Origin of the sequence: Burkholderia sp. BCC1977 (genome assembly GCF_905339595.1) — a bacterium.
Taxonomy (GTDB): domain Bacteria; phylum Pseudomonadota; class Gammaproteobacteria; order Burkholderiales; family Burkholderiaceae; genus Burkholderia.
Map to the genome: position 1 here is coordinate 1 of NZ_CAJPGQ010000053.1, position 47,302 is coordinate 47,302.

The window sequence follows — 47,302 nt, forward strand, 5'->3', positions numbered from 1 at the left end:
CTCATACTCATACTCTGTCTACGACGCAGACGCAGACGCAGACGCAGACGCAGACGCAGACGCAGACGCAGACGCAGACGCAGACGTGTCCCCCGCTGCGATCTTCAGCTTGTCCGCGACCACCGCAACGCGCGAATCGGCCTGGTAAGGGCATGTCATCGTGGCTTGAAGCGGGCGGGGGGGCGAGGCAGGATGCACGTCGTCCCGTTTCCGGGCGGATTCGGTCGGGCAATCGTCGGCATCGCGCCGGATCGCGACCGGCCGGCGCGAGCCGGCCCGTATGCAGCGACTCAGGTCAGTGCACGCCCGCCGATGCGATCGAGCGCATCGTGTCGGTGATGCGCACGCAACGCGACAGGCCGAACGTCTCGGCTTCGCGGCGTTCCGGTTCGCTGCTCGCGACCGCCACCGCGCGCTCGGGCGGTACACCCAGCGCCTGAAGCGCGACGTCGAACGGATGCTGGTTTGCTACGGAGTCCTGCTGATGAGCGTCGGTCACGACGACCGAGAAGCGGTCGAGGTTCGCACGGCCGAACTGGCCTTCGAACATGTCGCTGAGCCGGGCGGCCGGCAACGTCGTGACGAGACCGAGTCGATATCCTTGCTCCGACGCGCTGTCGAGCCACTGGATGATCGCATCGCGCTGGTTGCGCGATTCGTGCGAATCCGGTGTGGCTTCGATCTGCGCGAATGCGGCGTCGAGACGGGTGACGATGGCTTCGATGACCACGGTGATTCCTCTCCTGAGACGTGACGATCCGTTCGCGGACGGGAATGCCCCACACCTTAGCGTCGATCCGGAAATTGAAACCAATTAATATTTATATCCGACTCATACGATTTGGCTAATGAATCGGGTGACAAGCCAGAGCTGGCGCGGGATGCGCGCGATGCCATGTTTTCCGGATGATTCGCATCGTATCGACGGCCTTCAATGTCATGCACCAAACGCGCGCATGACGTGAATGCACCGGATGTGTGCAAATAGAAAACGGCGTATCGGGCGAGGTGCGCCCGATACGCCGTCTTGCGATGCCGTGTGCGAATCAGCGATCAGTGCAGCTTGATCGACGGCTGGTTGCGGCTTTGCAGCCAGTGGCTCAGCGACTGGAACAGCGCGCGCTTCAGTCCGTACACGCTGAACAGGTGCTTGCGATACAGGAACTTGTACAGGCCGATCGCGGCGAGCCCGTCGACGATCAGCGAGCGCGAACGCACGCCGAGGTCGGCCTGATACACCGCGCCGGCCTGGCCGAGCGACACGACGGTGCCCGCGTCGCGGAACGTGAAACCCGCCACCGCCTTGCCGGCGAGGCGGCGCGCGAGCGCTTCGCCCAGGTACACGGCCTGCTGATGCGCGACCTGCGCGCGCGGCGGCAGGAAACCGCTCGCATCGGCCGACGGGCACGCGGCGCAGTCGCCGAATGCATACACGTGCGGATCGTCGGGTGTCTGCAGCGTGTCGGTCACGATCACCTGGTTCGACCGGTTGAGCGCGATGTCGCCGAGTTCCCGCAGGATCGCGGGGCCCGCGACGCCGGCCGCCCAGATCGTGATGTCGCTCGCGAGCCGCTCGCCGGCCGCGGTCGTGACGGCGTCCGCGCCGACTTCCGCGACGCGCGTATCCGTCAGCACGTCGACGTTCAGCGTGCGCAGTTGCGCGTGCATCTTGGCCGACAGCCTGGCGTCGAGCGCCGGCAGGATGCGCGGGCCGCCTTCGATCAGCCGGATGTGCACGTCGCGTGCGGACACCAGCGCCTTGAAGCGATACGTCGTCAGCTGCTGGATCGCATGGCGCAGCGCCGCGGCCAGTTCGACGCCCGTCGCGCCCGCGCCGATCACATTGATGCAGATCGGTGCCGCGTGCCGCGCCGGCTGCTGCTCGGCCAGGTGGTTCGCCTTCGTGCAGGCGGCGAGGAACTTGCGGCGGAAGTCCTCGGCCTGGTCGAGGTTTTCGAGCGGCAACGCGTGGCGCGCGGCGCCCGGCACGTTGAAGAAGTTCGTCACGCTGCCGACGGCCAGCACGAGATCGTCGTAGCCGAGCTCGCGCTGCGGCAGGATCTCCGTGCCGTCCGCGTCCTGCACCGCGGCGATCGTCGCCGTGCGTGCCGCGCGGTCGACCCGCTGCAGCGCGCCCTGCACGAAGCGGAAGCCGTGGCGCTTCGCCTGCGCCGCGTATTCGATCGTGTGCGAGGCCGGATCGCGATGGCCCGAGGCGGCTTCGTGCAGCAGCGGCTTCCAGAAGTGCGTCGGGTAGCGGTCGACGAGCACGACGTCGGCTTGCCCGCGGCGGCCGACCGTGTCGCCGAGGCGCGTGGCGAGCTGCAGGCCGCCGGCGCCGCCGCCGACGATCACGATGCGCGGCACGCGCGGTGCGCGATCCGTTGCAAGGGTAGGCGTGATGTTGTCCATGTTGTGGCTCCCGCTGATGACGATTCGGATGACATTGCTCAAGAACCGACGATATAGTTTTGAACCTACGCGAACAATTTAATGTTTATAAGCGACTCATATGTATTCACTTATAGGAAAGACCGCGACGTTCCGGCAGCTGAAGGCGCTGGACATGATTGCGCGGCTCGGCAGCGTGTCGCGCGCGGCCGAGGAGCTGAACCTGACGCAGCCGGCCGTGTCGCTGCAGGTTCGCCTGCTCGAGGAGGCGGTGGGCGCCGCGCTGTTGCAGCGGGTGGGGCGCGGCGTGCAGCTGACCGCGGCCGGTGAAATCGTGTCGCGCTATGCGCGCGAGATCCTCCATCTGTGGAGCGAGGCCGGCGACGAGGTGGCCGCGCTGACGGGCGATCTCGGCGGCACGTTGCGGATCGGCGCGATCACGACGGCCGAGTACCTGATCCCGCCGCTGCTGGTGAAATTCACCGCGACGCGTCCGCACGTGAAGACCTATTTCAAGGTCGGCAATCGCGACGACATCATCCGCATGCTCGCGACGCATGAAATCGATCTCGCGGTGATGGGCAGCGCGCCGAAGGAGCTGCGCACGCACGCGGTCGAGTTCGCGAAGCATCCGATGGTGTTCGTCGCGGCGCCCGGCCATCCGCTGATGCAGCGCAAGCGCGTCGCGCTGAAGGATCTCGAATCCGCGCACCTGCTCGTGCGCGAACGCGGCGCAGGCACGCGTTCCACGGTCGAGAGCCTGTTCAAGACGGCCGGCTACCGCTTCCATGTGGGCTCCGAACTGTCGAGCAACGAGGCGATCAAGCAGATGGCCGAAGCGGGGCTCGGCGTCGCGTTCCTGTCGTTGCACGCGTGTGCACTCGAGTTGCGTACGGGGCTGCTCGGGCAGTTGCCGTTTCCGGGCAACCCGATCGAGCGCGAATGGTATGTGGTCACGCTCGCCGACCGGCGGATCTCGCAGGTGACGGGGCTGTTTCGCGACTTCCTGATCAAGCAGGGCGCGCCGGTGATCGACGGCGCGACGGTGGCGCCGCACGAGCGGCGGCGCAAGTAGGCCGATGAGGGCGGCGTGTGCGTGCCGCGTGTCGCGACGGTCAAACGATCCCGAAGTCGTCGTTGCTGTCGGGAATCGACGCGAGCAGCCGCTCGAGCCGATACCAGCCGATCATGCGCAGGCACCAGGCCGCGAGGGCGGTCCGGTCGTTGCGGGAGGCGAGGCGGGACGGGCGGCGGGCGGCGCGGGACGGTGAAGCCGGGTTGAACGCCGCGCGTTGCGGGCGGTAATGGGGCATGACGGTCTCCGTAGGTGTCGGATGAGGCCATCGTAAGCGGCGCGGCGCCCGTCGGCGCGCACGCACGGATGGGCCGGAGCAGGAACGGATGATCTTTTTCCGCGCGGCGCGGGCATGGCCGTGCAAGCCCGGCAGGCGGCCCGGAAAAGCGTCACAATGCGCGATCGACACCCGATCTGGTGGAGGGGAACCATGAGCGATCCGATTCTCGCCGCGCCGACCGACAACGGCGTGCCGGTCAGCCTGCGCTCCAGCCGCGGGCTTGGCTGGCGCGGCTTCGGCGCGTCGCTGCTGGAGATTCGCGCGGGCACCTACCGGATCCCGGCCGCCGAGCATCACCGCATCGGCGTGCATATCGGTTCGCCCGTGCGCGCGGATTGCGTGTGCGACGGCGAACGCGTGTCGCGCATCCAGGCGCACGGCGACGTCGACGTGATTCCCGCCGGCCTGCCGGGCCAGTGGACCGACAGCGCCGACTGCCGGATCCTGCACATCGGACTCAGCGACACGTTCGTGCGGCGCACGTTCGAGCAACTCGAGCTGAAGCCGTCGCAGGCGCAGATCCGCCGGCGGCTGCAGGTGCGCGATCCGCGCCTGCAGCACATCGCGTGGGCGATGGCCGCCGAACTCGAAGCGGAAGACGCGTCGGACCCGCTCTATGCGGAGAGCCTGTGCACGGCGCTCGTCGCGCGGCTGGTCGACAGCCAGCCGGCGTTTCGCGAGCGGCGGCGCACGCTCGCGCCGAAGGTGGCGGCGCGCGTGATCGACTATGTCGAGGCCAATCTCGAGCACCGGATGACGCTTGCCGAGCTTGCGGCGGTCGTGTCGATCAGCGTGCCGCATTTCAAGGTGCTGTTTCGCGAGACGGTCGGGATGCCGGTGCATCAGTACGTGGTGCGGCGCCGGGTCGAGCGTGCGAAGGCGTTGCTGCTCGAGGGTCGGCTCAGCATCAGCCAGGTCGCGCTCGAAGCCGGGTTTGCGCATCAGAGCCACATGGCGAACTGGATGAATCGCGTGCTGGGCGCGACGCCGATGGAGATCGCGCGGTCGGGGGCGCGGGGTGGGCTGAGGCTCGCTCATGACGGCGAGGACCGTTGATCGACGGTCGTGCCGGATGGGTTCCCCGCGCGGGACGCCGGCTGGCGAGCCCACTATCCGTCGCGCGCAGGCAAGGCGTTGTTTCCGACTGCCGCAGTTTGGCCGGCGACATCCGGTCAGGCCTCAAGGCAATCGTCCGACAGCCTGCCGGACAGTCGCCGCGTCCGGCCACGTCGCGGACGAACTCGGCAACCGCCTGATCCGTCATCCGTTCCTGTCCGGTTCATCCGTGCGTGCGCGCCACGTGGGTTGCGAGCGCCGACAATCCCCTCACCTTCATCCCCCAGGAGCAGATCGTGTTCGTGATTTTCGGAGCATCAGGCAACGTCGGCTGGTCGACCGTGACGACCCTGCGCCACGCAGGTCATTCCGTGCGCGCGGTGCTGCGCGACGCACGCCAGCGCGAACGCTTCGCGCAACTCGGCTGCGACGTCGCGATCGCCGACCTGACGGACGCACGCGCGGTTGCCGCGGCGATCGATGGCGCGCATGCGGTGCAGATGCTGTGCCCGGTGCCGGTCGCCGACAGCGACCCGGCCGCGACGATGGTGCGGACGATCGACATCGTGACCGGCGCGCTCGCCGCGAATCCGCCGTCGGCGCTGCTCGCGTTGTCGGACTACGGCGCGGAGCGTGACGGCAACACGGGCATCACGCGGCTCTTTCATCGTCTGGAAGTAAAGCTGAAGACGGTTCCGACACGGCTCACGCTGCTGCGCTCGGCCGAACACCTGCAGAACTGGACGCGCGTGCTGCCCGTCGCACTCGCAACCGGCGTGCTGCCGAGCTTTCACCATCCGGTCGACAAGGCGTTTCCGACGGTCTGGGCGCCCGATGTGGGTGTCGCGGCGGCACGGCTGCTGCTCGATTCCGCCGACACCGGCAACGGGCCGCGTATCGTCAGCATCGAAGGGCCGCGGCGCGTGAGTGTGCGGGACATCGCGGATTGGCTCGGCAGGGCGGCCGACCGCGAGATCGTCGCACGCGAACTGCCGCGCGACGCATGGACCGCGACGCTGTTGCGCGCGGGGCTCAGCGAGCGTCATGCGCAGCTGATCGTCGATCTGTACGACGTGCACAACGCGGGGCAGATCGACGTCGAGGCCGGTGTGTCGGAGCGGGTGTATGGCACGACGACACCGGCGGAGGCGCTTGCGGCGCTGATGCGCGGGCACGCAGCGCCAGCGTGATACCGGTGGTCGTGAGCGCGATTTCCGACGCTATTCCAAGCTATCCCTCCGGTCCCCTTGTGCAAGGAGGCTCACCCGGAATCGCATTGACCACCTCGACGTGGCGTTTGCCAACGAATTGCTCGGCCCGCTTCAGTCGTACCGGGATCGGGCTGCGCACCGTCTGCATTCAGGCCGTCAATGCCATCCACGAAAACGTGTGCGACGTCCGACGTTGCCTTCACGTGCGTACTCGCGACATTCAACAGGTGCAGTTCGAGTCAATGGCGAGAGGTCAGGCAGATAGGTGTCGAGATGCATCGATCGGTTATTGAGATGGAAATAATCGTGCGGGCGAGTTCAAACGAGTCCAGTCGAGGTGTTTTTGAGATTGAATTTGAAATGTAAAACAAGGTCGAAAAATGAATCTAATGCGTTTGCAGTAAAAAAATATCTATGTCGTGATGACCTTGGGTTCGCGAGAAAAATGAATTTATCTCAAAATAACAACGGCTTGCGAGGGTGTGTTGCGAATGATCGGTTGGGTGTCTGATCGAGAGCCGAGCTGATGTTGTGTGCTGGGTTGACGGAGATGTTTCAAAAGGGGTTCGGTAGCGTTCTCGGGGAATATTCCGGACTTGACGCATTGACGGAGGTTGTAATTCGTGCCGATAATGCGGTTTCGATTTGATTGGCCGATTGAGTCGAATTGAAGAGAAAGGGTGTGTGCCAGTGCTTCCGGAGGCCGTCTGGAAGGCAGTCTGCATAGCAGTCCTGACAGATGCTGCATGGTGCTTGGAGGCATCGCGGCCAACAACGAAAATCACCATGACCATGTTTCGCCAAGCGCTATTCGGTAAGCCAGCGGGCCGGCTTTACGGAGATATTGAATCGGCGGCGCCCGCGAAGTCGCCTGCGCCGCTCGTCCTGTTCATCGACGAAATCCACACGCTGATCGGTGCAGGCGGTCAGGCCGGCACGGGCGACGCAGCCAACCTTCTGAAGCCGGCGCTGGCGCGCGGCACGCTGCGCACGATTGGTGCGACGACCTGGGCCCGGTACAAGCGGTATATCGAGAAAGATCCCGCATCGACCCGACGCTTTCAGGTTCTCCAAGTCGCGGAGCCGTCCGAGGCTGTTGCCGTCGATAGGGTGCGGGGGCTCGTGCAAACGTTCTCCGCGCATCACGGCGGAGTGGCGCGTGACGAGGCGATTCGCGGTGCGGTGACGTTGTTTCACCGTTACATCCCGTCGCGTCAGTTGCCGGACAAGGCGATCAGCGTGCTCGATACCGCGTGCGCACGCGTGGCGCTGTCTCACCATGCCACGCCGAGAGAACTCGACGACGTGCGTCAACGGCTTGCGGCCGCCCGGCATGGCGGGCGAACTGTCGACGCATCTGCGCACGGATACGCGTCGGCCGCTCGACACACATGCGCCTTATCGGCATACGCCGCCGCATCTGTATCTGACGCCGGTTGTCGACGATACCAACGCGGACTACATCCATTACGAATTGACGCAAGGTGGGCCGCTTTGGGAGGAAGTCGTGCGTCACGCTGGCATCGCGTTGCATGTGGCGGGCGAGTGCCCGTCGTCGAGGCTTGAGTTGTGGGGCGTGCGCGCATCGGCGCGACTTAATTAAGTGAGGATATATGTTCAAGAGGGTTGTGGTGGCGATCACCCATCTGATTTTTCTGATGATGTTGTCGGGTTGTTTTCACGTTAATGGTTGGAAATAAGGAATGCTATCCGTCATATGTCGAATGCACGACGGACGGTCAATGATCCGAGCGATTCAACGGAGGTGCCGGAATGGCGCTGTTTGACTCACCACGGACGTTGTCGATTTCCGGCGCGGCCCTGCCGATGTACGGTGATCGTCCGATCCTCACGGCGGTGAAGCTTACGGGCGGCGAAACACTCGGCGAGCTGTTCGAGTACACGCTCGAGATGAAAACTCCGGATGAACTCGGGTTCTCGCAGGGCATTGCCGCGAATATCGATCTCGACAAGCTGATCGGCACCGAACTGACCGTCTCGATTCAGCTCGAAGGTGTGGGACATTTCGTTCGCGGCCTTGCCGGCAATACAGGAATGGCGAACATCGGCGCAGGCACGCGCGAGATCACCGGCATCGTCACCCACGCATCCATTCTGCGAGAAGACGGTCGATCGATCGTGTACGCGGTCACGCTTCGACCGTGGCTCTGGCTGGCGACGAAGAATTGCGATTGCCGCATCTTCCAGGATATGTCCGTGATCGAGATCACCGATGCGGTGCTCTCGTCCTACCTGTTCCCTGTCGACAAACGACTGACGCCGCCGCGTCCGAACAAGACCTGGCCCAAGCGGGACATCCAGCGCCAGCACCAGGAAAGCGATTGGACGTTCCTGCAGCGGTTGTGGGAGGAGTGGGGCATCTTCTACTTCTTCGAGCATGACGAGGGGAAGCACCGTCTCGTGCTGTGCGATACGATAGCCGCGCTCAAGCCACACGGCGATGCCTATTCGACGATCCGCTACGAGGCTCCCAATAGCCGGCGTATTGACGAGGAGCATATTCATGCGCTGTCGGTCTCGAATGCGTTGACGACAGGTGCGGTGACCAGTGTCGACTACGACTACGCCCGGCCGCGCGCAAACTTGACGGTTGCGCGAGAAGACCCGCGCAATACGGGGCTCGCCAATCAGGAACATTACACGTGGGCCGATTATGCGCAGCCTCAGGCCGGTTCGGGCGGTTTGTCGGGCGCGCCCAACGAACCGCGGACCGAAGCCGAATACCTGACGCTCGTGCAGATGCAGGCGTATCGCTGTCAGGGGATCAGAGCCTCCGGACAGGGCAACCTGCGTGGGCTGGTCGCCGGACAGACCTTTGTGCTTTCGCACTATCCGCAGCGCACCGGCAACTGTGAATACGCGGTTATCTCCGCGATGCTGACGATCGAAGAGGTCGGCGAGGCGTCAGGTTCCGGTCAGCGATACCACTGCGAAGCGGACTTCGTGTTGCAGCCGACTCATGAGCCGTTCCGGCTGCTGTGCTCGATCGCAAAGCCGCGTATTACCGGTGTTGAATATGCCGTTGTGACGTGTCCGGAGAACCAGGAGATCTGGACGGATGCGTACGGCCGGGTGAAGTTGCAGTTTCTGTGGGATCGGCTCGGCGACAACGATGAACGTTCGAGTTGCTGGGTGCGCGTTGCCGGTGCGTGGCATGGCGATCAGTTCGGCGGGATCTTCCTGCCGCGTCGGGGCCATGAGGTTGAAGTTGCGTTCGCGAATGGCGATCCGGACCTGCCGGTTATCGTGGGAAGTGCGGCGAATGCGTTCAACATGCCGCCATTTGCTTTGCCGGAGAACCAGACGCTTGCCGGAATTCGCAGCAAGGAGATCGGCGCTCGGCGGGCGAATACGCTTGCTTTCGACGACACGAACGGAAAAATTCAGGCGCACCTGTCGAGTGACGAAGGCGCCTCGCAGTTGAATTTGGGGTACATCACGCGTATCGCGGGGAATGCCGGGCGGCAGGACGAGCGCGGTCGGGGCGTTGAATTGCGTACCGATGGGGACGGCGTCTTTCGCGCGGCGACGGGCATGTTGCTCACGACGGAAGGCCGTCCTAATGCGCAGGGCCATGCCAAGGCCATGTCGGAAGCGATCCGGCGGCTCGAAGTTGCACAGAGCCTGCATGTCGCGATGAGCCAGGCTGCCCAGGAGGCTCAAGCCCAGGAGACCGACGGACACCAGTCGGACCTCGCGAAGACGATTGAAGCGCAGAACGACCAGATCCGTGGCGTCGCACGCGATGGAAATCCGTTCCCGGAATTTTCTGAGCCCCATCTGATGATCGATGGTAAGGCGGGTGTTGAAATCACGACGCCTGCTACGGTGCATGTGGCCGCGCAACAGGTCGCATTGACGAGCGAGGGGCATGTCGGCGTCGCGAGCGGTCGAAGTTTCTTTGCGAGCGTGCGCGACACGATCAGCCTGTTTGCCCACCGGGCGGCTATCAGGATCTCGGCCGCGCTGGGCGACATCGTTCTTCACGCGTTGACCAGTTCGATCAAGCTGGAGTCCGCGAAGTCTATCCAGTTACTGACGAAAGTCATCCAGATCACGGGCGTTGAAAAGCTGGAACTGCAAGGCGGCAAGACCCGCATGGTGCTTGACGACAGTGGCGCGCAGATATTTACGCCGGGCAAGTTCGTTGCGTTTGCATCCACTCACTCGCTACCGGGACCGAAAGACTCGCCGGTCAGCCTTGCGCCGAAGAGTATCTGCATCGAATGTCTTCTCAAAGCCGCCAGAGGTGGTTCGGCGCTGGTTCTACGGCAATAACCTCAACCATCGGATCGATAGTGGTCAATTGCGCTTGTTTCTCACAGTTGGGAGTTTTCCTGAAGAGGATGCTGCCGGTGCTTGGCCTGTCATTGGGTGCTTGCGCGGGCGGGCAGACGACAGGGGCAACAGTACAACTCGAATTGCCGAAAAAGGTCCAGCTACTGGCTGGGGATTCGAAGGCATTGAACTACACGCCTTGGTACATCCATTCTTTTGCGCTTTTTGGACCTTCTGGTAGCAGTATCGGGGGAGGGGGGGCGAATGTGGTGGCGGTAAAGGCAGATGGTAGGCCGTCAACAGGTGGCGGAAAGTGCTGTACCAGCCTGCCCACCGAATGGCAAGCGGATCTGAGGTTGACGGTGCGCTGGCTGGTGGAAAAGAAGAGACCGGACGGAAAGAAATGGGGCTATTGGTACAAGGCGGAGAACGTGCGGATTGCGCCCTACACCAGTGGCAATACCGGAGACGCGTGGGCGATCTTTTTACCGGGAGATCGTGTGTGCGTCATGTTGACAGATGGCAATCGAGATGGCGGAAACAACCCGACCATTCGCCCGACGCACAACGATCCGTACATCGCGCAGGGCGTGATCGACGACGAATGGAACCGGCGTTATCCGCCGGCTCACGATTGAGAAGGGAGCACGAAGTGACGATTCGATTGCGTGGGGTGGGAACCGGCTTGCTGGCGGCGCTGTGTTTGTCGCTGATGGCGTGCGCGGGCGGGCAACCGAATGTAACTGTTGCCGAAGACGTGTCTCGCCCGGTGAAGGTGGGTGGCGGCATGGATGTTTTCGCGCAGAACTATTCGCCGTGGTACATCCACACGTTTTCGATGGTCGGGCCGTCCGGGAGCGGGATTGGTGGCGGCGGTTCGAACGTGCTACCGATCAAGGCGAATGGCCGTCCGTCAGAAGGGGGAGGAATGTGCTGTATGCGCTATCCGCTCGAATGGCAAGCAGACCTGACGTTGACGGTGCGCTGGCTGGTGACGAAGAAGAGACCGGACGGAAAGAAATGGGGCTACTGGTACAAGGCAGAGAATGTGAGGATTGCGCCGTACGACGGTGCCAATGCCAATCATGCATGGGGCATCTTTCTGCCGGGAGACCGGGTGCGCGTGATGATCACCGACGGCAATCGGGAGGGCGGGAACAATCCGAACAACCGTCCAGCCGACAACGATCCGTATATCGCGCAGGGCGTGATCGACGAAGAGTGGAACCGGCGTTATCCGCCGGCTCACGATTGAGGAGGGAAAGTCAGTGACGATTCGATGGCGTGGGGTGGGAACCGGCTTGCTGGCGGGGCTGTGTTTGTCGTTGGGCGCGTGTGCCGGTGGCCAACCGGCAGGGCCGGAGGTGGCAGTCGAGGTACCGAAACGGGTGCCACTGCTGTCGGGGGATACCAAGGCGCTGAACTACACGCCCTGGTACATCCACTCGTTCGCGATGACGGGGCCAACGGGCAGCGGGATTCGGGGCGGCGGGCCGAACGTGATGCCGATCCAGCCAAACGGTAAGCCATCAGGAGGAGGCAAGGCAGTCTGTTGCACGAGCCTGCCCACCGAGTGGCAAGCGGATCTGAGACTGACGGTGCGCTGGCTGGTGGAAAAGAAGAGACCGGACGGAAAGAAATGGGGTTATTGGTACAAAGCGGAGAACGTGCAGATTGCGCCGTACACCAGTGGCAATACCGGTGATGCGTGGGCGATCTTTTTACCGGGAGATCGGGTGCGCGTCATGTTGACTGATGGCAATCGCGATGGTGGAAACAACCCGAACAACCGTCCAGCCGACAACGATCCGTACATCGCGCAGGGCCTGATCGATGAAGAATGGAACAGGCGCTATCCGCCGGCTCACGATTGACAAGGGAGGAATGCGGTGACGATTCGATGGCCTGAAGCAATGCCGGACGGTGGCCGGTTGCCGCTTTCGCAAAGCGAAGACGCGTATGAGCTGGGCGCTCTGCGGATGCATGACGAAACGCGGTCGTGTCAGCAAACGCTGCAGATCAGCCTGTTCTTCGACGGCACGAACAACAATGACGCGGCGGATAACCCGCTGCGCGACTCGCTCAGTCGTAGCCATACCAATGTCGCACGGCTGTTCAATGCGGCGTTGGATAAGAACGAGGATGGCATATTCGCCTTTTACATTCCCGGCGTCGGCACGCCGCTACCCGAGATCGGTGAGGAAACGTACCTGAAGATGGGTAAGGCGATGGCTGAGGGCTTCAACGCGCGCTGCGTCTTGGGCTATGTCCGTGTGCTGAATGCGGTCTACTATGCGATTGCGCCAGACAAGACCTTGCCTTTGATCTCCCGCGACAAAGCAAATACGTTATGCGATGCGGCCGCAAACGGCGACATGAGCGGGTTCGACGAACCGATCCAGACACTGGGCGTGACCCACAAGCTCGCGGTGGATGCCCAGCATCCCCCCGGGACGATCAGAAAGATCTGGATTAACGTGATTGGCTTTTCCCGTGGGGCTGCCGGCGCGCGTGCATTCGTCCACAAGCTGGTCAACAGTTGGGCACCCGGGGGCAATCTCGTCAAGTTCGCCGGTAAGTACGCGCTGCCGTATCAGGTGAATTTCCTGGGATTGTTCGATACCGTCGCATCCGTGGGCCCGCCTGACTCGACCCGCGCGACCGTCGACATCGGGTCGTTCGACGGACACTTCGCCTTTGCCAACAACGGCGCGATGCGCATTCCCGATTCGGTCCGCTACTGCGTTCATGCGTTCTCGATTCACGAGCAGCGCATGAGTTTCCCGGTTGATTCAATACGCGAGGTAGGGGGAGCCTATCCACTCGGTATTCGCCACGAAATTGCCTATCCCGGTGTGCATTCGGATGTCGGCGGTGGCTATGCGCCGAACGAACAGGGCAAGGGCCGTGATCCCGACAAGGGCGACGGCGGCAAGCTCAGCCAGATCGCACTGCACGACATGTACATCCACACGCTGAAATATGGCGTGCCGATGATGAAAAGCGGCGAGATTCTCGACAGTCCGTTAAGAAGGGCCGATTTCGCGTTGTTCCCCGAGACGATCGCCGCGTTCAACGCCTGGCTAAAAACCGCCGGGCCGATCGGGCGCATGGAGGACGCGATCAAGCATGGCATGGTCGAGCTGCTGGCATGGCGGACGCTACGTGCGCAGCCGGACACACCCGAATACGTGGCCAGTCAGGAGTTCTTCCTCAAGGCGAGGGAAGACGGCATGACCCCCTACAAAGTCGACGAGGCACTAGAGAAAGCAAAGAAGACGGATCCGCAACTGAAGACGCTGAAGGCTAAGCGTGCGCGGTTGGAGGCGCAGAAGTCCCAAGAAACGGGTAACCACCGCTATCCGGCCAACATGCCCAGGATCATCGAGTTGGACGCGCAGATCAAGGCGACGAATCTCGAGATCGACCGTCGCACAGAGGCAATGTGTGGCGAGGTGGCTCACCCGGGCACCGAGGATGCTGCTCCGGCGCGTCCGGGCGAAGGGGTATGGGATGTCACGACCAACGAGCAGACCGATTTGCGCCAGGGCGCCGAGGAGATGCGCCTGCTGCTGGGCTACTTGCATCCTGAGGATCGCGAATCGAAGTGGAGGGTAACCGTGACCGTACGCATGGACTCGGCACTCCGACAATACCCGGACACGGGTACGACGACGACACTTTCGGTGAAGCACGAGCAGCCCGGCAGTGATACCCCCGAGGTCAGGCTTGCCGAGAGCGGAATTCTGCTTGCATCGACATGGAGCACGATTTTCAGCGTATTCAACCCGTCGAATGACATCGTGGCGGCGCCCGCGCGCGGCGTCGTCGACTTTCTGAAAAAGCATGCGTCGATGGAAGCAGCCAACCGGCTCCAGAAGGCGAGCATCCATCTGCTCGACGACTATGTCCACGACAGCCGCATCTGGTTCCGCGTGCCCTGGTTTCACGAATACGCGCCGGGTGGTTATGGCTGGCCCCGCGTGATCTTCGAGGGCGGCAAAAAGCGGATCGCTTATATGGGGCTGACTTCCGAATCCGAACCGCTGGTTGCCGGGAACATCAGCAAGGCCGCATGGGCATAGAGGCAGGGGACGGATTCATCCATATGCAACAACGCGCGCAATCATTCGGTCTGGTCGACGGCGCCGTCAACCCGGCAAGGATCTTGCCCTTGCTCGAGCAGTCCGGCACGCAGTTCGTTTCGCTCTTTGAGGGGCTTCCTGAAGAGCAACTCGGGCCGGCTTCCCTATTTCTCACCTGCATTGATGATCCGGCCGCAACGTGGGTGAGCGAGCTGGATCGAATCGACCTTCACTCGCCGTGTCTCACGCTTGTCTGGAGCCGTGTCGGTTTGCAGGAGCTAGCCGCGCATTTTCGCGCGTTCCTGTTCGCAGGGATCGGAGACGGCATGACCGCGATGGTCCGATTCTTCGATCCTCGCAATACGGGTGCGGTGCTCGATATGTGGGGTAAACAGATCACCGATGTGTTCCTGGCACCGATCGAGCGGATCAAATATCGCGGGCGTCACGCGCAGTGGCAGACGGTCGAGAATGATTCGCTCGACGTGGGGCGAATTTCCCGATCCGTGATGATCGAGCTTGACCAGAGGGATATTGATAAGCTGATGGCGCATACCGAGCCAGATGAACTCATCGCATCGCTGATCGATCTGGGACACATCGATGAAAGCCTGCCTTACAGGAGCCGCTTCACCGAATTCGAGCCCCGGTACCGACGGGCGCTGGAATGGGGATTCACCGAACCCGGAGACCGGTTGGCCTATTGCAACTACTCGTACCGCTACGGAGCAGGTTTTGATCGGCACCGGTACATTCGCGACGCACTGACGGCGCGTCGTCGAACGGGCGAGGGATTCGACGCGATGGTGGATCAGATACCCGGATGGGTATGGCGCGAACTCAAGCGCGGGAGTGAAGCTGGATTGCGCGCGCAATCTTGACACGTCATTGACTCGGAAAATCAACATGGCGCTGAAAATCATCGTGGTCGGCGATACGACCTCGCACGGGGGCCGAGTCATCAGCGGCTCGGAAACGCATACCATCGGCGGCCGGCAGATCGCCCGGCTGGATGACTTGGTCGATTGCCCGGAAAAATATCCGGACGGTCGTCCGCACGGGGTCAACCGGATCGTCGAAGCACATCCGACGTTCACCATCGGCAACCGACGCGTGGCGATGCACGGTAATCGCACGGAATGCGGTTGTACGCTAATCGGCAGTGTCGCGGCGGACGCTGGAGGCTAACCCATGGCGACAATGAATTTTCCAGCGGATGCGGCTAAGGAACAGTCTGCCGCTGAAGAAAAAGGTGGATCATCGGCCAGCGTCCCGGCTGCTTTCAGCGATGGACATACTTTCGCAAAGGCGGTTCCAGAACACCCCCCGTCGGAGCCGTTTGACCAGCGGTTGGCTGGGGTTCGTGAGGCACGGAATCCGTTGTTGGAGGCATCCCGTGTTTTGCTCCGCGCCCAGGCAGACATGCCCGATAAGTTGAAGTCGAACCAGGCCATTGCCCGGTTAAAGTCGTTGCTGGAACAGGAGATGCGCGTATTCGAGAGGTTGTGCGAGCAGGCAAGCATTCGTCGCGATCACATGATCGGCGCAAGCTACTGCCTGTGCACGGCACTGGACGAAGCCGCAACGCGAACCGCATGGGGCAAGGAGGGCTCATCTGCGATCGAGTGGATCCAAGGGGGGCTTGCGACCACTTTCCACGGAGATCTCAAGGGCGGCGACAAGGTCTATTTGCTGATCGGCCGGTTGCTGGAGGCCCCCCACGAGCATCGGGACTTGCTGCAAGTGATTTACCGAATTCTCAGTCTCGGATTCGAAGGCCGCTACCGAGGCGTAACCGACGGCAAGCGCAAACACGACGCGATCCGCCAGCGGCTCTACAACGTCATCACATCGCAACGCGAACCCGTGCCGATGGCCTTGTCTCCGCACTGGCAATCGACCGCAAAAGGCAAGCACCTGTCGTTCTACGATTTCCCTGTGTGGATCACCGTAACCGTCCTGTCCGTGATCCTTCTCGGCCTGTTCGGCTGGTTCAAGTACGAGTTGATGAACCGTGCCACGGAAGTGCAGAAGCAGATTGCCACGATCGGCGCCATGACACCGCCACCCGCACCACCGCAATTGAACCTCAGGCAGTTGCTCAAGGATGAAATCGCCGCCGGCACCGTTAGCGTCGACGAAGATGCCCACCGCAGCGCCGTGACATTCCGCGGTGATGCGATGTTCAAGCCTGGCGGCGCGTCGGTCCAGCCATCGATGAACCCGCTGATTTCAAAGATCGCCGGCGAAATTTCCAAGGTGCCCGGCAAGGTAGCCGTTCTTGGTTATACCGATAGCGTGCCGATCCGCAGCCGTCATTTCGCGTCGAATCAGGTGCTGTCGGAAGAGCGGGCGATTCAGGTCATGCAGATGCTGCAAGCCGAGGGTGTGCCGGCGAATCGTCTCGAAGCCGCAGGCAAGGGCGATGCCGATCCTGTCGGCGACAACCGAACCGTGCAGGGCCGAGCGCAGAACCGGCGTGTCGAGATCGTCGTCGCGCGATAAGCCAGATCCGTTTCCGGAATAACGCATGAAGAAGTTCCAGTTCCTGTCGTTTCTGGCCTCGCGCGAGTTCCTCGCACTGATTCTCGCGGCGGCAGGGGGGCGATGCAAAATGTCTCGGCGACCGGACAGAGCGACGCCGATCCGCTCGCCGACAACGGCACGGCACCGGGCAGGTCAAGGAATCGCCGTGCGAAGTGAACGTATCGAACTGAACGACGGGTCAGGGTGCGTTGCGATTCGCCGATACGACGGAAGTGCTGTCGCCGCGGGCATGGTGAGCCTGCTCAAACGTCCCGACGCCCCCGCACCCTGCTCAACACCGCATACGCCACCGACCCGATCACGATCCCCCAGAACGCGGACCCGAGCCCGAGCCACGTCATCCCCGATGCGGTCGCGAGGAAGGTGATCACCGACGCTTCGCGATGATCCTCGTCCTCGAAGATCCCGTGCACGTTCGCGCCGATCGCACCGATCAGCGCGAGCCCCGCGAGGATCGCGACGAAGGCTTTCGGCAGCGCGAAGAACAGCGTGACGATCGTCCCGGCGAAGAGCCCGCCGACCAGATAGATCACGCCGTTCGCGATGCCCGCGATGTAGCGCCGGTCCGGATCCTCATGCGAATCCTTGCCGGTGCACAGCGCCGCGGTGATCGCCGCGACGACGATCGTGATCCCGCCGAAGCATGCGACGACGAGCGACATCACGCTGGTCGCGGCGATGATCGGCCGCGCGGGCGTGTGATAGCCCGATACGCGCAGGATCGTCATGCCCGGCAGGAACTGGCCGGTGAGGCTCACGACCACGAGCGGCAGCGCGAGGCTGAGCGTCGTGCCGAGCGTCCATTCGGGCGCGATGAAGATCGGCCGCGCGATGCTCGGCGACACGTTGCCGAGATGCGCCATGCCGAGCAGCGTGGCGAGCGCGGCGCCCGTCAGCAGCACGAGCACGATGCTGTAGCGCGGCAGCAGGCGCTTGAAGATCACGTACGCCGCGATCATCCCGAACCCGAGCACCGGCTGCGCGGTCGCGGCGGAGAACGCGTGCATGCCGAACGGCAGCAGGATGCCGGCCATCATCCCGCACGCGATGCCGCGCGGAATGTGGCGCACGAGCCGGTCGAAATAGCCGGTGATGCCGATCACGAGGATGATCAGCGCGGCCGTGATGTACGCGCCGACGGCCTGGTTCAGCGTCAGTTGCGGAAACAGGCCGACCAGCAGCGCGGTACCGGGCGCCGACCATGCGGTCACGATCGGTACCTTCAGTTTCCAGCTCGCGAACAGCCCCGACACGCCCGCGCCGATCGAGATCGCCCAGACCCACGAAGCCACCATCTCGTTGGACGCATGCGCGGCCTGCGACGCCTGGAAGAAGATCGCGAGCGGGCCCGCGTAGGAAATCAGCACCGCGAGAAAGCCCGCGGTGACCGCGGAGACGGACCAGTCGTTGCCGATCGAGCGGATCGCGCCGGGCGAGGTGTTCGGTTGCATTGTCGTAGGGGAGTACGGCGCGGGGCCGGGAGGCTGAGCCGGGGCGAATGATTGTTGGAAGCCCCGGACGAGCCGTCATTCTGGCCATTGCCGTCGGAATTGGCAATTCGCCGATGGCGGCCGGTGTTGTCGGCTTTTCGTAAGGGATTCGCGCCCCCGGGGTGGCTGCGCGGCCTCGCGCGTGCGTTGCCGCGCCGGGCGGCTTCACGGCGAAGCGCGGCGGGTTCGAGCGTTACGTACTGATCTGGAGATACCCGTCGACCGCGGCGACCTTCGCGCCGCTGCCCGTCGATATCGACGCCGTGCCCTCGTCGAACGGATGCACGGGCGTGTCGGTCGGCGTCCACGCATGGCGCGCCAGCAGTTCGCGATACCCGCCGCGGATCACGAAGCCGCCGCATTTCTCCGCATATGCGTCGCGCCGCATCCGGTACGCGCGCGGCAGGTCGTACCACGGCAGCTTCGGCAGGTCGTGATGCACGAGGTGATAGTTGTTGTTCAGGTACAGCAGCCGCATCGCGAAGCCGGCCTCGTTGATCGCGATGCGCGCCTTCGGATGCCGTGCGGCGCGATGCTCGAACAGCGAACGGATCATCGCGAGCGACAGCGCCGGCCACGTGACCGCGAGCACGTAGTACCACCACGGCACGCCGATCGCCCGCTGCAGCCAGGCGAGCAGCGCGACCACGCAGGCGGCGTGCGTGACCCACATCCGCAGATGGCGGAAGTCGCCGCGCCGGAACACGGCGAACGCGTCGGCGAACATCGCGGCGATACTGGTCGGCGGCCCGAACACGAGACGTCCGGAGAAGGTGGTGCGCGCAACCGTCAGCGCGCGACGCCAGCGCGGCAGCCGCGCCCACTGCTCGCGCGACACGTAGTTCGTTTCCGGATCGATGCCCGGCACGGTCAGGTCCTCGTCGCGGTGATGGTCGAGGTGCGTGTCGCGATAGAGCGTGTACGGATACCAGATCGTCAGCGGCGGATAGCCGAGCAGCCGGTTCACGAACGCGGAACGCGTCGGATGGCCGTGCAGCAGTTCGTGCTGCAGCGACATGTGCCACGCACCGAGCAGGATCAGCGGCGGCGTCGCGGCCGCGAGCGACAGGCGCTCGGCACGCACGAGCAGCAGCACGGCGAGCCAGCCGCCGTAGATCGCGACGATCAGCAGCCAGGTCGGCCACTCGGTGCGGGCAGTGAAGCGGGCGTCGAGCGCGGCGATCGCGCGCGCGTGGTCGACGTCGAAGTATTCGGCCATGGTGCTGGGGCGGGACGAAGCGGGTGATACGGGTAGCGGACGATCGCGCCCGTACGGGGCACGATGGAATTGGCCGACATGCGCCGCGACGCGCGGTCAGCCGCTGAAGCGGCATGCGACGGCATCGCGACATTGAAACGCTAACCGGGCCGCGTAGTCAGGCCAACCAAGCAATTCGCATTTGCTTATCGCTGCCCGGCCGATAAGCATGGGTAGCCTTGACCGGGAGCCGTACGCCGCCGATGCGTAGAATGCCCGCATGAGCCAATGGATCGCCGGACTGCCGATGTACAACGTGACGCCGCGCCACGCCGCACTGTGGCGCGCGTTGCTGCGTGATGCGCTTGATGCGTTCGCGCGCGCCGGCGGGCCTGCCGGTGTCGCGCTGCTCGACGAGCCGTTCGGGGATCTGCACACGCTGTGGCGCCGCAACGACCTGCTGCTGTCGCAGACGTGCGGTTATCCGTACCGGATGCTGGGATTGCGCGATGCCGTGCATCTGGTCGCGACACCGGCCTTCGATGCACCCGGCTGCGACGGCGCGCGCTACGGCAGCGTGCTGGTCGTGTCGGCGCGCGTGCATGCGGGCGGCGCGACGACGCTGGCTGCCTGTCGCGGATTGCGGGCCGGATACAACGGCGCGGATTCGCACAGCGGGATGAACGCGTTCCGGCATGCGGTCGCGCCGTATGCGCATGACGGACGTTTCTTCGGGTCGGTCGTGTCGTTCGGCTCGCACCTGAACGTGCTGCGCGCGCTGGCGGCAGGCGACGCCGATTGCGCGGCGATCGATTGCGTGACCTTCGCGTATGTGCGCGATGCGCTGCCCGGGTTGTTGAACGGGATCCGGATCATCGGCATGACGGCATCGGCACCGGGATTGCCGTTGATTGCGTCGAAGGCGCTGGAAGGAACGCGGGTGGAGGCGCTGCGGGACGCGCTCGATCACGCGGTCGCGCTCGATCCGGAACGGGCGAACGTACTGCGGCTGAAGGGCTTCGAGCGCCTGCCGCCGGACGCATACGACACGATTGCCCGCTTCGCGCGGGATGCTGCCGCGCAGGGGTATCCCGGGCTGGCGTGAGGCGGTGCGGCGGCCGGGACAGCCGCCGCACCGCTCGCGATCACTCTTCGTCCATCAACCGGACCTTGACCCGCTTGCCCTTGATCTTCCCCGCATTGAGCTTGCGCAGCGCGTCGTGCGCGACGCCGCGCTCGATCGCGACATAGGTCGAGAACTCGGTCACGTTGATCTTGCCGATCTGCTTGCCGTCGAACCCTGCATCGCCGGTCAGCGCGCCGAGCACGTCGCCCGGGCGGATCTTGTCCTTGCGCCCGCCGAGGATCTGCAGCGTTTCCATCGGCGGCAGCAGCGTGTCGTTGCCGGCCGGCTTCAGCTCCGCGAGCGGATGCCATTCGACGTCGCGCTTCTGCGCCTGCTCGATCGCGCCGACGCGGCCCATCTCGTCCATGCTCGCGAGGCTCAGCGCCCAGCCTTCCTGGTCCGCGCGGCCGGTGCGGCCGATGCGGTGCACGTGCACTTCGGGGTCGGGCGTCACGTCGACGTTGATCACCGCCTCGAGCTGCGCGATGTCGAGCCCGCGCGCGGCGACGTCGGTCGCGACCAGCACCGAGCAGCTGCGGTTCGCGAACTGGATCAGCACCTGGTCGCGCTCGCGCTGTTCGAGCTCGCCGTGCAGCGCGAGCGCGTGGAAGCCCTGCGCATGCAGCACGTCGAGCAGGTCGCGGCATTGCTGCTTGGTGTTGCAGAACGCGATCGTGCTCACCGGCCGGTAGTGGTTCAGCAACTGGCCGACCGCGTGCAGCCGCTCGGTTTCCGTCACTTCGTAGAAGCGCTGGCGGATCTTGCTGTTGTCGTGGCGCTCCTCGAGCTTCACTTCCTTCGGGTTGCGCAGGAACTGCTGGCTCAGCTTCGCGATGCCGTCCGGGTAGGTCGCCGAGAACAGCAGCGTCTGGCGCGTCGTCGGGCACATCCGCGCGACCTTCGCGATGTCGTCGAAGAAGCCCATGTCGAGCATCCGGTCGGCTTCGTCGAGCACGAGCGTGTTCAGCGCGTCGAGCTTCAGGTTGCCGCGGTCGAGGTGATCCATGATGCGGCCCGGCGTGCCGACGACGATATGCGCGCCGTGCTCGAGGCTCTGCGCCTGCGGGCGCATCGGCGTGCCGCCGCACAGCGTCAGCACCTTAACGTTTTCCTCGGCGCGCGCGAGACGGCGCACTTCCTGCGCGACCTGGTCGGCGAGCTCGCGCGTCGGGCACAGGATCATCGCCTGCACGTCGAAGCTGCGCGCGTCGAGGCGCGACAGCAGCGCGAGCGAGAATGCGGCGGTCTTGCCGCTGCCCGTCTTCGCCTGCGCGATCAGGTCGTGGCCGGCCAGCGCGATCGGCAGGCTCGCGGCCTGGATCGGCGTCATGTCGACATAGCCGAGCTGCGCGAGGTTCGCGAGCGCGGCGGGCGTCAGCGACAGCGCGCTGAAGGGCGTGGCGGTCGGTTGGGTCAAGAGAGGTCTCCGAGGTAGGGACGGCCTTCCATCTGTTCGTAGACGACCGTGCCTTCGTCGTCTTCGAAGCGTTCGAGATAGTTGCGCGCGCCGCACAGCGGGCAGCGGAACAGCAGCCCCTGGCCTTCGTCCTTGATGACGACGTCGGACGTCTCCCACTGCGTGCCGCAGCTCTGGTTTCGGCAGGTAAACACGGTCTTTCTCCAGCTGAATTCGGTTGATGGCGCGCCCGGCGGGCGCGGCAACGGCGTGCGGCGCTCGCGCGGCTCGGGCGCGGGCCGCACCGGCGGTCGTGTGGACCGCGTCGATGCGGATGGTGGAGCGGGTGGCGACGGCGTCGCGCGTGCCCGCAATTCTAGCGGATGCGGGGGGCGGGCTGGGGGCGACCGGTAGCAGACGGCCGACCGCGGACAACCCGTAGCGGTCGAGCGGCCGGGGCGATCGGCTGCGGAGCGAGCGGCCACGGGACGGCTGGCGGCGGACGGCTGGTAGAGGACGCCCGCTAGCGGAAGACCGTCAGCGGGCGATCGGCATCGATGCGACCGGCGGTGTAGCAGCCGTCCATGCCGCCACCAGTCGAAGCACGCCGTACCGTCCGCCTCCGCCATCAAAAACGGCCGCCCCGGAGGGCGGCCGTGCGAGGCGGTAAAACGGGGCCGGACGCGTTACAGCGCCATGTCGGCCGCTGCCTTCGCGGGGCGCGCCGGGGCCGTGCCCGTCGCCTGCGACGGCGCCGTCAGGTCGATCTTCGGCGGCGGCGAGAGTTGCAGCACGTCGCTCGTATAGGTCCATTCCTCGACGACCTTCGCCGGGCTGTCGTTCAGCTTCGTGCCGTAGCTCGGCACGATCTGGCGGATCTTCTGCTGCCATTCGGGCGTCGCGACCTTGTCCTTGAACACCTTCTGCATCAGGTTCAGCATGATCGGCGCGGCCGTCGACGCGCCCGGCGATGCGCCGAGCAGGCCCGCGATGCTGCCGTCCTGCGCGCTGACGATCTCGGTGCCGAGCTTCAGCACGCCGCCCTTCTTCGGATCGCGCTTGATGATCTGCACGCGCTGGCCGGCCTGCCACAGGCGCCAGTCTTCCTTCTTCGCGTCCGGGAAATATGCCTTCAGCGCGTTGAAACGGTCGTCGTCGGTCAGCATCAGCTGGCCGGCGAGGTACTCGACCAGCGGGAATTCGTCGACGCCCACGCGCATCATCGGCGCGACGTTGTGCAGGTTGGTGCTCTTCGCGAGGTCGAAGTACGAGCCGTTCTTCAGGAACTTGGTCGAGAACGTCGCGAACGGCCCGAACAGGATGATCTTCTTGCCGTCGATGATCCGCGTGTCGAGGTGCGGCACCGACATCGGCGGCGAGCCGACCGACGCCTTGCCGTATGCCTTCGCGAGGTGACGCTTCACGACCTCGGGGTTGTCGGTCACGAGGAACGAGCCGCCGACCGGGAACGCGCCGTAGTCCTTCGCCTCGGGGATGCCCGACGCCTGCAGCAGGTGCAGCGCACCGCCGCCCGCGCCGATGAACACGAACTTCGCGTCGACGGCCTGCGGCGGTTCATCCGAATGCAGCTTTACCCATGACACGTGCCACGTGCCGTCCGCGTTGCGCGAGATCTCGCGCACTTCGCTCGACAGCGACAGCGTGAAGTTCGGCTGCGTCTTCAGGTAGCCGACGAACTGGCGCGTGATCTCGCCGAAGTTCACGTCGGTGCCGATCGGCGTCCAGGTGGCGGCGACCTTCTGCGAGCGGTCGCGGCCTTCCATCATCAGCGGCACCCACTGCTTGATCTGGTCGTAGTCTTCCGAATACTGCATCCCGCGGAACAGCGGGCTCGCCTGCAGCGCGTCGTAGCGCTTCTTCAGGAAGCGGACGTTGTCGTCGCCCCACACGAAGCTCATGTGCGGCGTCGAGTTGATGAACGAATGCGGGTTCTTCAGCACGCCCTGCCTGACCTGCCAGGCCCAGAACTGGCGCGAGATCTGGAACGACTCGTTGATCTCGATCGCCTTCGAGATGTCGATCTTGCCGTCCGCCTTCTCCGGCGTGTAGTTCAGCTCCGCGAGCGCCGAGTGGCCGGTGCCCGCGTTGTTCCAGCCGTTCGAGCTTTCCAGCGCGACGCCGTCGAGGCGCTCGACCATCGTCATCGACCAGTCAGGCTGAAGCTCGTGCAGCCACACGCCGAGCGTCGAGCTCATGATGCCGCCGCCCACCAGCAGGACGTCGACCTTCTTCGTATCGGCGGCGTGCGCGGACGACGCGGCGACGCACAGCGCGAGCGCCGACAGTATTACCCGTAACGTTTTGATCACAGCAGATCCCTTTTTCAACTTGGATGCATCGGTTTGCCATGCCGCCCGGCCGATGCGGAATCGCATCCGGCTCGCGCATCCGGAGATCCGGACCGCGAATCCGGAATTCCGGACCGACCGCGTTCACCGTTGCATTTGCGCACGCGAAGCCGTTGCGAAGGACACCTTCGGATCGGCTTCATGCACGCATGCAATCGCGGGCTTCACGGTCGTGCGACGGGCGCGCAGGCCCTTGTCGCAGGCCTCGCCGGACGGCGCTTCGGACCGCGTCGAAAGCGGTCGCGCGCAATGCGTTCCGCGGGGGCGGGATGGCAAGGGGCGCGTAATATAACCGAACTCGATTGCCGTGTCGCACGCGCGGAATATCCTTGTTTTCGTGGGGTTTTTTGTGTGTCCGGGTTTCCGGAACGACGGTGCGCGGAACGGGAAAAACGGCGGGGATCAGCGGGGCGAAACGCGCGCGACGGGCATGTCGCCCGTCGCGCTTGCACTTCATCGAGTCGCGGCGTTGCACCGCGAACCGGTCACATCACATCACTTCGCTTCGCCGCTCCGGCAGAATTGCTCGTACCCCTGCGCCGAATTCGCGAAGCCACGCGCCTTCGCGAGTTCCCACGGACGCTCGCATTGTCGGGTCGTTTCGCACCAGGAATAACCCGCCGAGCCGATGCAGCCGTGCGCGTCGCGATCGCCGCCGACCATCGGCGGGGCGGCCTGGGCGGTCTGTGCGCCCTGCGTGTCCTGCCCGGCGACATTCGGCGGGAGCGGGGTAGGCGGCTGCGTCGCGCACGCGCCCAATGCAAATGCGAAGGCGATCGCGGCGGCAAGCGACGCGGAAGGCATGAAATGTTTCATACGGTAGCGCTCCATGGGATGAAGGTCGACAGAGGGTGCCCGTGCGTGGGCGCATGAACGATCACGCATCCGGCACCGGCACGCGCGACGAGAACTTGACCTCGCGCAGCGCGAGGCTCGACTGGATCGACGACACGCCGGCCTGCTTGCGCAGCACGCGTTCGACGAATTCCGCATACGCATCGAGATCAGTAGCGACGACCTGCAGGATGTAGTCGGCCGCGCCGGTGATCTTGTGGCACGACGTCACTTCGTCGTGGCGCCGCATCACATCCTCGAAGTGATCCGAATCCTGGTCCGAGTGCATGTTGAACGTGACCTGCACGAACGCGAACACGTTCATTCCGAGCGCGCGGCGGTCGAGGTTCGCCTGGTAGCCGGTGATCACGCCTTCGTCCTCGAGCCGCTTGCGCCGCCGCCAGCACGGCGTGACGCTCAGCGACAGCCGTTCGCCGAGCGTCGCGTTGGACAGCGCGCCATCTTCCTGCAGCAGGCGGAGCATCGCGCGATCGACGCCGTCCAGTTCCACCGAAGCGCGATTTTTGCTCATTCCCGGGTCTCCGTAGACGGTTTTCTCAAAATTGTACGAAACGAAGAGGTGAAAAGCAAAGTTATTGCCGGCCGGCCTCAATAGACTGTTGCCACCCCTCACAGCCTTCACTGCAACGGTCAACCATGCTCACGGTCTACAGCAGCGATCACCATCTGCATCGCGGCGTCGAACTGAAGGACGGCGCGATCACCGATTCGTTCGAGAACCCCCTTCGCGCCGAAACGGTGCTCGCGCAGGTCCGCGCGGCCGGCCTCGGCGACGTGATCGCGCCGCGCGCGTTCGACCGCGCGAGCTATGCCGGCGCGCACAGCGCGCGCTATGTCGATTTCCTCGCCGGCGCATGGGACGAATGGACCGCGACCGGCCGTACCTGCCAGGCGCTGCCGCTCGTGTGGCCGGTGCGCGCGATGCCGTCGGCGGCGACGCTGCCCGACTTCATCGACGGCAAGCTCGGCTTCTTCGCGATGGACGCCGGTGCGCCGATCAACGCCGGCACGTGGGACGCAGTGAGTGCGAGCGCGAACTCGGCGCTCACCGGCGCCGACCTGCTGTCGAACGGCGGCGCGCGCGCGGCGTTCGCGCTGTGCCGCCCGCCCGGCCACCACGCGGGTCGCGAGTACATGGGCGGCTACTGCTACCTGAACAACGCGGCGATCGCCGCGCAGCACGGCATCGCGAGCGGTGCCGCGCGCGTCGCGGTGCTCGACGTCGACTTCCACCACGGCAACGGCACGCAGGACATCTTCTACGACCGTTCGGACGTGCTGTTCGCGTCGCTGCACGGCGAGCCGGCGGTCTCGTATCCGTACTTCTCCGGCTACGCGGACGAGCGCGGCACGGGCGCGGGCGACGGCTTCAACGTGAACCTGCCGCTGCCGAAGGGGACGCAGTGGGACACCTACTCGGCGGCGCTCGGCCAGGCCACGGCCGCGATCGCGAAGCACGCGCCCGACCTGCTCGTCGTGTCGCTCGGCGTCGACACGTTCGAGCACGACCCGATCAGCCATTTCAAGCTGCGCTCGCCCGACTACCTGCGGATCGGCGCAGCGCTCGCGCGCCTGAACCTGCCGACGCTGTTCGTGATGGAAGGCGGCTACATGGTCGAGGAAATCGGTATCAACGCGGTGAACGTGCTGCTCGGCTTCGAAGGGCGCGCGTGACCGCATCGCTTTGCCTGCAATCAACGACGGTCCTGATCACGAACCAAGAGCGACAAGGAAGGAGACGAACATGAATCGACATCAGAAGCAGACGGCATGCGCGGCCGCGGCCGCGCTGGCGTGCGCACTATTCGCGCTGCCGGCGCACGCGGACGAGGTCGTGCGCATCGGGCACGTCGCGCCGCTGACCGGCGCGATCGCGCACCTCGGCAAGGACAGCGAGAACGGCGCGCGGCTCGCGGTCGAGGAGATCAACGCGAAGGGGCTCGTGATCGGCGGCAAGAAGGTCACGCTGCAGCTCGACGCACAGGACGACGCGGGCGACCCGCGCACCGCGACGCAGGTCGCGCAGCGGCTCGTCGACGACAAGGTGGTCGGCGTCGTCGGCCATCACAACTCGGGCACGTCGATTCCGGCGTCGCGCGTCTATCGCGACGGCGGCGTCGTGCAGATCTCGCAGGCCGCGACCAACCCGACGTACACGCAGCAGGGCTTCAAGACGACCTATCGCGTGGTCGCGACCGATGCGCAGCAAGGGCCCGCGCTGGCGATGTACGCGGCGAAGCAGATGGGCATCCGGACGGTGGCCGTGGTCGACGATTCGACCGCGTACGGGCAGGGTCTCGCGACCGAGTTCGAAAAGGCGGCGAAATCGGCCGGGATGAAGATCGTCTCGCGCGACGCGACCAACGACAAGGCGATCGACTTCCGCGCGATCCTCACGAAGATCAAGGGCGAGAACCCCGACGCGATCATGTACGGCGGGATGGACGCGACGGGCGGCCCGCTCGCGAAGCAGGCGCGCCAGCTCGGCATGCGCGCGAAGATCCTCGCCGGCGACGGCGTGTGCTCGACCGACCTGCCGAAGCTCGCGGGCCCGGCATCGGACAACGTCGTGTGCTCGGAAGCCGGCATCGCGCTCGAGAAGATGCCGGGCGGCGCGGCGTTCGTGAAGCGCTACGAGGCGCGCTATCACCAGCCGATGCAGGTGTATGCGCCGTTCTCGTACGACGCGGTGTACATCATCGTCGACGCGATGAAGCGCGCGAACGCGACGGACCCGGCGAAGGTGCTGGCCGCGATGCCGGCGACCGACTATCGCGGCGTGATCGGCGAAACGAGCTTCACGCCGCAGGGCGACCTGAAGCACGGCGCGATTTCGGTGTTCACGTACAAGAGCGGCAAGAAGGCGCTGCTCGATATCGTGAAGATGTGACGCAGGCGGGGCGCTCGATCGCACGGTGTCGCGCGATCGTGTACCCCGACGCTTTACGACGCCTGGGCGCGGCGCGGGTCGACCTGCTGCGGCAGCCGTTCGACGTCGTGCACGATGTGCAGTTCGCGCGTGCGGATCGGCAGCGCGCAGTCGGCATCGGCGAGCGTCTTGCGCACCTGGCGCGCGAGGCGCCAGCGCATCGCCCAGAACGTGTCGGTGTGCGTCCACACGCGCATGTTCGCGATCGCCGTGCTGTCGTCGAAGCGCATCACCATCACGTCCGGTGCCGGTTCCGTCAGCACGTCGGGATCGGCTTCAGCCAGCGCGCGCAGCGCGTCGAGCGCACGATCGATGTCGTCGTGTACGGACACTTCCACTTCGAGATCGAGACGGCGCGTCGGATTGCGCGTGTAGTTGCGGATCGCGCTGCCCCACAGCGCGCTGTTCGGCACGTATTCGCAGATGCCGTCCGGCTTCGTCAGCCGCGTCATGAAGAGCCCGACCTCGTCCACCGTCCCCGCGACGCCCGTACCGCCGTCGATGAAGTCGCCCACCTTGAACGGCCGCAGCAGCAACAGCATGATGCCGGCCGCGATGTTCTGCATCGTGCCCTGCAGTGCGAGCCCGATCGCGAGGCCGGCGGCGCCGAGCACCGCGACGATGCTCGCGGTTTCGATGCCGAGTTGCGACAGCGCGCCGACGATCGCGACGATGCGCACGCCCCACACGGCGACGTCGCAGAGAATCGGCCGCAGCGTGTCGTCCACGCGCTCCTTGTTCGCGAGCACCCGGTGCAGCCAGTTGCCGATGCGCTTCGACAGCCACCAGCCGCCGACGAGCAGCGCGACAGCGGCGCAGAGCTTGATCGACAGTGTGGATAACGCGTTCCACAGGAACGTCCAGCGTTCCGGATGAAGATGATCGAGAAACATGACGGGATTCCGGTTTGAGGACAGAAGGCGCGACGGGCGGCACGCCCGCCGCGGTCGGGCAGGCACGCGGTCGTTCGCGGGCAACCCTCGACTGTACACGGCGTGTGGTGGTTCGCGCGAACGCATGGGGGCGGATCTCGCGCGATTTCGCGGCGAAATTTCGAATTCGATTGTGTACGAAGAATTTATAAAAACAAATCGGACTAGTCCTATTCATCGATGTTGATTGCGCCGATACACTCGCTTCCAGGCTATCGGATCGCGACGCTCTTTCCTTCGCGACATCCGGTTCTTTTCCAGCTTTTCATTGATAGCGAGTGACGACGCGATGCGGTTCGACCTGTGTTTACGTCTCGCACGCGAACAAGGTCGAGCCGCGCGACGCGGCGCCATCCGCTTGCCGATTCGCCGCGCGCTGCTGCGCGGTGTCGTTGCGGCGGCATGGCTTGCCGGCACACAGGGCGCGATGGCGCTGGCATCCTCCGATGCCGAACCGTCCAAGCCCGTGGCGGCACAAGCGGCCGACCTTGTCGACGTGCCTTTCTTCAATTCCACCCGCACCCTCTGGGGCGGCTTGCTTGCGTCGACGGTGGCGCCGGGCATCGCGCCGGAATCGACGGCGGCGCGTGTGCATGCGGACACCTATCCCGGCATGTTCGTCGTACGCGCTGGCGCCTGTGCGCCGTACGTTGTCCTCTGCGATGCGGCGCGGGGTGCGATCGAGCGCGGTTACAAGGGGCGTTTCGATTATGGTTTTGTATCGCCGCTGCCCGCGATCGGCGCGCCTTCGGCATTCGAATCGCGTCGTACCGATCTGGCATCCGCCGAACCGTTCGTGCTCGCGGAGCAGACGAACGGCACGCGTGCCGGTGCGATCGACGGTAGCCTGCGTGCGTCGCTGGCGCGTGCCGAATTGCCTGACGGTGTCGCGGCGCAAATTACCCGCATGTTGGCCGGTCGTATCGACCCGAGGCTGCACGGCGTGACCGGCGACACCTTCCGTGTCGCATTCGAATCCGATGACGATGCGGCACTGCCGGGCGGCGTACGCGTGACGGCGCTCGACATCCGCTTTCGCGGCCAGCGCGTCGCGGCCGTCTGGTTTGCCCCCGGCGCGGGTGTGCCGGGCGCCTATTACGATCTCGACGGCATGCCGTTCGCGGGCACCCGGTTCGCGATGCCGGTCGTGTCGACACGCACCAGTTCGCGCTTTGGTGCGCGCGTGCACCCCGTGACCGGCGCGCGCCACGTGCATTCGGGCGTCGATCTTGCCGCGCCGACAGGGCGCGCGGTCCGTGCCTCCGAGCGCGGCGTCGTGACGTTCATCGGCACCGAGCCGCGCGGCTACGGCAAGTATGTGGTGATCCGTCATGACGGTGGCTATGCGTCGTATTACGCGCACTTGTCGGCGTTCGAGCCGACGCTGCGAACCGGTGCGCGGGTCGCCCGCGGTCAACGGGTGGGTGCGGTCGGCAGTACCGGGACCGCGACCGGCCCGCATCTGCACTTCGAGGTCCGGCGACATGCTCGTCTCGTCGATCCGATCGACCTCGTGCAGGCGGCCAAGGCGGCGAAACTGAAGGGTGAACAGCGTGTCGCGTTCAACCGGGTGGCCCACGCCGCGCGCACGCAGTTGGCCGCGGCCAGCTGGACGTCGCCGCTCGCGATGTCGCCGCGCGGCGCACGGCACGACGGCTGACGTCGCGACGTCGACATGTTCGCCCGGCGTGCAGGGTGCATGCGCGACCACGTAATGTTTGAGGCAGTCCATCTGGTGCTTCTCATGCGCGTGCGCGACGTTCTCGACGTGCAGCGACGGCAATAACGGCAATCGCCGGGCGAATCAGTGCCCGGCGATTGCCTTCCCGGTGACGGTCAGCCCATCAACCCAGCGGCCAGTTCAGGATCGCGATGCCGTCGTTGTAATCGCCGTCCGTCCCGTCTTCCGACCCGACCAGCCCGAAATAGGTCTTCTTGAAGATGTCGACCTGACGCGAGCCGATCTTCGACGGCTTGCCGTTCGCGGTCACGACCACGCGCACCTTCCCCTTGCCCGAGTTCACGATCTGCGTGTTCAGGTTCGCGTCCTGCGTGCCGGCGCCCTGGAACGTCACGGCCGGTTTCGGGTTGTCGTCGACAAAGACTTCGATCGTCTGCTGCGCGGACGAATTGACCAGCGCCGTCACGCCGAACGCAATGTTCGGCGGCAGGTTGAAGAGGCCGTCGCGTTCGCCGCCGCCGGTCGTCGTGGTACCCGGCTGCGGCGTCGCCTTCGAGAAGTAGTTGACCACCGCACCGACGCCGAACTTCGCCGCCGCGCCGGGCAGCACGCCGGGTGCGCCGGCCCACGTCACCGTGCAGGCGATCACCTGCCCGGCCGCGTCGGCCTTCACCTTGTTCTGCCAGCTGCCGACGTCGAAGCTGTACGGGATGGTCGCGATGTCGACGAACACGTCGTATTGCGGCAGCTTTTCCACGAGCTGCGCGGTCATGAACTGACGCATCCGGTCGAGCACGGCCTGGTCGCCGTTCGATTGCACGGCGGTTGCATCGTTGCCGGCGAGTTGCAGCAGGGCGTACAGGTCGTTATGGGTAAACGGTTGTGACATGTCTTCCTCGTCTCAATGGAATGTCTCGCATCGCGCGACCGGTGAGCGGATCTCGCCGTTGTCGCGCACGGAGCACAGCGTGGGACTGCAAGTGACTGCTCGAATGAATCGATTCGCAATGTGTGGATGGCCCCGTCGCCATTGCGGGTTCGACAGCGGCGCGCACACCACGCCGCGTCGCGCATCGCCGGGTTCAGCCCAGCGGCCAGTTCAGGAACACGATGCCGTCGTTGTAGTCGTCGTCGGTGCCGTCCTCCGAGCCGACGATCCCGAAGTACGACTTCTTGAAGAGATCGACTTGCCGCGAGCCGATCCGCGACGGCTTGCCGTTCGCCGTCACGATCACGCGCACGCGTCCCTTGCCGGAGTCGAGCACCTTCGTGCCGAGGTTCTGGTCCTGCACGCCCGCGCCCTTGAACGTGGCGGCCGGTTTCGGGTTGTCGTCGATGTAGATGTCGATCGTCTGGTCGTTCGCCGCGTTGGTGAGCGCGGTCACGCCGAACTTGATGTTCGGCGGCAGGTTGAACGTGCCGTCGCGTTCGCCGCCGCCGCCGATGTTGCCGGCACCGCCGCCGGTTTCGGCGCCTTGGTTTCCGCTGCCTTGCGACGACGATTGCGCGGCCGTTTCACCGATCGCGGAAATGCTCGCGTACGAGTCGATATGCATCGCGCTGCCGCGCACGCTCTTCCACTGGCCTTTCACGAACGTGACGCCGCTGCCGACGTCGATCGTCGCGACGAGCGTGAACGGCATGCGCCCGGTGCTTTCGGGCACCTTCGACGAATAGGTGAAGCAACCGTCCGCGACGACGCCCTTATCGGTCGCAATCGCGAAATAGATGCCCGGGAAGTTGTTGCCGGTCGCGTACGGCGTCGGCACGTTGAGGATGACCTGCAGTTTCCCGTCGCGAATCTCTGCCCTGGCGATGTCGATATGCAGGCCGGGGATGTCGACGTACGTCTCGGACGTGACGACGGGCGCGCTGTTGATCGAAGCCGAAAGAAGCGGCATGGAAGTCTCCGGTGGTAACGCGGTGTTCGATTGGGGTGCTGCGTGCGGGTCCGCTCGATGGGGGCGAACCGCCGGCCGGCCCGCAGGCGGCAAGCTGGCGGCGGTCGGTCGCCGATCGCGCGTCAGGTCAGCCGATCGGCCACTGCAGCACGACGATGCCGTCGTTGTAGTCGCTGTCGTGACCGTCTTCCGACACGACGATCCCGAAGTTGACCGTGAACGGCGAGCCGTCCGACTTCTTGCCGTTGATCGGCGCGAGGCGCGCATCGGTGGCCGACGTCTTGCCGTTCACCGTCACTTCGAAGCGGAGCTTGCCGTTGCCCGAGTTCAGCGTGGCTTCGCGCGGGCCGTCGCGCGTGGTCAGCTTGTGATAAGCGGCCGGTTCCTTGCTGTCGCCGATGAACAGCTTGATGTGCTGCTGCTCGGCGGCATTCGCGAAGAAAATCGCGCGGAAGTCGGTGTTCGGCGGAATCGAAAACTCGCCGGCGCGATTCGAGGACGTTTGAGAGTCGGCCATGCTTTTCTCCTGGAAGTCGATGGATATGGCACTTCACCGTGTCGCGCAAACGTTTGCCGTTTCAAACACGGTTCGGCCAGCATGGCGAAAAATAAATAAAAAAATATTCGGCCAGGAATGGAAATTGTTCAGAAAATCGGAAATTGAAACAGTCCGATTTAATGATGAGTTTTTAATGGAATGTCGATCGATATATTTGCGAAATTATATCGATGCGTGTCGCGCTTTTTTGAATAATGAATGGAGCGCAGGCGGGAGTGGTGAGAATGGCGAGCCGATCCGGCTTCGGAGCAGACGCTCGGCGTTCGCATATGGCAGCGTGTTGTTTCAACATCGTCTTTCTCTGTCGTGGCCGCGCCCACCGGCCACCACCGAACGCCCACGCCGAAACGGGATCGCAACGGAGAGGGGTGCGGCGCCGACGAAGCTCAATGACCGGCTCACTCCGAACTTGAACAGGGCAATTCACCGGCACCGCACCCGACGAAGCATATCGGCCTGCTGTCGCGGCGCCTATCGGACGAGACTGATTTTTGCGCGCGATATTGCCGTGCGCCGGCCTGATACACCTGACAGGCGATCAATTTCGAGATTAGCGGTATCGTGCAAGGAGCGCGTGCGCTCGATATTCGGCGGCATTTTTCATTTAATCGGCCCGTTGCCGGGCCCTCACGAGGACAGTGCGATGACGAAACCCGATAGTCTGAAAGGCGAGATCAAGGGACAGGCTCAGGACGCAGACCGTCACAACCTGGCGCGGCCCGCCGTGAACGGCGCGTTGTGGGCGCGCGGCCTGACGACGCAGCGGGTGGCCGACCTGTTCAGGACCCTACCCGGCCTGCCGGGGCACTGGATGCAGCTGCAGAACGAAGTCAACGCAGGGAACCGCTATTTCTACGGTGTCCAGAACGGCCACCAGACGACCGACGAGGGCAAGGAACTGATCCGCTGGATCGCCGATGCGGTGGTCGGCGCCGCGCAAAAGGCGGGATTCGATTTCCCGCTGCAGCAGCTCAGGTTTACCGCCGACACGGGGTGGCTGAAGCTTCAGCGCGTGTCGGGGCGCGTGATGGTGTTGTCGAGGCCGTAAGCGTCGCGGGTGGTGGTCGACGTGCTGGCGTGTCGTGGGTCGAGTCAGTTGCTGCAGCGGGAACGCGCACTGCCGTCGGCGCTCGATCATGGCCTCGAGCAGGCTGCCGACGGCATCACTGACCGAAGCGCTGCGCCACGGCGTCCTTCAAGCGCGCGGCGGTGATCTCGCCCATGTGCGATTCGACGAGTTCGCCTTTCGCATTGAAGAACAGCGTCGTGGGCAGCCCGCGCGACCCGTACGCATGCATCGCATGCAGCGACGGATCGAGCAGCACGTTGTCGAAATGCAGCCCTTGCTGTTCGAGGAATGCGCGCACGGCTTGCGCGTTTTCCCCCTGGTTGAGCATCAGCACCGTGATGCCGGGCTGATCGCGCTGCGCCTGTTCGAGGATCGGCATTTCGCGCCGGCACGGCGCGCACCATGTCGCCCACAGGTTCACGACGACCGGCTTGCCGGCGAAGCGTTGCGGCAGCACGGGCGTCGAATCGAGCGCTTCGAGCTGCATCGCGGCGAACGGCGGCGCGGTGCGCTGCAGTGTCGCCAGCGTGCCTTGCGCGATGCCCCATGCGGCGAGACCCGCGACGATGCCGGCCGCCACGGGTTTGCGCAGCGCGGGCAGGCGACGCAGCCGCCACACGGCGAACACGAGCGCGACGGCGACGCCGATGCGCCAGTCGAAGCCGCCGTCACCGAGTGCGACGATGGATCGCGGCGTCGTCGCGTATTCGCGCCACCATTGCGCGACATAACCGATACGCGCGGCGACCAGCCCGAGCAGCAGCACGTCGAGGACCAGGCTCGACGCGCTCTTGTGATGTCCATCGGGCGGGCGGCGCTGGATGAAGCGGGCAACGAGCCACGCCAGCAGCGCGGCGGCGGCTACCGCGACGACGCGGATCGAGAAGGGACCGATGCTCAACATGGGAAGAAAAGGGGGCGGGGATCGTGGATCGACCGGTGAAGGCGGCGCCGTCGACGGTCAGGTGGCGTTTCGACCCGACGCGACGCACGCGGGTTCCCGTCGTGACCGCACGATATGCGTCGCCCGACGCATGTGAATCGCAGGCCGGGCGCGGGCATTCAGGACGACGTCGCTTTCATCGGGGCCTCGCGATGCATCAGGCCGACTGACGATCGCGCACGTTCGGTAATTACTGCCTGTTTCCGACCGAGCCGGAAGGCGCACCGCCAAGCCGGTACGCGGTGAAGAACTCGTACCACGGCGAACCTTGCCCGACCGGCACGCCGAGTGTCGACGTCCGCTGCTTCAATGCCGTGAACACGTCGTTGATGCGTGCGGTCTGAGCGGCATCGCTGAACGGACGCGGCTTCGCCTTGCCGGCCGCGAACGCGCCGTAGGCGATCGCGAGCAGGCGCGCGCTATCGTCGATCGAGAAGATCGACCCGTTGATCGCTTCGACCAAGCGCGGCCGGTCCTCTTCGCGCGAGGCGGCGATGCACTGAAACACGATCGCCGACACTTCGTGCAGGTCGTTCGTGCGCAGCAATGCCGGCAGGCGCGCGGCGATCCGGTCGGCCGGTTCTTCATGCAGCGCGGCGGCGAAGTCGAGCACGGCGGCCATCGGATTGCCGTCCTGCTTCACGCGATCGAGCGCCGATGCAGGCGAGGTGGCCGCCGCTTGCGAGACGTCGCCCGACGCGGCGCGCAGCACGTCCGCGACCTGCTGCTGCCACGCCGGAAAGATCATCCGCACGTTGCCGAACTGCTCGCCGCCTTGCGCGGCCGGATTCCACCGATAGACGATCGTGCCGCCGTGAATGAACGGCGAATACAGATGCTCGGCCGTTTGCGGCAGCGGCCGCCGGTTGATCGGCAGCCACGCGAGCGTCAGCCAGTCGTAGCGGCCGGTGGCGGGCACCGACGGGCTGGAACTCGCGACAACCTGCCAGGTGCCGCGGTTCGCATAACGCCGGCGCGCGTCGGGCACGGTGACGGTTTGCCGTTTCGCGGTATCGAAGTAGGTATTGCCGGTCACGTTTTCGCCGCTGTCCGGGGCCGGCGTGAGGGTGGCGATGACCCACGATGTTCCGTCGGCCGAACGGTAGTCGGACGGCTGCAGCGTGGCGACGTCGTGCACCATCCGCGTTTCGGCGGCGACGGGGCTCGGCGGAAGATCGGCGGGGCCTGCGACGATACTCGGCATGGACTTTCCTCGGAATCGGGGGCGTATCGGCACGCGCCCTGAGCGCGAACCGAACCCGAACCGAACTCGAACGATAGGCGGCCGCGCATGTCGTCTCTCGTAACTGTAGAACGCCGCCGCCGGAAACGGAAACCGGCCGCGGCGGCCCCACGTCGCGCAACGCGCTCACGCGCACCGCCGCTTCGGCTTACCATGCGCATCCTGGGCCGGCACGACGAACACCATCGGGAGCGAACATGACCGACACCAAAGCCATTACGGAACACTGGACGCACGTCGCCGACCAATGGATCGACTGGGCCGGCAGGCCGGGCCACGATGCGTTCTGGAAGTATCGCGACGGGCTGGCGGCTTACCTCGGCCGCGGCACCGGCCGCGCACTGGAGATCGGCTGCGGCGAGGGCCGCGTGAGCCGCGAGCTGAAGGCGCTCGGCTACGACGTGACCGCGAGCGACGCGGTGCCCGCGATGCTCGACGCCGCGCGTCGCGGGGATTCCGCGCACCGCTACGCACTCGCCGATGCGGCATCGCTGCCGTTCGATCCGGCCAGCTTCGATATCGTCATGGCGTACAACGTGCTGATGGACCTCGACGACATGGCGGCCGCGTTGCGCGAGGCGCGCCGCGTGCTGAAGCCGGGCGGGCTGCTGTTCGTGTCGCTCGTGCATCCGTTTCGCGATCGCGGGCGTTTCGCGGGGCCGCAGCCCGACGCGCCGTTCGTGCTCGAAGGCACGTATTTCGGCAGCGAGCATTTCGAGGGCGTGGAAACGCGCGACGGGCTGTCGATGCACTTCGCGGGCTGGTCGCTGCCGCTCCAGGCCTACATGGATGCGCTGGAGGCGGCCGGCTTCGCGATCGTGTCGCTGCGCGAGCCGCCGCCCGATCGCGCCGACACGGACACGCTGAAGCAGTGGTCGCGCGTGCCGCTGTTCCTGTGGATCAAGGCGCGGCCGCTGGATTGAAGCCGCCGCGGCCGCGCATCGTGCGGCCTGCGGCACGCCGCATGATCAGCGCGGCAAGACCTTCCGGTAGATCACGAAGCCGGTGTTCTCCGCGACGGTGTCGTAGAGCCGCATCGCCGTGTGATTCGTCTCGTGCGTCTGCCAGTACACGCGTTCGGCACGCTGTGCCTGCGCGGCGTCGTACACGGCTTCGATCAACGCGCGCCCCACGCCCTTGCCGCGTTCGCTCTCGAGCGTGAAGAGATCCTGCAGATAGCAGGTCGGGCCGACGAGCGTCGTGCTGCGGTGATACAGGAAATGCACGAGTCCGACGAGCCGGCCGCCGCGTTCCGCGACGCGTGCATGCACGGGCTCGTAGCCGTCGAAGAAGCGCGACCACGTGAGCTGCGTGATCTCGCGCGGCAGCGCGGTGTCGCCGAAGCGGCCGTAGAAGCGGTTGTAGCCGTCCCACAGCGGCAGCCAGCGGTCGAAATCGTCTTCGCGCACGGGGCGTACGGTCAGGCCGGTGTCGGTAGCGTTCATGGTCGCGAATTCTCGAGAATGGATGGATGAAGCGTTGCCGGCGCGGCCGGAAACGAGCGCAGACGTCTACGATAGAAAGTTCGTGGCACCATGTGTAGACCCATGACATCCCCACATTCTGGAGCCACGATGGATTACGCGGTGCTGCTGTCGACCTTCGAGCGCGAGGCGGGGCCGCACGCGGCATCGCGGATGTCGCAGCAGCAGCGGCTCTACGCGTGCCTGCGCGACGCGATCCTGAGCGGCCGGATCGCCGAAGGCGCGCGGCTTGCCGCATCGCGCACGCTGGCCGACGAACTCGGCATCGCGCGCAACTCGGTGCTGTACGCATACGAGCGGCTCGCGTCGGAAGGGTTCGTGACCGGCACGCGGCAGGGCACGGTGGTCGCGCGGATGGGCTTGCGCGGGTCGCAGGTCGCCGCTGCGGCGCCCGCCGGCGATACGGCGGTGCTGTCGCGGCGCGTCGCGCAGGCCGAGCGCGCGACGAGCGGCCTCGATGAATCGCTGCCGTTCATGCCGGGCGTGCCGGCCGTCGACGAATTTCCGCTCGCGCAGTGGCGGCGCTGCATCGAACGCGCATGGCGCACGGCGGGGCCGGCACAGCTCGGCTATCAGTCCGCGGAAGGCGATGCGGTGCTGCGCGACGCGATTGCCGGCTATCTGCGCGCGTCGCGCGGTGTGCGCTGCGACGCCGCGCAGGTGATCGTCACCGACGGCACGCAGGGCGCGCTCGACCTGTGCGCCCGCGCGCTGGCCGACGCGGGCGATGTCGCCTGGATCGAGAACCCGGGCTACCACGGCGCGCGCAACGCGTTTCTCGCGGCCGACCTGCGCGTCGAGCCGATCGGCGTCGATGCGCAGGGGCTGGCGCCGCATCCGGACGACTGGCGCGATCGTCCGCCGAAGCTCGTCTACATCACGCCGTCGCACCAGTATCCGCTCGGCGCGGTGATGGGCCTCGAACGGCGGCTCGCGCTCGTCGCGCAGGTACGCGCGGCCGGCGCATGGATCGTCGAGGACGACTACGACAGCGAGTTCCGCCACCACGGCACGCCGCACGCGGCCGTGCAGGGGCTTGCCGACGACGCGCCGGTGATCTACCTCGGCACCTTCAGCAAGGTGATGTTCCCGGCGTTGCGGCTCGGCTTCATGGTCGTGCCGCCCGCGCTTGCGCAGCCGCTGCGCGACGCGGCGGGCGCGCTGATGCTGCAGGGCCGCGCGGTCGAGCAGCGCGCGCTCGCGGACTTCATCGACGCCGGGCATTTCACGCGGCATCTGCGGCGCATGCGCCGCGTGTATGCCGAGCGGCGCGACGCGTTGCACGACGCGCTGGCGCGGCGGCTGGGCACGCGGCTGACGGTGTCGGGCGGCGCGGGCGGCATGCATCTTTCCGCACGGCTCGACGTGCCGGTGGCCGACACGGCACTGAGCCGCGTCGCGCAGGCGCACGGGCTGATCCTGCGGCCGCTGTCGTCGTTCTGCATGCCGGGCACCGCGCACGGCTACAACGGGCTGGTGCTCGGCTACGGCGGCGTGCCGGCCGAGCGGATGGACGCGCTCGCGCGGCGGATCGGCGAGATGATCGACCGCGTGCTGGCCGCTCGGTGACGGCCGCCGCGCCGATCCGCCGTTGCGTCGGGGCGCGACGGTCCGCCGGCCGGCTTACCCGCGCATCGGCGGATTGAGCCGCGCGAACGCGTCCTGCCGGCGGTACGGGAAGTACGGATACGGCGCTTCGACCGCGCTCGCCGCATCGAGCGTCGCGATCTGCGCATCGGTCAGCGACCAGCCGACCGCGCCGAGGTTCTGGCGCAACTGCTCCTCGTTGCGCGCGCCGACGATCACCGACGACACGGTCGGGCGCTGCAGCAGCCAGTTCAGCGCGAGCTGCGGCACGGTCTTGCCGGTTTCCTCGGCGAGCTGGTCGAGCACGTCGACGATGCCATACAAGCGCTCGTCATCGACCGGCGGCCCGTAGCTGGCCGTTTCATGCAGCCGGCTGCCGGCGGGAAGCGGCGCATTGCGGCGAATCTTGCCGGTGAGCCGGCCCCAGCCGAGCGGGCTCCACACCAGCGCGCCGAGCCCCTGGTCCGCGCCGAGCGGCATCAGGTCCCACTCGTAGTCGCGGCCGACGAGCGAGTAGTAGACCTGGTTCGCGACGTAGCGCGACCAGCCGTGCCGGTCGGCTACAGCGAGCGATTTCATGATCTGCCAGCCGGCGAAATTCGACACGCCGATGTAGCGCAGCTTGCCCGCGCGCACCAGGCCGTCCAGCGTCGACATCACTTCCTCCACCGGCGTGGCCGCGTCGAACGCGTGAAGCTGCAGCAGGTCGATGTAGTCGGTATCGAGGCGGCGCAGCGCGTCGTCGACCGCGCGGATCAGCCGCGTGCGCGACGTGCCGGCGTCGTTCGGGCCGCTGCCGGTCGGCAGGCCCGTCTTGGTCGAGATCAGCACCTGGTCGCGCCGGCCGTGGATCGCGGCGCCGAGCACGCGCTCGGATGCGCCGTCCGAATACACGTCGGCCGTGTCGAACAGGTTGACGCCTGCTTCGAGGCAGATGTCGACCAGGCGGCGCGCTTCGTCGACGCCCGTGTTGCCCCATGCGCCGAACAACGGGCCGGTGCCGCCGAACGTGCCTGCGCCGAAGCTCAGCACGGGAACCTTGAGGCCGGAGCGGCCGAGCGTGCGGTATTCCATGTCGTGTGTCCTCTCGTCGTCGAGGCCGGCGCGCGCGGGCGCCGACAAGGTGAGCGTTCACTCTAGCGCTTGCGGTTCATCCGGATAATTGGGCAGACTTCGAAAATATCCTTCGGAGGAAGCGAAGAATGCTGCTCGACAACCTGGCGCTGTTCCTGCGTATCGTGGAGAAGGGCGGGCTGGCCGCGGCCGGCCGGGAGGTCGGCCTGTCGCCGGCCACGGTCTCCGAGCGGCTGGCGGCGCTCGAAAGCTACTACGGCGCGGCGCTGCTCACGCGCACGACCCGCGCGATCAGCCTGACCGACGAAGGCCGCACGCTGGTCGCGGGTGCGCGGCGGCTGCTCGCCGAGGCCGACGAACTCGAAAGCCGCGTGCGGCTCGGCGCGCAGACGCTGTCGGGGCCCGTGCGGCTGAGCGCGCCGGCCGATCTCGGGCAGGCGCGTGTCGTGCCGGTCGTCGACGCGTTCCTGGCCGAGTATCCGGGCGTCACGGTCGACCTGCATCTCGGCGACGGCTACGTCGATCTCGTCGGGCAGGGGCTCGACTTCGCGATCCGGCGCGGCACGCTCGCGGACAGCGCGCTGCGCAGCCGCTCGCTCGGCCGTTCGCGCCGCGTGGTGTGCGCCGCGCCCGCGTATCTTGCCGCGCACGGCACGCCGCGGCATCCGGACGAACTCGCCGCGCACGACTGCATCGTGATGCGCTTCGGCCAGGAGCTGTATGCCGAGTGGCCGTTCCGCATCGACGATGAACTGAAGCGCGTGATGGTGCGCGGCCGGCGCGTGGCCAACGACGGCGCGCTCGTGCGCGCGTGGTGCGTCGCGGGGCACGGGGTTGCGCTGAAGTCGCTGCTCGACGTCGAGCAGGATCTCGCGTCCGGCGCGCTCGTCGAGATCCTCCGCGACTTCTCGCCGGGCGAAGTCGACCTGCAGATCGTCTATCCGGGTGGGGCGGTGCAGCCGCGGCGCGTGCGGGCGTTGATCGAGCGGTTGACGGAGGCGTTGGCGGCGGGGTGATCGCAACCGGATCGCGACTCGCCGGACGCGATGTGATGACGCCGGATCCGGCGCATGAGCGGACCCGGCCGCCTCCAGCACGGCATTCAACGCAAAAAATCGTCCGCCAGACCGGTTGTCCACGTTTCGTCATTTAGCTAATATTCAAAACGTCAAACGAGACCGAACCCATGGACGACGTCACCCGCATCAGCGCACTGGCCAACGAAAGCCGTCTGGCCGTGATGCGCTGGCTCAAGCAGCCGCGCAAGCACTTCCCGCCGCAGCCGCACGGCGACTTCGACGAACTCGGCGTGTGCTGCACGTACATCACCGAGAAGCTCGGCATCGCGCCGGCGACGACCACGCGCCACATGCGCATCCTCGCGGATGCCGGGCTCGTGCAGGCGACGCGCGTCGGCAAGTTCACGTACTACAAGCGGATCGACGATGCGCTGCATCAGTTGGGCCGCGATCTCCTGCAACTCTGATCTTCACAGAGGCAATCGACATGGATGAACTCGCCCTGCTGGCCGACGCCGACCGGCGCGCGCACGCGTATCTCGCGGCGACCAACCAACGGCGCGCGTATCCCGACGCGGCCGCGCTCGCCGGTCTCGCGGCCTTCGACGAGCCGCTGCCCGATACGGGCCGCCCGGCCGACGACGTGCTGCGTCTGCTCGACGACAAGGGCACGCCCGCGACCGTCGCATCGAACGGCCCGAACTACTTCGGCTTCGTGATCGGCGCGACGCTGCCGGCCGCCGCGGCGGCCGAGCGGCTGATGCTCGCGTGGGACCAGTGCGCGTCGTCGTTCGCGAATTCGCCGGTGGCCGCGACGATCGAGCGGCAGGCCGCGCGCTGGGTCGTCGACGTGCTCGGGCTGCCGGAAGGCAGCGCGGTCGGCTTCGGCACGAGCGCGACGGCGTGCACGCTGGTCGCGCTGGTTGCCGCGCGGCGTGCGCTGCTCGCGCGCAAGGGCTGGGACGTCGACGAAGACGGCCTGAGCGGCGCACCCGAGGTGAAGGTCGTGCTCTCCGAGCTCGCGCACATCACGGTGAAGAAGGCGCTGCGCGTGCTCGGCTTCGGGATGAAGCGCCTGATCGTCGCGCCGGTCGACCCGCACGGCCGCATCGACCCCGCGCAATTGCCGCCGCTCGACGACATGACGATCCTGTGCGTGCAGGCCGGCGAAGTGAACACCGGTGAATTCGATCCGTTCGCGGCGCTGATTCCACCCGCGAAGGCCGCCGGCGCCTGGGTGCACGTGGACGGCGCGTTCGGACTGTGGGCGCGCGCGTCGTCGAAGCGCGCGCTGACCGACGGCATCGACGGCGCGGACAGCTGGACCACCGACGGCCACAAGTGGCTCAACACGCCGTACGACGGCGCGATGGTGATCTGCCGCGACGCGGCCGCGCTCGCGACCGCGATGAACAGCGATGCCGTCTACCTGAGCGGCGCGCAGGATGCGCAGAAGAACCTGAACCTCGAGTTCTCGCGGCGTGCGCGCGGCATTCCGGTGTGGGCCGCGCTGCGCGCGCTCGGCCGCGCCGGCGTGGCGACGATGGTCGAGCGGCATTGCGCGCAGGCACAGCGCGTCGCGGACGGCCTGCGCGCGGCCGGCTACGACGTGCTGAACCGTGTCGTGCTGAACCAGGTGCTGGTGCGCGCCGGCACCGACGACGAGACGATCGCGATCCGCGAGGCCGCGCAGGATTCGGGCGACGTGTGGTTCGGGCCGACCGTGTGGCAGGGGCGGCCGGCGTTCCGGATCAGCGTGTCGTCGTGGCGCACGGAGGACGAACACATCGATCGACTCGTCGCGTTGCTGACGAAGCTGCGCGGCGTGCACGTGGGCTGAGCGGCGGCGGCGCGTGCGTCCCGCGCGCGCTGGCGGCGCGGCGCGGGGCGGTGTGCGCGTACGCTTTTCTGGTCTGCGTGAAAATGTCGGACAATGGCGCGGCATGCACGCCGCGCCGGCCCGGGCGGCGCGTTCAACCGCTGCATTCACGCTGACGAGATCCCCATGTCCACGACACCTCCCCGGGAGCTGCTGAAAGCCGCTGACATCGCGAAGATGGAACCGACGCGCGCGGTGCATTCGCTCAATCCCAACGCCGTTCGCCTCAAACGTCAGCTCAGCGACCTGACCGGCCTCACGCAGATCGGCGCGCACCTGCTCACGCTGATGCCCGGTCACGAATCGGCCGAGTATCACCGCCACCTGTACGAAGAAGAATGCGTGTACGTGCTGTCCGGCACCGGCTCGGTCACGATCGGGGAACGCACGTGCGAAATCGGGCCGGGCGATTTTCTCGGCTTTCCGCGCGGCGGCGACGCGCACACGTTGCAGAACACCGGCGAGGTGCCGCTGGAACTGTTCATCCTCGGCCAGCGCCTCGAACACGACGTCTGCGAATACCCGAGAATCGGCAAGCGGCTTTACATCGCCGGCGAGCTCGAGGATTTCGTCGACCTGCCGACGCGGCCGTAACCGGCGCACGGCGCATCTACATCACGCGGCGGTGTCGGTCTCGACCGCGAGGCCGGCCGCCTTCCACTCCGGAAACCCGTCCTCCAGCCGCGCGGCCTTGAAGCCGCGCGCGCGCAACGCGGCGACGGCTTCGAACGCGAGCACGCAGTACGGGCCGCGGCAGTACGCGACGATTTCGGTGTCGACCGGCAATTCGCCGAGGCGCGCTTCGAGGCTCGCGAGCGGAATGTTGCGCGCGCCCGGCAGATGCCCGAGCGCGAATTCATCCTGCGGGCGCACGTCCAGCAGCGTGACGAGCCCGTCCGCGAGCCGCGCGGTCAGCTCGTCGCGCGACACCGGCTCCAGCGCATCGCGCGCATGGAAGTAATCGCCGAGCACCTGGTTGACCTCGGCGACATTGCGTTCGCCGACGCGACCGAGCGCCTTCATCAGCACGACGACCTCGCTGTCGCCGGCCAGGCGGTACACGATGTGCTTGCCGCGCCGCTCGGTATCGACGAGGCGCGCGCGCCGCAGGATCTGCAGATGCCGCGACGTGTTCGCGAACGTCATTCCCGACAACGCCGTCAGTTCCTCGACCGCTCGCTCGCGCTGCGCCAGGTGCTCGAGCAGCTCGATCCGGCCCGGGTGGCCGACCGCCTGCGCGACCTCGGCGAGGCTCGCATAAATCGCTTGCTTGGGTCCCGTGCTTGACACGTGGCCTCTCCTCGATCAATCATTCATCAAATTGATTGAATGTTACCGCATCCGCGGAACCGGGACAATCCGATGAGCCTCAGACCATTCCTGCCTCCCGATACGGGAGGCATTTCATACCCGTTCGGCCGCGGCCGCAAGGCGGCCGGCGCGGTCGATGCGGCCGATGCGGGGCACCGCGCCGCGGGAGGCTAGCGCGATGACGGCGAACCTCGCGGGCCCGCGCGGCGAACGCGCGGTACGGCTCGGCCTGCGCGAGAACTGGCGGCAGTTCGCGCTGCTGGTGCTGGTCAACGCGTTCGTCGGCGGGATGGTCGGCATCGAGCGCACCGTCGTGCCGCTGATCGGCTCCGAACAATTCCATCTCGAATCGACCGCGCTCATCACGTCGTTCATCGTCAGCTTCGGGCTGGTCAAGGCGTTCGCGAACCTCGTGTCGGGCCAGCTGGCCGACAGCTGGGGGCGCAAGCGCGTGCTGGTCGCCGGCTGGCTGCTGGGCCTGCCGGTGCCGTTCATGATCATCGCCGCGCCGGACTGGGGATGGGTGGTCGCGGCGAACGTGCTGCTCGGGCTGAGCCAGGGGTTCGCCTGGTCGATGACGGTGATCATGAAGGTCGACCTCGTCGGGCCGAAGCGCCGCGGCCTTGCCGTCGGCCTCAACGAATTCGCCGGCTATTTCGCGGTCGGGCTCACCGCGTTCCTGACGGGTTATCTCGCGAGCCGCTACGGGCTGCGGCCCACGCCGATCTATCTCGGCGTGTTCTACGCGGTCGCGGGCCTGCTGCTGTCGATCCTCGTCGTGCGCGACACGCGCGACCATGTGCGGCTCGAAAGCGGCACGCCCGCCGGCGCATCGGCAATGTCGTTTCGCGACGTGTTCATGCTGACGTCGTTCCGCGACCGCAACCTGTTCGCGGCGTCGCAGGCCGGCATGATCAACAACCTCAACGACGGCATGAGCTGGGGCATCTTCCCGCTGTTCTTCACGACGCTCGGGCTCGGCATCGAGCGGATCGGCATCCTGAAGGCGGTTTATCCGATCGTGTGGGGCAGTTGCCAGATCGTCACCGGCCCGCTGAGCGACCGCTGGGGACGCAAGGGGCTGATCGTCGCCGGGATGTGGGTGCAGGCGGCCGGGCTCGCACTGACCGCGCTGACGGGGCAGTTCCGCTGGTGGCTGGTCGCGAGCGTGCTGCTGGGCGTCGGCACCGCGATGGTCTATCCGAGCCTGATCGCGGCGGTGTCCGACGCATCCGAGCCCGGCTGGCGCGCGCGGTCGCTGAGCGTGTACCGCTTCTGGCGCGATCTCGGCTACGCGATCGGCGCGCTGTCGGCCGGCCTCATGGCCGACCGCTTCGGGTTTGCCGATGCGATCCTGGTGGTGGCCGCCGTCACGTTCGCGTCGGGGTGGGTCGTCGCGCTTATGATGCGGGAACGCCACTGACAGGATTCCACGCCATGGACGCGCCGCATCCGCCGATGAATGCCCCGATTTCCGACACGGAACCTGAAACCGAAACCGTTGCCGAGCCGCGCGCGTCGCGGGTGCATCGGCCCGTCGCGCTCGTCACCGGATCGACGTCGGGAATCGGCGCGGCCATCGCGCGACGCCTGGCGGCGGACGGCTACGCGGTGATTTTGCATTCGCGCAACTCCGCCGCGACCGGTCGCGCGATGGCGCGCGAACTCGGCGCGGCCTACGTGCAGGCCGATCTCGCGGACGATGTGCAACGCGTGCGGCTGATCCGCGACGCGCTGGCGGTGCACGGCCGCCTCGACGTGCTGGTCAACAATGCGGGCGTCAGCCGCGTGATTCCGCATGACGATCTCGCCGCCGCGACGCCCGACGTGTGGCGCGAGATGCACGAGATCAACGTGATCGCGCCGTTCCGGCTCGTCGCCGAAGCGCAGCCCGCGCTGCTCGAAGCGGCGTCGAGCGGGCGCGCCGGTTGCGTCGTCAACGTCAGTTCGCATGCGGGCGTGCGGCCGAAGGGCGCGTCGATTCCGTACGCGGCGGCGAAGGCCGCGCTCAATCACACGACGCGCCTGCTGGCACGCACGCTCGCGCCGGCGATTCGCGTCAATGCGGTGGCGCCGGGGCTCGTCGATACGCCGCTGACTGCCGACTGGACCGACGCGCAGCAACTCTGGCGCGAGCGCGCACCGATGCGCCGCGCGGCAACGCCGGACGACGTCGCGCAGACGGTCGCGATGCTCGTCGCGTCCGATTACGTGACGGGCGAGATCGTGATGCTCGACGGGGGATTGAACCTGACGTGATCGCGAACGGTTGATGCGGTTGGTGTGGTGAGGTGGTGAGGTGGTGAAGCGGTG

General features: G+C 66.0%; 43 protein-coding genes and 2 pseudogenes. 26 read left to right on the plus strand and 19 right to left on the minus strand.

The window, feature by feature from the left end; translation table 11 throughout:
- Positions 1-295 precede the first annotated feature (295 nt).
- On the minus strand, positions 296-730 hold the full coding sequence (locus tag U5771_RS30385; protein ID WP_322027390.1) for a phosphatase: 435 nt from the start codon (positions 728-730) through the stop codon (positions 296-298).
- 323 nt (positions 731-1,053) lie between these two features.
- Entirely contained in the window at positions 1,054-2,412 is a 1,359-nt protein-coding gene (locus U5771_RS30390) for an NAD(P)/FAD-dependent oxidoreductase (protein ID WP_322027391.1), read from the minus strand.
- 100 nt (positions 2,413-2,512) lie between these two features.
- On the opposite strand from U5771_RS30390, the gene U5771_RS30395 reads away from it, so the two are divergent.
- A complete protein-coding gene (locus tag U5771_RS30395; protein WP_124487108.1) occupies positions 2,513-3,466 on the plus strand; it encodes a LysR family transcriptional regulator in 954 nt (317 codons plus the stop codon).
- Between the two features lie 40 nt (positions 3,467-3,506).
- Here the strand turns inward: U5771_RS30395 and U5771_RS30400 are convergent, their stop codons facing one another.
- Positions 3,507-3,704, minus strand: a complete 198-nt coding sequence (locus U5771_RS30400; RefSeq protein WP_322027392.1) for a hypothetical protein — start codon at positions 3,702-3,704, stop codon at positions 3,507-3,509.
- Positions 3,705-3,896: 192 nt separating this feature from the next.
- Here U5771_RS30400 and U5771_RS30405 point away from each other — a divergent pair, with 192 nt between their 5' ends.
- From U5771_RS30405 to tssL, 12 genes and pseudogenes are all read left to right on the plus strand, one after another.
- A complete protein-coding gene (locus U5771_RS30405) occupies positions 3,897-4,802 on the plus strand; it encodes an AraC family transcriptional regulator (RefSeq protein WP_322027393.1) in 906 nt (301 codons plus the stop codon).
- 296 nt (positions 4,803-5,098) lie between these two features.
- Positions 5,099-5,992: an NAD(P)H-binding protein gene (locus U5771_RS30410; protein ID WP_322027394.1), complete on the plus strand. Its 894-nt coding sequence runs from the start codon at positions 5,099-5,101 to the stop codon at positions 5,990-5,992.
- 849 nt (positions 5,993-6,841) lie between these two features.
- A pseudogene (locus U5771_RS30420) lies at positions 6,842-7,349 on the plus strand (type VI secretion system ATPase TssH); the annotation flags it as partial.
- Positions 7,344-7,616: pseudogene (gene tssK / locus U5771_RS30425) on the plus strand (type VI secretion system baseplate subunit TssK); the annotation flags it as partial. The pseudogenes U5771_RS30420 and tssK, both read left to right, overlap by 6 nt.
- 170 nt (positions 7,617-7,786) lie before the next feature.
- Complete coding sequence (locus tag U5771_RS30430; protein WP_322027395.1) at positions 7,787-10,312, plus strand: type VI secretion system Vgr family protein; 2,526 nt, start codon at positions 7,787-7,789, stop codon at positions 10,310-10,312.
- A gap of 68 nt (positions 10,313-10,380) precedes the next feature.
- Positions 10,381-10,950 carry a DUF3304 domain-containing protein gene (locus U5771_RS30435; RefSeq protein WP_322027396.1) on the plus strand — a complete coding sequence of 190 codons (570 nt, stop codon included), beginning with the start codon at positions 10,381-10,383 and terminating at the stop codon, positions 10,948-10,950.
- Positions 10,951-10,964: 14 nt separating this feature from the next.
- The gene (locus U5771_RS30440; RefSeq protein WP_322027397.1) at positions 10,965-11,567 is read left to right on the plus strand and encodes a DUF3304 domain-containing protein; all 603 of its coding nucleotides are present in this window, start codon (positions 10,965-10,967) and stop codon (positions 11,565-11,567) included.
- Between the two features lie 13 nt (positions 11,568-11,580).
- Positions 11,581-12,186: a DUF3304 domain-containing protein gene (locus U5771_RS30445; RefSeq protein WP_322027398.1), complete on the plus strand. Its 606-nt coding sequence runs from the start codon at positions 11,581-11,583 to the stop codon at positions 12,184-12,186.
- Between the two features lie 15 nt (positions 12,187-12,201).
- On the plus strand, positions 12,202-14,397 hold the full coding sequence (locus U5771_RS30450) for a DUF2235 domain-containing protein (RefSeq protein ID WP_322027399.1): 2,196 nt from the start codon (positions 12,202-12,204) through the stop codon (positions 14,395-14,397).
- A 23-nt stretch (positions 14,398-14,420) separates the two neighbouring features.
- Positions 14,421-15,278, plus strand: coding sequence for a DUF4123 domain-containing protein (locus U5771_RS30455; protein WP_322027400.1), 858 nt, complete (start codon positions 14,421-14,423; stop codon positions 15,276-15,278).
- A 25-nt stretch (positions 15,279-15,303) separates the two neighbouring features.
- Positions 15,304-15,585, plus strand: coding sequence for a PAAR domain-containing protein (locus U5771_RS30460; protein ID WP_322027401.1), 282 nt, complete (start codon positions 15,304-15,306; stop codon positions 15,583-15,585).
- 12 nt (positions 15,586-15,597) lie between these two features.
- Positions 15,598-16,902, plus strand: coding sequence for a type VI secretion system protein TssL, long form (gene tssL / locus U5771_RS30465; RefSeq protein ID WP_415859452.1), 1,305 nt, complete (start codon positions 15,598-15,600; stop codon positions 16,900-16,902).
- Between the two features lie 284 nt (positions 16,903-17,186).
- On the opposite strand, the gene U5771_RS30470 is transcribed toward tssL, so the two are convergent.
- Together U5771_RS30470 and U5771_RS30475 are read right to left on the minus strand one after the other, a co-directional pair.
- Entirely contained in the window at positions 17,187-18,395 is a 1,209-nt protein-coding gene (locus U5771_RS30470) for a benzoate/H(+) symporter BenE family transporter (RefSeq protein WP_322027403.1), read from the minus strand.
- Positions 18,396-18,627: 232 nt separating this feature from the next.
- Positions 18,628-19,653 carry a fatty acid desaturase gene (locus tag U5771_RS30475; RefSeq protein ID WP_322027404.1) on the minus strand — a complete coding sequence of 342 codons (1,026 nt, stop codon included), beginning with the start codon at positions 19,651-19,653 and terminating at the stop codon, positions 18,628-18,630.
- Positions 19,654-19,912: 259 nt separating this feature from the next.
- Between U5771_RS30475 and U5771_RS30480 the strand changes: the two genes are divergently transcribed.
- Entirely contained in the window at positions 19,913-20,737 is an 825-nt protein-coding gene (locus U5771_RS30480; RefSeq protein ID WP_322027405.1) for a phosphate/phosphite/phosphonate ABC transporter substrate-binding protein, read from the plus strand.
- A gap of 40 nt (positions 20,738-20,777) precedes the next feature.
- Here the strand turns inward: U5771_RS30480 and dbpA are convergent, their stop codons facing one another.
- The 5 genes from dbpA to U5771_RS30505 form a co-directional block, all read right to left on the minus strand.
- The gene (gene dbpA / locus U5771_RS30485; protein WP_322027406.1) at positions 20,778-22,175 is read right to left on the minus strand and encodes an ATP-dependent RNA helicase DbpA; all 1,398 of its coding nucleotides are present in this window, start codon (positions 22,173-22,175) and stop codon (positions 20,778-20,780) included.
- Positions 22,172-22,369, minus strand: a complete 198-nt coding sequence (locus U5771_RS30490; RefSeq protein ID WP_124612887.1) for a hypothetical protein — start codon at positions 22,367-22,369, stop codon at positions 22,172-22,174. The genes dbpA and U5771_RS30490 overlap by 4 nt, the downstream gene beginning before the upstream one ends.
- A gap of 471 nt (positions 22,370-22,840) precedes the next feature.
- On the minus strand, positions 22,841-24,484 hold the full coding sequence (gene mqo / locus U5771_RS30495) for a malate dehydrogenase (quinone) (RefSeq protein ID WP_322027407.1): 1,644 nt from the start codon (positions 24,482-24,484) through the stop codon (positions 22,841-22,843).
- A 534-nt stretch (positions 24,485-25,018) separates the two neighbouring features.
- Positions 25,019-25,339 (minus strand): hypothetical protein, encoded by a 321-nt coding sequence (locus U5771_RS30500; RefSeq protein WP_322027408.1) that lies wholly within the window; start codon positions 25,337-25,339, stop codon positions 25,019-25,021.
- A gap of 61 nt (positions 25,340-25,400) precedes the next feature.
- Entirely contained in the window at positions 25,401-25,889 is a 489-nt protein-coding gene (locus U5771_RS30505) for an Lrp/AsnC family transcriptional regulator (RefSeq protein WP_057926304.1), read from the minus strand.
- A gap of 125 nt (positions 25,890-26,014) precedes the next feature.
- Between U5771_RS30505 and U5771_RS30510 the strand changes: the two genes are divergently transcribed.
- Both U5771_RS30510 and U5771_RS30515 read left to right on the plus strand, forming a co-directional pair.
- Positions 26,015-27,052 carry a histone deacetylase family protein gene (locus tag U5771_RS30510; RefSeq protein WP_322027409.1) on the plus strand — a complete coding sequence of 346 codons (1,038 nt, stop codon included), beginning with the start codon at positions 26,015-26,017 and terminating at the stop codon, positions 27,050-27,052.
- Between the two features lie 70 nt (positions 27,053-27,122).
- The gene (locus tag U5771_RS30515; protein WP_322027410.1) at positions 27,123-28,268 is read left to right on the plus strand and encodes a branched-chain amino acid ABC transporter substrate-binding protein; all 1,146 of its coding nucleotides are present in this window, start codon (positions 27,123-27,125) and stop codon (positions 28,266-28,268) included.
- 53 nt (positions 28,269-28,321) lie between these two features.
- Here the strand turns inward: U5771_RS30515 and U5771_RS30520 are convergent, their stop codons facing one another.
- Positions 28,322-29,200 carry a mechanosensitive ion channel family protein gene (locus tag U5771_RS30520; RefSeq protein ID WP_322027411.1) on the minus strand — a complete coding sequence of 293 codons (879 nt, stop codon included), beginning with the start codon at positions 29,198-29,200 and terminating at the stop codon, positions 28,322-28,324.
- A 328-nt stretch (positions 29,201-29,528) separates the two neighbouring features.
- On the opposite strand from U5771_RS30520, the gene U5771_RS30525 reads away from it, so the two are divergent.
- Entirely contained in the window at positions 29,529-30,899 is a 1,371-nt protein-coding gene (locus U5771_RS30525) for a M23 family metallopeptidase (protein WP_322027412.1), read from the plus strand.
- Between the two features lie 184 nt (positions 30,900-31,083).
- Here the strand turns inward: U5771_RS30525 and U5771_RS30530 are convergent, their stop codons facing one another.
- The 3 genes from U5771_RS30530 to U5771_RS30540 all read right to left on the minus strand — a co-directional run bounded on the left by U5771_RS30530 (position 31,084) and on the right by U5771_RS30540 (position 33,338).
- The gene (locus U5771_RS30530; RefSeq protein WP_322027413.1) at positions 31,084-31,809 is read right to left on the minus strand and encodes a fucose-binding lectin II; all 726 of its coding nucleotides are present in this window, start codon (positions 31,807-31,809) and stop codon (positions 31,084-31,086) included.
- A 193-nt stretch (positions 31,810-32,002) separates the two neighbouring features.
- Complete coding sequence (locus U5771_RS30535) at positions 32,003-32,821, minus strand: fucose-binding lectin II (RefSeq protein WP_322027414.1); 819 nt, start codon at positions 32,819-32,821, stop codon at positions 32,003-32,005.
- Positions 32,822-32,948: 127 nt separating this feature from the next.
- Positions 32,949-33,338, minus strand: coding sequence for a fucose-binding lectin II (locus U5771_RS30540; protein WP_057926312.1), 390 nt, complete (start codon positions 33,336-33,338; stop codon positions 32,949-32,951).
- On the opposite strand from U5771_RS30540, the gene U5771_RS30545 reads away from it, so the two are divergent.
- The gene (locus U5771_RS30545; protein ID WP_322027415.1) at positions 33,337-34,428 is read left to right on the plus strand and encodes a hypothetical protein; all 1,092 of its coding nucleotides are present in this window, start codon (positions 33,337-33,339) and stop codon (positions 34,426-34,428) included. The two genes, U5771_RS30540 and U5771_RS30545, sit on opposite strands and share 2 nt — an antisense overlap.
- A gap of 115 nt (positions 34,429-34,543) precedes the next feature.
- Here U5771_RS30545 and U5771_RS30550 read toward each other — a convergent pair whose 3' ends face one another.
- Together U5771_RS30550 and U5771_RS30555 are read right to left on the minus strand one after the other, a co-directional pair.
- Positions 34,544-35,353 (minus strand): TlpA disulfide reductase family protein, encoded by an 810-nt coding sequence (locus U5771_RS30550; protein ID WP_322027416.1) that lies wholly within the window; start codon positions 35,351-35,353, stop codon positions 34,544-34,546.
- A 229-nt stretch (positions 35,354-35,582) separates the two neighbouring features.
- The gene (locus U5771_RS30555; protein WP_322027417.1) at positions 35,583-36,596 is read right to left on the minus strand and encodes a hypothetical protein; all 1,014 of its coding nucleotides are present in this window, start codon (positions 36,594-36,596) and stop codon (positions 35,583-35,585) included.
- 236 nt (positions 36,597-36,832) lie between these two features.
- On the opposite strand from U5771_RS30555, the gene U5771_RS30560 reads away from it, so the two are divergent.
- Positions 36,833-37,558: a class I SAM-dependent methyltransferase gene (locus U5771_RS30560; protein ID WP_322027418.1), complete on the plus strand. Its 726-nt coding sequence runs from the start codon at positions 36,833-36,835 to the stop codon at positions 37,556-37,558.
- A 45-nt stretch (positions 37,559-37,603) separates the two neighbouring features.
- Here U5771_RS30560 and U5771_RS30565 read toward each other — a convergent pair whose 3' ends face one another.
- Entirely contained in the window at positions 37,604-38,080 is a 477-nt protein-coding gene (locus tag U5771_RS30565) for a GNAT family N-acetyltransferase (RefSeq protein WP_322027419.1), read from the minus strand.
- Between the two features lie 129 nt (positions 38,081-38,209).
- On the opposite strand from U5771_RS30565, the gene U5771_RS30570 reads away from it, so the two are divergent.
- The gene (locus tag U5771_RS30570; protein WP_322027420.1) at positions 38,210-39,688 is read left to right on the plus strand and encodes a PLP-dependent aminotransferase family protein; all 1,479 of its coding nucleotides are present in this window, start codon (positions 38,210-38,212) and stop codon (positions 39,686-39,688) included.
- 54 nt (positions 39,689-39,742) lie between these two features.
- Here U5771_RS30570 and U5771_RS30575 read toward each other — a convergent pair whose 3' ends face one another.
- A complete protein-coding gene (locus U5771_RS30575; protein WP_322027421.1) occupies positions 39,743-40,780 on the minus strand; it encodes an aldo/keto reductase in 1,038 nt (345 codons plus the stop codon).
- A 128-nt stretch (positions 40,781-40,908) separates the two neighbouring features.
- On the opposite strand from U5771_RS30575, the gene U5771_RS30580 reads away from it, so the two are divergent.
- The 4 genes from U5771_RS30580 (at position 40,909) to U5771_RS30595 (ending at position 44,272) form a co-directional block, all read left to right on the plus strand.
- Positions 40,909-41,796 (plus strand): LysR family transcriptional regulator, encoded by an 888-nt coding sequence (locus U5771_RS30580; RefSeq protein ID WP_322027422.1) that lies wholly within the window; start codon positions 40,909-40,911, stop codon positions 41,794-41,796.
- A 170-nt stretch (positions 41,797-41,966) separates the two neighbouring features.
- Complete coding sequence (locus tag U5771_RS30585; RefSeq protein WP_059464945.1) at positions 41,967-42,266, plus strand: ArsR/SmtB family transcription factor; 300 nt, start codon at positions 41,967-41,969, stop codon at positions 42,264-42,266.
- 20 nt (positions 42,267-42,286) lie between these two features.
- Positions 42,287-43,639: a pyridoxal phosphate-dependent decarboxylase family protein gene (locus U5771_RS30590; RefSeq protein WP_322027423.1), complete on the plus strand. Its 1,353-nt coding sequence runs from the start codon at positions 42,287-42,289 to the stop codon at positions 43,637-43,639.
- A 165-nt stretch (positions 43,640-43,804) separates the two neighbouring features.
- Positions 43,805-44,272: a cupin domain-containing protein gene (locus U5771_RS30595; protein WP_322027424.1), complete on the plus strand. Its 468-nt coding sequence runs from the start codon at positions 43,805-43,807 to the stop codon at positions 44,270-44,272.
- 21 nt (positions 44,273-44,293) lie between these two features.
- On the opposite strand, the gene U5771_RS30600 is transcribed toward U5771_RS30595, so the two are convergent.
- A complete protein-coding gene (locus U5771_RS30600) occupies positions 44,294-44,968 on the minus strand; it encodes a metalloregulator ArsR/SmtB family transcription factor (RefSeq protein WP_322027425.1) in 675 nt (224 codons plus the stop codon).
- A 199-nt stretch (positions 44,969-45,167) separates the two neighbouring features.
- On the opposite strand from U5771_RS30600, the gene U5771_RS30605 reads away from it, so the two are divergent.
- Positions 45,168-46,412 carry an MFS transporter gene (locus U5771_RS30605; RefSeq protein WP_322027426.1) on the plus strand — a complete coding sequence of 415 codons (1,245 nt, stop codon included), beginning with the start codon at positions 45,168-45,170 and terminating at the stop codon, positions 46,410-46,412.
- A 14-nt stretch (positions 46,413-46,426) separates the two neighbouring features.
- Positions 46,427-47,248: an SDR family oxidoreductase gene (locus U5771_RS30610; protein ID WP_322027427.1), complete on the plus strand. Its 822-nt coding sequence runs from the start codon at positions 46,427-46,429 to the stop codon at positions 47,246-47,248.
- The last annotated feature ends 54 nt before the right edge of the window (positions 47,249-47,302 follow it).

Excerpts from the sequence above, each read along its gene's own strand:
- U5771_RS30405 (WP_322027393.1), top strand. The coding sequence starts at position 3,897 with ATGAGCGATCCGATTCTCGCCGCGCCGACCGACAACGGCGTGCCGGTC.
- U5771_RS30395 (WP_124487108.1), top strand. The coding sequence starts at position 2,513 with ATGTATTCACTTATAGGAAAGACCGCGACGTTCCGGCAGCTGAAGGCG.
- U5771_RS30470 (WP_322027403.1), bottom strand. The coding sequence starts at position 18,395 with ATGCAACCGAACACCTCGCCCGGCGCGATCCGCTCGATCGGCAACGAC.
- U5771_RS30565 (WP_322027419.1), bottom strand. The coding sequence starts at position 38,080 with ATGAACGCTACCGACACCGGCCTGACCGTACGCCCCGTGCGCGAAGAC.
- U5771_RS30580 (WP_322027422.1), top strand. The coding sequence starts at position 40,909 with ATGCTGCTCGACAACCTGGCGCTGTTCCTGCGTATCGTGGAGAAGGGC.
- U5771_RS30480 (WP_322027405.1), top strand. The coding sequence starts at position 19,913 with ATGAGCCAATGGATCGCCGGACTGCCGATGTACAACGTGACGCCGCGC.
- U5771_RS30525 (WP_322027412.1), top strand. The coding sequence starts at position 29,529 with ATGCGGTTCGACCTGTGTTTACGTCTCGCACGCGAACAAGGTCGAGCC.
- U5771_RS30610 (WP_322027427.1), top strand. The coding sequence starts at position 46,427 with ATGGACGCGCCGCATCCGCCGATGAATGCCCCGATTTCCGACACGGAA.
- U5771_RS30500 (WP_322027408.1), bottom strand. The coding sequence starts at position 25,339 with ATGAAACATTTCATGCCTTCCGCGTCGCTTGCCGCCGCGATCGCCTTC.
- U5771_RS30390 (WP_322027391.1), bottom strand. The coding sequence starts at position 2,412 with ATGGACAACATCACGCCTACCCTTGCAACGGATCGCGCACCGCGCGTG.
- U5771_RS30555 (WP_322027417.1), bottom strand. The coding sequence starts at position 36,596 with ATGCCGAGTATCGTCGCAGGCCCCGCCGATCTTCCGCCGAGCCCCGTC.
- U5771_RS30585 (WP_059464945.1), top strand. The coding sequence starts at position 41,967 with ATGGACGACGTCACCCGCATCAGCGCACTGGCCAACGAAAGCCGTCTG.
- U5771_RS30435 (WP_322027396.1), top strand. The coding sequence starts at position 10,381 with ATGCTGCCGGTGCTTGGCCTGTCATTGGGTGCTTGCGCGGGCGGGCAG.
- U5771_RS30560 (WP_322027418.1), top strand. The coding sequence starts at position 36,833 with ATGACCGACACCAAAGCCATTACGGAACACTGGACGCACGTCGCCGAC.
- U5771_RS30545 (WP_322027415.1), top strand. The coding sequence starts at position 33,337 with ATGCTTTTCTCCTGGAAGTCGATGGATATGGCACTTCACCGTGTCGCG.
- tssL (WP_415859452.1), top strand. The coding sequence starts at position 15,598 with ATGAATTTTCCAGCGGATGCGGCTAAGGAACAGTCTGCCGCTGAAGAA.
- U5771_RS30400 (WP_322027392.1), bottom strand. The coding sequence starts at position 3,704 with ATGCCCCATTACCGCCCGCAACGCGCGGCGTTCAACCCGGCTTCACCG.
- U5771_RS30590 (WP_322027423.1), top strand. The coding sequence starts at position 42,287 with ATGGATGAACTCGCCCTGCTGGCCGACGCCGACCGGCGCGCGCACGCG.
- U5771_RS30515 (WP_322027410.1), top strand. The coding sequence starts at position 27,123 with ATGAATCGACATCAGAAGCAGACGGCATGCGCGGCCGCGGCCGCGCTG.
- U5771_RS30595 (WP_322027424.1), top strand. The coding sequence starts at position 43,805 with ATGTCCACGACACCTCCCCGGGAGCTGCTGAAAGCCGCTGACATCGCG.
- U5771_RS30535 (WP_322027414.1), bottom strand. The coding sequence starts at position 32,821 with ATGCCGCTTCTTTCGGCTTCGATCAACAGCGCGCCCGTCGTCACGTCC.
- U5771_RS30605 (WP_322027426.1), top strand. The coding sequence starts at position 45,168 with ATGACGGCGAACCTCGCGGGCCCGCGCGGCGAACGCGCGGTACGGCTC.
- U5771_RS30505 (WP_057926304.1), bottom strand. The coding sequence starts at position 25,889 with ATGAGCAAAAATCGCGCTTCGGTGGAACTGGACGGCGTCGATCGCGCG.
- U5771_RS30575 (WP_322027421.1), bottom strand. The coding sequence starts at position 40,780 with ATGGAATACCGCACGCTCGGCCGCTCCGGCCTCAAGGTTCCCGTGCTG.
- U5771_RS30530 (WP_322027413.1), bottom strand. The coding sequence starts at position 31,809 with ATGTCACAACCGTTTACCCATAACGACCTGTACGCCCTGCTGCAACTC.
- U5771_RS30430 (WP_322027395.1), top strand. The coding sequence starts at position 7,787 with ATGGCGCTGTTTGACTCACCACGGACGTTGTCGATTTCCGGCGCGGCC.
- U5771_RS30460 (WP_322027401.1), top strand. The coding sequence starts at position 15,304 with ATGGCGCTGAAAATCATCGTGGTCGGCGATACGACCTCGCACGGGGGC.
- U5771_RS30455 (WP_322027400.1), top strand. The coding sequence starts at position 14,421 with ATGCAACAACGCGCGCAATCATTCGGTCTGGTCGACGGCGCCGTCAAC.
- U5771_RS30540 (WP_057926312.1), bottom strand. The coding sequence starts at position 33,338 with ATGGCCGACTCTCAAACGTCCTCGAATCGCGCCGGCGAGTTTTCGATT.
- U5771_RS30520 (WP_322027411.1), bottom strand. The coding sequence starts at position 29,200 with ATGTTTCTCGATCATCTTCATCCGGAACGCTGGACGTTCCTGTGGAAC.
- U5771_RS30570 (WP_322027420.1), top strand. The coding sequence starts at position 38,210 with ATGGATTACGCGGTGCTGCTGTCGACCTTCGAGCGCGAGGCGGGGCCG.
- U5771_RS30550 (WP_322027416.1), bottom strand. The coding sequence starts at position 35,353 with ATGTTGAGCATCGGTCCCTTCTCGATCCGCGTCGTCGCGGTAGCCGCC.
- U5771_RS30510 (WP_322027409.1), top strand. The coding sequence starts at position 26,015 with ATGCTCACGGTCTACAGCAGCGATCACCATCTGCATCGCGGCGTCGAA.
- U5771_RS30475 (WP_322027404.1), bottom strand. The coding sequence starts at position 19,653 with ATGGCCGAATACTTCGACGTCGACCACGCGCGCGCGATCGCCGCGCTC.